62 protein-coding genes (2 of these 62 only partly in view) are annotated in these 53385 nt (G+C 69.9%); 31 read left to right on the forward strand and 31 right to left on the reverse strand.

The window, feature by feature from the left end; translation table 11 throughout:
* The 6 genes from ACFSC0_RS18645 to ACFSC0_RS18670 form a co-directional block, all read left to right on the forward strand.
* Window positions 1-1772: the 3' portion of a tetratricopeptide repeat protein gene (locus tag ACFSC0_RS18645; protein ID WP_377281486.1), read on the forward strand. It extends 421 nt beyond the left edge of the window; only the last 1772 of its 2193 coding nucleotides appear in the window; the start codon falls outside the window, past its left edge; it ends in the stop codon at window positions 1770-1772.
* A gap of 182 nt (window positions 1773-1954) precedes the next feature.
* Entirely contained in the window at window positions 1955-3079 is a 1125-nt protein-coding gene (locus tag ACFSC0_RS18650; protein WP_377281487.1) for an alginate lyase family protein, read from the forward strand.
* 192 nt (window positions 3080-3271) lie between these two features.
* Complete coding sequence (locus tag ACFSC0_RS18655) at window positions 3272-3925, forward strand: hypothetical protein (RefSeq protein ID WP_377281488.1); 654 nt, start codon at window positions 3272-3274, stop codon at window positions 3923-3925.
* A 97-nt stretch (window positions 3926-4022) separates the two neighbouring features.
* Window positions 4023-4427, forward strand: coding sequence for a hypothetical protein (locus ACFSC0_RS18660; RefSeq protein ID WP_377355229.1), 405 nt, complete (start codon window positions 4023-4025; stop codon window positions 4425-4427).
* A gap of 20 nt (window positions 4428-4447) precedes the next feature.
* Window positions 4448-5179, forward strand: a complete 732-nt coding sequence (locus ACFSC0_RS18665; protein ID WP_377281490.1) for a C39 family peptidase — start codon at window positions 4448-4450, stop codon at window positions 5177-5179.
* An 8-nt stretch (window positions 5180-5187) separates the two neighbouring features.
* The gene (locus ACFSC0_RS18670; protein WP_377281491.1) at window positions 5188-6273 is read left to right on the forward strand and encodes a hypothetical protein; all 1086 of its coding nucleotides are present in this window, start codon (window positions 5188-5190) and stop codon (window positions 6271-6273) included.
* A 123-nt stretch (window positions 6274-6396) separates the two neighbouring features.
* Here the strand turns inward: ACFSC0_RS18670 and ACFSC0_RS18675 are convergent, their stop codons facing one another.
* Window positions 6397-7674: a transporter gene (locus tag ACFSC0_RS18675; protein WP_377281492.1), complete on the reverse strand. Its 1278-nt coding sequence runs from the start codon at window positions 7672-7674 to the stop codon at window positions 6397-6399.
* Window positions 7675-7806: 132 nt separating this feature from the next.
* Window positions 7807-8391 carry a sigma-70 family RNA polymerase sigma factor gene (locus ACFSC0_RS18680; protein WP_377281493.1) on the reverse strand — a complete coding sequence of 195 codons (585 nt, stop codon included), beginning with the start codon at window positions 8389-8391 and terminating at the stop codon, window positions 7807-7809.
* 364 nt (window positions 8392-8755) lie between these two features.
* On the opposite strand from ACFSC0_RS18680, the gene ACFSC0_RS18685 reads away from it, so the two are divergent.
* Window positions 8756-9097 carry a hypothetical protein gene (locus tag ACFSC0_RS18685; RefSeq protein ID WP_377281494.1) on the forward strand — a complete coding sequence of 114 codons (342 nt, stop codon included), beginning with the start codon at window positions 8756-8758 and terminating at the stop codon, window positions 9095-9097.
* 3 nt (window positions 9098-9100) lie between these two features.
* Here ACFSC0_RS18685 and ACFSC0_RS18690 read toward each other — a convergent pair whose 3' ends face one another.
* Window positions 9101-10909, reverse strand: a complete 1809-nt coding sequence (locus ACFSC0_RS18690) for an ATP-binding protein (RefSeq protein WP_377281495.1) — start codon at window positions 10907-10909, stop codon at window positions 9101-9103.
* Between the two features lie 215 nt (window positions 10910-11124).
* Between ACFSC0_RS18690 and ACFSC0_RS18695 the strand changes: the two genes are divergently transcribed.
* From ACFSC0_RS18695 to ACFSC0_RS18705, 3 genes are read left to right on the forward strand one after another with little or no spacing between them, the layout of a single operon-like run.
* The gene (locus ACFSC0_RS18695) at window positions 11125-11556 is read left to right on the forward strand and encodes a hypothetical protein (RefSeq protein WP_377281496.1); all 432 of its coding nucleotides are present in this window, start codon (window positions 11125-11127) and stop codon (window positions 11554-11556) included.
* A gap of 42 nt (window positions 11557-11598) precedes the next feature.
* Entirely contained in the window at window positions 11599-12156 is a 558-nt protein-coding gene (locus ACFSC0_RS18700) for a DUF6644 family protein (RefSeq protein ID WP_377281497.1), read from the forward strand.
* 3 nt (window positions 12157-12159) lie between these two features.
* Complete coding sequence (locus ACFSC0_RS18705) at window positions 12160-12627, forward strand: DUF6644 family protein (protein ID WP_377281498.1); 468 nt, start codon at window positions 12160-12162, stop codon at window positions 12625-12627.
* A 106-nt stretch (window positions 12628-12733) separates the two neighbouring features.
* On the opposite strand, the gene ACFSC0_RS18710 is transcribed toward ACFSC0_RS18705, so the two are convergent.
* On the reverse strand, window positions 12734-13189 hold the full coding sequence (locus ACFSC0_RS18710) for a DUF6152 family protein (protein WP_377281499.1): 456 nt from the start codon (window positions 13187-13189) through the stop codon (window positions 12734-12736).
* Between the two features lie 87 nt (window positions 13190-13276).
* Window positions 13277-14143, reverse strand: coding sequence for a hypothetical protein (locus ACFSC0_RS18715; RefSeq protein ID WP_377281500.1), 867 nt, complete (start codon window positions 14141-14143; stop codon window positions 13277-13279).
* A 183-nt stretch (window positions 14144-14326) separates the two neighbouring features.
* On the opposite strand from ACFSC0_RS18715, the gene ACFSC0_RS18720 reads away from it, so the two are divergent.
* Entirely contained in the window at window positions 14327-14524 is a 198-nt protein-coding gene (locus ACFSC0_RS18720) for a hypothetical protein (protein WP_377281501.1), read from the forward strand.
* Here ACFSC0_RS18720 and ACFSC0_RS18725 read toward each other — a convergent pair.
* From ACFSC0_RS18725 to ACFSC0_RS18735, 3 genes are all read right to left on the reverse strand, one after another.
* A complete protein-coding gene (locus ACFSC0_RS18725) occupies window positions 14521-15432 on the reverse strand; it encodes a diacylglycerol/lipid kinase family protein (protein ID WP_377281502.1) in 912 nt (303 codons plus the stop codon). The two genes, ACFSC0_RS18720 and ACFSC0_RS18725, sit on opposite strands and share 4 nt — an antisense overlap.
* 64 nt (window positions 15433-15496) lie before the next feature.
* Window positions 15497-16066, reverse strand: coding sequence for a UDP-4-amino-4,6-dideoxy-N-acetyl-beta-L-altrosamine N-acetyltransferase (gene pseH / locus ACFSC0_RS18730; protein WP_377281503.1), 570 nt, complete (start codon window positions 16064-16066; stop codon window positions 15497-15499).
* Window positions 16063-16752, reverse strand: a complete 690-nt coding sequence (locus tag ACFSC0_RS18735) for a cytidylyltransferase domain-containing protein (RefSeq protein ID WP_377281504.1) — start codon at window positions 16750-16752, stop codon at window positions 16063-16065. The genes pseH and ACFSC0_RS18735 overlap by 4 nt, the downstream gene beginning before the upstream one ends.
* A 159-nt stretch (window positions 16753-16911) precedes the next feature.
* On the opposite strand from ACFSC0_RS18735, the gene ACFSC0_RS18740 reads away from it, so the two are divergent.
* Genes ACFSC0_RS18740 through ACFSC0_RS18755 form a run of 4 tightly spaced genes read left to right on the forward strand, consistent with a single transcriptional unit; the run spans window position 16912 to window position 21021 of the window.
* A complete protein-coding gene (locus tag ACFSC0_RS18740; protein ID WP_377281505.1) occupies window positions 16912-18246 on the forward strand; it encodes an acyl-CoA dehydrogenase family protein in 1335 nt (444 codons plus the stop codon).
* A gap of 36 nt (window positions 18247-18282) precedes the next feature.
* Window positions 18283-19227, forward strand: coding sequence for a nucleoside hydrolase (locus ACFSC0_RS18745; protein WP_377281506.1), 945 nt, complete (start codon window positions 18283-18285; stop codon window positions 19225-19227).
* Window positions 19224-20090: a ribokinase gene (locus ACFSC0_RS18750; RefSeq protein ID WP_377281507.1), complete on the forward strand. Its 867-nt coding sequence runs from the start codon at window positions 19224-19226 to the stop codon at window positions 20088-20090. Before ACFSC0_RS18745 ends, ACFSC0_RS18750 begins: the two co-directional genes overlap by 4 nt.
* 7 nt (window positions 20091-20097) lie before the next feature.
* Window positions 20098-21021 (forward strand): isopenicillin N synthase family dioxygenase, encoded by a 924-nt coding sequence (locus ACFSC0_RS18755; protein WP_377281508.1) that lies wholly within the window; start codon window positions 20098-20100, stop codon window positions 21019-21021.
* On the opposite strand, the gene ACFSC0_RS18760 is transcribed toward ACFSC0_RS18755, so the two are convergent.
* Genes ACFSC0_RS18760 through ACFSC0_RS18775 form a run of 4 tightly spaced genes read right to left on the reverse strand, consistent with a single transcriptional unit; the run spans window position 21018 to window position 23918 of the window.
* Window positions 21018-21614: a DUF4304 domain-containing protein gene (locus tag ACFSC0_RS18760; protein ID WP_377281509.1), complete on the reverse strand. Its 597-nt coding sequence runs from the start codon at window positions 21612-21614 to the stop codon at window positions 21018-21020. The genes ACFSC0_RS18755 and ACFSC0_RS18760 overlap by 4 nt on opposite strands.
* Window positions 21611-21799 (reverse strand): hypothetical protein, encoded by a 189-nt coding sequence (locus ACFSC0_RS18765; RefSeq protein ID WP_377281510.1) that lies wholly within the window; start codon window positions 21797-21799, stop codon window positions 21611-21613. Before ACFSC0_RS18765 ends, ACFSC0_RS18760 begins: the two co-directional genes overlap by 4 nt.
* Window positions 21800-21818: 19 nt before the next feature.
* A complete protein-coding gene (locus ACFSC0_RS18770; RefSeq protein WP_377281511.1) occupies window positions 21819-23003 on the reverse strand; it encodes an acyl-CoA dehydrogenase family protein in 1185 nt (394 codons plus the stop codon).
* Between the two features lie 3 nt (window positions 23004-23006).
* The gene (locus ACFSC0_RS18775) at window positions 23007-23918 is read right to left on the reverse strand and encodes an HpcH/HpaI aldolase/citrate lyase family protein (RefSeq protein ID WP_377281512.1); all 912 of its coding nucleotides are present in this window, start codon (window positions 23916-23918) and stop codon (window positions 23007-23009) included.
* A 163-nt stretch (window positions 23919-24081) separates the two neighbouring features.
* Here ACFSC0_RS18775 and ACFSC0_RS18780 point away from each other — a divergent pair, with 163 nt between their 5' ends.
* Both ACFSC0_RS18780 and ACFSC0_RS18785 read left to right on the forward strand, forming a co-directional pair.
* Window positions 24082-25221, forward strand: coding sequence for a zinc-binding dehydrogenase (locus ACFSC0_RS18780; protein WP_377281513.1), 1140 nt, complete (start codon window positions 24082-24084; stop codon window positions 25219-25221).
* Window positions 25222-25391: 170 nt separating this feature from the next.
* On the forward strand, window positions 25392-25907 hold the full coding sequence (locus ACFSC0_RS18785) for a DUF1993 domain-containing protein (RefSeq protein WP_377281514.1): 516 nt from the start codon (window positions 25392-25394) through the stop codon (window positions 25905-25907).
* A gap of 1 nt (window position 25908) precedes the next feature.
* On the opposite strand, the gene ACFSC0_RS18790 is transcribed toward ACFSC0_RS18785, so the two are convergent.
* The 3 genes from ACFSC0_RS18790 to ACFSC0_RS18800 all read right to left on the reverse strand — a co-directional run bounded on the left by ACFSC0_RS18790 (window position 25909) and on the right by ACFSC0_RS18800 (window position 27998).
* Window positions 25909-26151, reverse strand: a complete 243-nt coding sequence (locus ACFSC0_RS18790) for a hypothetical protein (protein WP_377281515.1) — start codon at window positions 26149-26151, stop codon at window positions 25909-25911.
* Between the two features lie 27 nt (window positions 26152-26178).
* On the reverse strand, window positions 26179-26337 hold the full coding sequence (locus tag ACFSC0_RS18795) for a hypothetical protein (RefSeq protein WP_377281516.1): 159 nt from the start codon (window positions 26335-26337) through the stop codon (window positions 26179-26181).
* A 98-nt stretch (window positions 26338-26435) separates the two neighbouring features.
* Complete coding sequence (locus ACFSC0_RS18800) at window positions 26436-27998, reverse strand: carboxylesterase/lipase family protein (RefSeq protein ID WP_377281517.1); 1563 nt, start codon at window positions 27996-27998, stop codon at window positions 26436-26438.
* Window positions 27999-28181: 183 nt separating this feature from the next.
* Between ACFSC0_RS18800 and ACFSC0_RS18805 the strand changes: the two genes are divergently transcribed.
* From ACFSC0_RS18805 to ACFSC0_RS18815, 3 genes are all read left to right on the forward strand, one after another.
* Window positions 28182-28379 carry a hypothetical protein gene (locus tag ACFSC0_RS18805; protein ID WP_377281518.1) on the forward strand — a complete coding sequence of 66 codons (198 nt, stop codon included), beginning with the start codon at window positions 28182-28184 and terminating at the stop codon, window positions 28377-28379.
* 85 nt (window positions 28380-28464) lie between these two features.
* Complete coding sequence (locus ACFSC0_RS18810) at window positions 28465-29259, forward strand: SIMPL domain-containing protein (protein ID WP_377281519.1); 795 nt, start codon at window positions 28465-28467, stop codon at window positions 29257-29259.
* 88 nt (window positions 29260-29347) lie between these two features.
* Entirely contained in the window at window positions 29348-30625 is a 1278-nt protein-coding gene (locus ACFSC0_RS18815) for a cytochrome P450 (protein WP_377281520.1), read from the forward strand.
* On the opposite strand, the gene ACFSC0_RS18820 is transcribed toward ACFSC0_RS18815, so the two are convergent.
* From ACFSC0_RS18820 to pobA, 10 genes are all read right to left on the reverse strand, one after another.
* On the reverse strand, window positions 30586-32241 hold the full coding sequence (locus tag ACFSC0_RS18820) for an ATP-binding protein (protein ID WP_377281521.1): 1656 nt from the start codon (window positions 32239-32241) through the stop codon (window positions 30586-30588). The genes ACFSC0_RS18815 and ACFSC0_RS18820 overlap by 40 nt on opposite strands.
* A 218-nt stretch (window positions 32242-32459) precedes the next feature.
* On the reverse strand, window positions 32460-33302 hold the full coding sequence (locus ACFSC0_RS18825; protein WP_377281522.1) for a class III extradiol dioxygenase subunit beta: 843 nt from the start codon (window positions 33300-33302) through the stop codon (window positions 32460-32462).
* Entirely contained in the window at window positions 33302-33688 is a 387-nt protein-coding gene (gene ligA, locus ACFSC0_RS18830) for a protocatechuate 4,5-dioxygenase subunit alpha (RefSeq protein ID WP_377281523.1), read from the reverse strand. Before ligA ends, ACFSC0_RS18825 begins: the two co-directional genes overlap by 1 nt.
* Window positions 33685-34590 carry an amidohydrolase family protein gene (locus ACFSC0_RS18835; protein ID WP_377281524.1) on the reverse strand — a complete coding sequence of 302 codons (906 nt, stop codon included), beginning with the start codon at window positions 34588-34590 and terminating at the stop codon, window positions 33685-33687. Before ACFSC0_RS18835 ends, ligA begins: the two co-directional genes overlap by 4 nt.
* Window positions 34587-35609, reverse strand: a complete 1023-nt coding sequence (locus ACFSC0_RS18840; protein ID WP_377281525.1) for an amidohydrolase family protein — start codon at window positions 35607-35609, stop codon at window positions 34587-34589. Before ACFSC0_RS18840 ends, ACFSC0_RS18835 begins: the two co-directional genes overlap by 4 nt.
* Entirely contained in the window at window positions 35606-36466 is an 861-nt protein-coding gene (locus tag ACFSC0_RS18845; RefSeq protein ID WP_377281526.1) for an NAD(P)-dependent oxidoreductase, read from the reverse strand. Before ACFSC0_RS18845 ends, ACFSC0_RS18840 begins: the two co-directional genes overlap by 4 nt.
* The gene (locus tag ACFSC0_RS18850) at window positions 36463-37599 is read right to left on the reverse strand and encodes a 4-oxalomesaconate tautomerase (protein WP_377281527.1); all 1137 of its coding nucleotides are present in this window, start codon (window positions 37597-37599) and stop codon (window positions 36463-36465) included. Before ACFSC0_RS18850 ends, ACFSC0_RS18845 begins: the two co-directional genes overlap by 4 nt.
* A 109-nt stretch (window positions 37600-37708) precedes the next feature.
* Window positions 37709-38395 carry a 4-carboxy-4-hydroxy-2-oxoadipate aldolase/oxaloacetate decarboxylase gene (locus ACFSC0_RS18855; RefSeq protein ID WP_377281528.1) on the reverse strand — a complete coding sequence of 229 codons (687 nt, stop codon included), beginning with the start codon at window positions 38393-38395 and terminating at the stop codon, window positions 37709-37711.
* 132 nt (window positions 38396-38527) lie between these two features.
* Window positions 38528-39469: a Gfo/Idh/MocA family oxidoreductase gene (locus tag ACFSC0_RS18860; RefSeq protein WP_377281529.1), complete on the reverse strand. Its 942-nt coding sequence runs from the start codon at window positions 39467-39469 to the stop codon at window positions 38528-38530.
* A 17-nt stretch (window positions 39470-39486) separates the two neighbouring features.
* The gene (gene pobA / locus ACFSC0_RS18865; RefSeq protein ID WP_377281777.1) at window positions 39487-40674 is read right to left on the reverse strand and encodes a 4-hydroxybenzoate 3-monooxygenase; all 1188 of its coding nucleotides are present in this window, start codon (window positions 40672-40674) and stop codon (window positions 39487-39489) included.
* Window positions 40675-40834: 160 nt separating this feature from the next.
* Between pobA and ACFSC0_RS18870 the strand changes: the two genes are divergently transcribed.
* From ACFSC0_RS18870 to ACFSC0_RS18880, 3 genes are all read left to right on the forward strand, one after another.
* The gene (locus ACFSC0_RS18870) at window positions 40835-41734 is read left to right on the forward strand and encodes a helix-turn-helix domain-containing protein (protein WP_377281530.1); all 900 of its coding nucleotides are present in this window, start codon (window positions 40835-40837) and stop codon (window positions 41732-41734) included.
* A 173-nt stretch (window positions 41735-41907) separates the two neighbouring features.
* Window positions 41908-42174 carry a hypothetical protein gene (locus ACFSC0_RS18875; protein WP_377281531.1) on the forward strand — a complete coding sequence of 89 codons (267 nt, stop codon included), beginning with the start codon at window positions 41908-41910 and terminating at the stop codon, window positions 42172-42174.
* 94 nt (window positions 42175-42268) lie between these two features.
* Complete coding sequence (locus ACFSC0_RS18880) at window positions 42269-42889, forward strand: DedA family protein (protein ID WP_377281532.1); 621 nt, start codon at window positions 42269-42271, stop codon at window positions 42887-42889.
* Between the two features lie 70 nt (window positions 42890-42959).
* Here ACFSC0_RS18880 and ACFSC0_RS18885 read toward each other — a convergent pair whose 3' ends face one another.
* Entirely contained in the window at window positions 42960-43247 is a 288-nt protein-coding gene (locus ACFSC0_RS18885; protein ID WP_377281533.1) for a hypothetical protein, read from the reverse strand.
* A gap of 89 nt (window positions 43248-43336) precedes the next feature.
* Entirely contained in the window at window positions 43337-44185 is an 849-nt protein-coding gene (locus ACFSC0_RS18890) for a universal stress protein (RefSeq protein ID WP_377281534.1), read from the reverse strand.
* A gap of 514 nt (window positions 44186-44699) precedes the next feature.
* Here ACFSC0_RS18890 and ACFSC0_RS18895 point away from each other — a divergent pair.
* The 6 genes from ACFSC0_RS18895 (at window position 44700) to ACFSC0_RS18920 (ending at window position 48752) form a co-directional block, all read left to right on the forward strand.
* On the forward strand, window positions 44700-45011 hold the full coding sequence (locus tag ACFSC0_RS18895; protein WP_377281535.1) for an RcnB family protein: 312 nt from the start codon (window positions 44700-44702) through the stop codon (window positions 45009-45011).
* A 419-nt stretch (window positions 45012-45430) separates the two neighbouring features.
* Window positions 45431-45856, forward strand: a complete 426-nt coding sequence (locus ACFSC0_RS18900) for a nuclear transport factor 2 family protein (RefSeq protein ID WP_377281536.1) — start codon at window positions 45431-45433, stop codon at window positions 45854-45856.
* Window positions 45857-46033: 177 nt separating this feature from the next.
* Window positions 46034-46438: a GlcG/HbpS family heme-binding protein gene (locus ACFSC0_RS18905; RefSeq protein WP_377281537.1), complete on the forward strand. Its 405-nt coding sequence runs from the start codon at window positions 46034-46036 to the stop codon at window positions 46436-46438.
* A 34-nt stretch (window positions 46439-46472) separates the two neighbouring features.
* Entirely contained in the window at window positions 46473-47279 is an 807-nt protein-coding gene (locus ACFSC0_RS18910; RefSeq protein WP_377281538.1) for an SDR family oxidoreductase, read from the forward strand.
* Between the two features lie 106 nt (window positions 47280-47385).
* Window positions 47386-47862, forward strand: a complete 477-nt coding sequence (locus ACFSC0_RS18915) for a DUF2721 domain-containing protein (protein ID WP_377281539.1) — start codon at window positions 47386-47388, stop codon at window positions 47860-47862.
* Complete coding sequence (locus ACFSC0_RS18920; protein WP_377355230.1) at window positions 47859-48752, forward strand: potassium channel family protein; 894 nt, start codon at window positions 47859-47861, stop codon at window positions 48750-48752. The genes ACFSC0_RS18915 and ACFSC0_RS18920 overlap by 4 nt, the downstream gene beginning before the upstream one ends.
* A gap of 4 nt (window positions 48753-48756) precedes the next feature.
* Here ACFSC0_RS18920 and ACFSC0_RS18925 read toward each other — a convergent pair whose 3' ends face one another.
* The 4 genes from ACFSC0_RS18925 to ACFSC0_RS18940 form a co-directional block, all read right to left on the reverse strand.
* Window positions 48757-49314 (reverse strand): winged helix-turn-helix domain-containing protein, encoded by a 558-nt coding sequence (locus tag ACFSC0_RS18925; protein ID WP_377281541.1) that lies wholly within the window; start codon window positions 49312-49314, stop codon window positions 48757-48759.
* Between the two features lie 85 nt (window positions 49315-49399).
* Complete coding sequence (locus ACFSC0_RS18930) at window positions 49400-50434, reverse strand: FecR family protein (RefSeq protein WP_377281542.1); 1035 nt, start codon at window positions 50432-50434, stop codon at window positions 49400-49402.
* Window positions 50434-50937 carry an RNA polymerase sigma factor gene (locus ACFSC0_RS18935; RefSeq protein WP_377281543.1) on the reverse strand — a complete coding sequence of 168 codons (504 nt, stop codon included), beginning with the start codon at window positions 50935-50937 and terminating at the stop codon, window positions 50434-50436. Before ACFSC0_RS18935 ends, ACFSC0_RS18930 begins: the two co-directional genes overlap by 1 nt.
* A gap of 529 nt (window positions 50938-51466) precedes the next feature.
* Entirely contained in the window at window positions 51467-52054 is a 588-nt protein-coding gene (locus ACFSC0_RS18940; protein ID WP_377281544.1) for an FMN-dependent NADH-azoreductase, read from the reverse strand.
* A 103-nt stretch (window positions 52055-52157) separates the two neighbouring features.
* On the opposite strand from ACFSC0_RS18940, the gene ACFSC0_RS18945 reads away from it, so the two are divergent.
* Together ACFSC0_RS18945 and ACFSC0_RS18950 are read left to right on the forward strand one after the other, a co-directional pair.
* Window positions 52158-53087: a LysR family transcriptional regulator gene (locus ACFSC0_RS18945; RefSeq protein WP_377281545.1), complete on the forward strand. Its 930-nt coding sequence runs from the start codon at window positions 52158-52160 to the stop codon at window positions 53085-53087.
* 182 nt (window positions 53088-53269) lie between these two features.
* Window positions 53270-53385 carry the beginning of a TonB-dependent receptor gene (locus ACFSC0_RS18950; protein ID WP_377281546.1) on the forward strand. It continues 2977 nt past the right edge of the window, so 116 of the gene's 3093 nt are visible here — the first part of the coding sequence; it begins with the start codon at window positions 53270-53272; its stop codon lies off the right edge, out of view.

Consider the following 53385-nt stretch of genomic DNA (forward strand, 5'->3'; position numbering starts at 1 on the left):
CGGACATCGCCTTCCAGGCGGGCGCGAATTCGGCCGAGGCCGAGTACGAGCGGGCCAACGCCCTGCTCGCGGCCGGGCAGCTGGACGCCGCCGAAAGCGCCTTCAACGCCCTGCTGAACCGCGGCTGCCCGCTGCGCGAAGGCTTCTACGACCGGGTGCGCCTGCGCCTGGCCAACGTGGCGCTGGAGCGCGGCGACTTCGCCGGCGCGCGCCGCATCGCCGACCAGGTGAACCCCAACGTCTCGCAGAACGTCGCCCAGAACCTGGCCCGGCTGCGCGAGCGCATCGAGCAGCGGGAGATCGACGCTCCGGTCGAGACGGCGCTGGAGGCCCTGCGCACGCGCCCGGAGAGCGACGCCGACGAGGCGGCCATGGCGGCCGACGCCCAGGCCAAGGTCGGCGAGCTGCGCCGCCTGGCGAGCGACAATCCGCGCATCAGCCCGGGCCTGCGTCAGCGGCTGCAGCTCGAGGAATCGCGCCAACTCGCCCGCGCGAACCAGTTCGCCGAAGCCCGGGCCGTGGCCGAACAGGTCCGCAGCGCGCCGGCCGACCCGGCGCTGGGCGAGCAGGCCACGGCCGCCCTCACCCGCATCCACGACCTGGAAGTCGCCTTCAACGCCCGGCGGATCCTGGCCGAGGGCGATGCGCTGAACGCGGCGGGCCGCTACCGCGCCGCCGACGCCAAGTTCAACGAGCTGGCCGCGGGCGCGGACTGGCCCGAGGAGTGGCGCCAGCGAGCCAAGCTGCGCCAGGCCGGCCTTGCGCGCCGGCTGCAGGACTATCGCCGTTCGGACGCCCTGATCGCCGAGGTCGAGCAGGCCCCGGCCAGTGACAGCTTGCGGGAATCGGCCGCCGGAGCGCGCGCCAGCTATGTGGAAGCCACGCCCCTGAACGACCTGCGCGGCGGCTTCACGATCGGCCTGCGGCACGACACCGACGCGGTCGCCGTGGCCAACGCCGCGCGCGACGAGGACGACGAAGGCGTCGCCTTCCCGGCCGGCGAGGAGTTCCCGGACGAGGCGCTCGTCTGGGGCGTCAACGGCGAGTACCGCCGCAAGCTCAACGACAAGTACGACTACTTCATGGTCAGCGGCGGGATCAGCGGCGTCGAGCAGTTCGACCTCGACGACATCGACCGCGTGAACCTGACCGTGCGGGCCGGGCCGATCTTCCGGCTGCCCGAGCAGGCGGCGGACGTCGGGTTCGGGCTCTACTACTACCGCCACTGGCGCGGCGGCGAAGAGCTGCACGACAACCTCGGCCTCTGGGCACAGTACCGCCGCGCGTTCGAAGGCTTCAACGTGCGGGTCGCCGGCCTGGCCGCCAAGCGGGACGACGAACGCGACGTCTACGACGCCTGGCGCTACAGCTTCGACCTGAACCTGACGTCCAACCGGGACGATGGGTACGGCCCCTTCGCCAACCTCGAGTACGACTGGCGCGGCGCGAAGGACCCGTCCCGCGAGTCCTGGGCGGCGGGCGTCAGCGGCGGCTACCGCGCCGGCCTGGGGATGCTGGGCGATCGCCCGGTCTCGGGCGACATCTCGGCCGGCTACACGCGCGTCGAGTACCAGGGCTCGCGGGTCCTGGCGCCCGGCGTGATCGGCGCCCGGGAGGACGACCGGCTGCGGTTCGGCGTCGGCGCCGACGTGCTGCTGGACGAAAACACGGTGGTCCGCGTCGGCCTGGAGCAGCTGAACAACGAATCCAACCTGCCCTCGCAGGACCGGGAGAACACCTCCATCGGGATTTCGCTGCGGCGCACCTACTGAGCGCGCTCGCAGTGGACGTCGGCCTTACGGTTGTAACGGGCCGGAGTCCTTGATTTAGGGCCCTTCTCGGCCGATCAGGCTTAACCTGGCCGGGAAGAGCTCGAACCGCGCACCGTTTTGCGGCGCCGAACGTTTAGGGGTGGGGGACGCATCGGGGTCCCGCATGCTTGAAGGAGTTTGGCATGGCCGACTGGGCGCAGCTTTCCAGGCGCACACTGATTATCGCCGGCGCGAGTTCGTGGCTCGTCCCCAGCATCGGCGCCTGCGCCTCGGCCGGCGCGGACCTTCGGCCGCCCTTCCAGACCCTGCCGCCCGAGAAGCTGGTGAAGCTGGATCGCGACGTGGAGACCCCGGAGCCGGTGATCAGGCTGTCCGGGGATTCCCGCTACGTCCGCGAGGACCCGGCCCGGGCCGACGTCGACCCTGACGCCGCCGAGGCGTACGAGCGGGCCGTGGCCCCGTTGCGCACTTTCGAGCGGGAGGTGGTGCGGCACGCCAACCGCTATGTCCGCTCCAAGGGCGAAACGCCGGCCCATGCGGGCCGCGCCGGCGGCATGCTGTGGCGCTGGGCCAAGGCCGACGCCCTCGACGAGATGAAGTCCGACACCGCCCACTTCAACCGCTCCGCTTCGGTGGCGGCGCTGTCGCTCGCCTGGATGCAGGTGCGCGAGGCGATCGATCCCGAGGACGAGGGCCGCCGCGAGATCGAGAAGTGGTTCGACCGCCGCGGCGACGAGGTGCGCGACTACTACGACGAGAAGGACCCCGACCAGCGCTCGACCCGCAACAACCACCGCTATTGGGCGGGACTGGCCGCCGCCGGGGCCGGCGTGGCGGCCGGCTCCTCGCGGCTGCTGGAATGGGGCCTGGAGAGCGGAGAAGTCGGCCTGCGCCAGGTGGACCGCGACGGCGCCCTGCCCCTGGAGCTCAGCCGCGGCAAGCGCGCGCTCTACTATCACGCCTACGCGCTGGGGCCGCTGATGATGCTGGCCGAGATCGGCGCGCGGAACGGCCGCTCGCTGTACGACTTCCAGGGCGGCGCCCTGCACCGGCTCGTCCGCTTCACGCTGCGCGGGATCGAGGAGCCCGAACGGGTCGCGGCCAAGGCCGGCGCGCCGCAGGAGCCGCTGGGCCGCGACGGCGGCCCCTTCGACGCCGGCGACGTGGCGTGGCTGGAGATCTACGACGCGCGCTACCGCGACCGGAATCCGTGGGCCCGGCGCATGGCCGAGTTGCGCCCCCTGACCTACACCCGCCTGGGCGGCGATATGACGCTGCTGTTCTCAGGGCAAAACGCCCGCGCCTGAGCGCTCAGCGCCCAGTTTGGGTCGTTCGCCGAACGGCGTTAACCAAGAATCGCGGTCGGATCAAACGCATACGGGTCAAGACAGTTTCGTGTTCACGTTTTTGTGAACCGAACTTATGGCCAAGCCCGAGGTTTTGGCGCCCGGAGGACGGGCCTCCACTGAACTTCACCAAACCCTCGGGAGGGTGTTCTTATGAAGAAGTATCTCATCGCCGCTTCGGCGATCGCTATGGGTGTCGCCATGTCTTCGGCGGCTCTGGCCGACGACACCACCGCCAACGGCGCTGGCAACGACAACGCCCTGAGCCTGCTGTCGAACAACGACATCAACTCGAACAACACCGACGACAACTCGAGCGACATTCAGGACAACACCCTGAACCTGCTGTCGGGCAACTCTTCGGATGACGACCTGAACGGCTCGTTCAACGAAGACAACGACATCGTCGCGGTCGGCAACGGCAACGAAGACAATGACAACGTGGCCGTCGGCTCGTTCAACGGCAACGGCGACACCTCGAACGACAACGACGTGTCGAACGACAACGACACCTACACCACGGTGGAAGTCGACGTCGAAGTCGATATCGACGCTTCGACCACCTACGAAGACTCCGTCGTGTCTTCGCAAACGCTGAACGCTTCGGTGACCGGCGCCACGTTCGAAGACGCCGGCCTGCAACTGGTCGACGACCAAGGCGACCTGAACACCGGCAACATCCGTCAAGAGAACGATGCCTTCCGTGGCTTCACGGGCATCGCCACCATCGCGATGGACACCTCGATCGGTTCCGTCAACCAAGCGGCCACCAACGTGACCGCCGGTTCGGAAATCAGCTTCGACTAAGTAGCGTTTGCCAGGCCGGCGTGGGCGCACGCCGGCCTGGCCCCTTTCTCTCCTTAAGAATTCAAGTTTGGGGGGCGGTCCAGGCCGCGTCACTGTGATGATCCGCTTCAAGCTTTCTTGCACGCTGTCGGCCATCGCGCTTCTCGCCTTCGCGAGCGCCCCCGCGGCGGCTTCCGCCGACGATGCCATCGGCGACCTCCTGGCCGGCGCGGACACCGCCGCCGCCGAAGAGATCGCCGGGCTCGAGACGGTCGGGACCGCAGACCTGGCCGACATCAGCGGCGGCGACGTCCATGTGGAGGACAGCATCATGTCCACCCAGGAGCTGACCGCCGTGAACAGCGACAACAGCATCGTGGGCGATGTGCACGCCGGCGACGTCAACCTCTCCGGAGATGCGCTGCGCGGGTTCAACGGCGTGGGCAACTTCGTGGTCAACACGGGCGCCCAGTCCAACCTGCAGGGCAGCATCACGATCAACATCCTGAGCGTGGCTCCCTAAGCCGGAAGGATGTGGACGCGATGCGCAGCAAGGTTCTTCTTAGCGCCGCGGCGCTGATCGCGCTCGCGACCGCGGGCCTCTCCGCGGCCCCGGCCTCGGCCCAGGTGGCCCTGGTGGAAGGCGGCGACAGCTACTTCGTCTCCGTCCGCTCGATCCGCGAAATCCCGTTCCGGACGGTGGTCCGCCAGCAGTACGACTACAGCTGCGGCTCGGCCGCGCTGGCCACCCTGCTGGCCCACCACTACGGCAAGAGCGTCGGCGAGGCGGAGATCTTCCGCGCCATGTACGCCGCCGGCGACCAGGCGAAGATCCGCAAGATCGGCTTCTCGCTGCTCGACATGAAGAACTACCTGGAAGGCCAGGGCTACAAGGCCGACGGGTACAAGATCAGCCTGGCCCAGCTGGAGAAGTCCCGCGCCCCGGCGATCACCGTCATCCAGATCGGCACCTACAAGCACTTCGTGGTCATCAAGGGCGTGCGCGACGGCAACGTGCTGGTCGGCGACCCGGCCCTGGGCCTGAAGATCTACACGACCGAAGAGTTCGGGAAGATGTGGAACGGGATCGCCTTCATGATCCGCGGCGTGCCGGCCCAGCAGGTGGCCTACAACCGCGAGGACGAATGGCGTCCGTGGTCGACGGCGCCGCTCGACGAGCGCCTCGGCGACAAGTCCCTGGCCTCCTTCGACCGCCAGCTGCGTCCTCTCTACCAGATCGCGCCCGTGGCCGATCTGCAAGGCTACCTGGAGTGAGGGTTCCCATGCGCCGCGCGATGCTCACTGGCATGCTGATGGCCGCCACGGCCCTCGCGACCCAGCCGGCGCTGGCGCAGGAGGCCATCGGCCCCGGCGAAGACTCGCCGTTCGGCGGCGACGTCTATCCGATGAACACCACCGAGCTCGAGGCCGAGCGCGGCGGGCTGATGACGCCCTTCGGCGAGATCAACTTCGGCGCCGTGCTGCGCACCATCATCGATGGCAAGGTCGCCCTCGAGACCCAGCTCGTCTGGACCCCCACCGGGCCCGTGCAGTCGGTCATCTCGAACGTCTCGAACGTGGTCCAGAACGTCCAGTCGGGCCTGAACATCACGCCCGACGCCGGCGCGACCAACGGGGCCCTGCAGGGGACCGGCACGCCGCCGCTGAAGGACATGCCGGGCATGGACCTGACGCAGCAGAACCTCAACACCGGCCTGAACCAGGCGGTTGACAAGACCGGCGACGTCACCCCGACCGGCGGCGACGCCCTGTCCCTGGCCGGCCAGTTCGTGCCGCCGAGCAATCCGACGATCGACAGCCTGATCGACGCGGCGCAGGGCCTGACCGGCGGCGACCTGCCCAAGCCTCCGGCCCCGCCGAACCCGCCGGCCGGCGGCGGCGGAAGCGCGTTGACGGGTGCGACCGACCTTGCGGGGGGCGTCCTCGACATCGACGCCACCGGCACGCCGGGCGAGATCGTCAAGCAGGTGACCCAGACCACCCCGCCGACCACCGACGATCCGATCGGCGACCTCGTCGTCGCCTCGACCACCAACGGCCAGACGCCGCAGCAGGTGATCCAGGCGGCCGCGGCGCTGGGCATCGACCTGAGCGCCATCAACGGCGGCAACGCAATGGTGCTGGCTGGCGAGGACGGCGGCGGCACGGCGATCCTGCACAACATTAGCGAGACGGGCCTGAGCAACATCCTGCTCAACACCGCCAACAACCAGGACATCCGCATCGAGACGGACATCACCCTGGTCATGCCGGGCCTGGAGGCGTTCCAGCAGGACATCCTGTCCCAGAACCTCCAGCTCGACCTGTTCGACGCCATCGGCAACGCCCTGACGAACGCCCTGCCCTGATCCGACGAGCCCCTGGCCCAGATACGAAAAAAACGCCCGCCTCCACCGAGGCGGGCGTTCCTGTTTTCGGACCGATGAGCCGCGACGAAATCCCTGCGGATCTCCTGCGGCTTAGCCGGCGATCTAGAAGCGGTACGGCACCCGGATCACCCAGCGCATGTCCGGCGCGTCCTTGGTGACCCCGAACTCGAAGTTGTTGCTGAGCGTGACCCGCGGCGTCAGCCGGAAGGACCAACCCATCAGCATCGAACCGACATGGATCTCGTTGGAGCGGGCGTCGATGCCGCTCGGCTCGCCGTCCTGCGGCTCGATCGGGCCGATGTGGGTGACGCTCGGGAAGATGTAGCTGTGGCTGTAGCCGAAGGAGACCGAGAACCGCGGGTTCAGCGACATGCCGTAGCCGAGGTTGACGCCGATGGCGTCGCCCGGGTCGACTTCGCCCACCCGGGCGCCGCCGATGATTTTGTTCACGTCTTCGGGCTTGTTGTAGATGTAGGTCAGGCCGCCGAAGATGACGCCGGGATCGGTCGGGTAGAGCATCGTCACCCCGCCCTCGACGCCCCAGAAGCCCGAGCCGGTCGCCAGCTCCAGCGCCACGCCGGCCTCGTTGTAGCGCAGGTCGAAGGGCCCTTCGCCGGTCGGCGCCTTCACCCGGCCGTTGGCCACGAAGATCGGCCGGCCGCGCTCGCCGCTGGTCAGCTGGTAGCGGGCGCCCAGCTCCAGGTCGCCCCAGCCCTCGCCGTTCAGGCGGCGGACGCGGCTCAGGGTGTCGTTGCGCTGCTGGACGGTGGTGATCACGTCCTCACGCCAGACCCAACCGCCGCGAGCCTCGATCTCGAGCCGGTTGGTGACCCCGTAGCGGACGCCCAGGTTGTGCACGATCGTGTCGCGATCCGCCTCGGTGGCCTCGATCAGGCCGAGGTTGATGCCGGGCACGATCTCGATGCCGCGGAACACCAGGCGGTTGGCGCTCGAGCGGACGTATTCGATCGACGGGTCGACCACGAACCGGCCGCGCGGCGTGAGGACGCCCGCGCGCTCCGGCAGCGCGGCGACGTCCTCTTCCTTGATCTGGGGGGCCGGCGGCGCCTCGCCCACGGGGCCGGTCGGCAGCGGGGCGTCGGCCGACGACTGCTGGGCCACCTGGAACTGGCCGTCGGGATTGGCGGGCGCCTGCGTCTGGCCTGCGCGGACCTGGTCGAGCTCGCCCAGGAGGATGTCCCGCGCCTGCTGCAGGCCCTGCAGGGCGATGCGCTGCTCCGAGAGCAGCCGCTCGTTCTCGGCCAGGCGCCGCTCCTGCTCAGCCAGCCGCTCTTCGATGCTGCGGAGCCGCTCGGCGGTTTCCGGATCGATCTCAGCCTGCGCTGCGCTCGAGAAACAGACCGCCGCGATCGCGATCACGCTCGCGCCCGCGAGCCGCGCCGCGCGTCCGCGGCCCCAAGACACTACCGTCGACATATGCTTCCCCCGCTGCAGGACGCCCCCTGCCCGGCTCTCTCGCGGGAAACTTAGCCGTAATTCGTGTCGCGGTCGTTAAGCGTAGACAACGCGAGGTAGCGAAATTCGGTCCGGTGTGACTTGCGGGCCAACATCGTGGTCCACCAGCTTGGCCAGCCGCTCGCGCGCCCGGTTCACCCGGCTCTTCAGCGTACCGACGGCGCAGCCGCAGACCTCGGCCGCCTCCTCGTAGGACAGGCCCGAGGCCACCACCAGCAGCAGCGCTTCCTTGGCGTCCGGCGTCAGCCGGTCCATCGCGCTGAGCAGTTCGCCGTACTGCAACCGCCACTCCTGCTCGGGGCTGCAGGCCATCCGCGCGGCCAACTTGCCCTCGACGTCCTGCACCGTGTTCCGGCGCTTGGCGATCGAGGTGTAGAAGGTGTTGCGGACGATCTTGAACATCCAGGCCTTGAGGTTGGTGCCCATTTCGAAGCCGTTCCTCGAGCGCCACGCGCGCATCAGCGCGTCCTGCACGAGGTCATCGGCGTCCGAGCTGCACCCGGTCAGGCTCATCGCATACCCCCGAAGAGGCGGAATAAGCGCTATCACTTGATCCTTGAAGGGATCCGACATCTGCCCACCATCCCTGGCGGCGCTGGCACCGTTGCCCCGCGACGCCATCCTGACTCCACGGCCCCCGAAGGCGCGTGGACCTAGGTCGCTCCCATCCCCTGGACGGCAGAGGAGGCAGCCCGAGCGACCGCTGTTAGTTGATAAACCGTTAACACGACAGTTTCAACAAATGACGGGCGCCGGCCGCACTTTTCTACTCGGAGGTGAAAAACGCAGAATCTTTTCCCGCCCGTACAACGTCCTAACTCGCCATCATGTCGCCATGTTCCCGCCACTTACCCGCCTCACGGCAAGGTGAGCGCCCCGGGAAAAATGGCGAAGCGAGACCCGCCTGACGCGGCCGAAGCCGGAGGCGGGGACCCGGGCCTCGCCTGCGGCGTTTGGCAAGGAGCCAACATCCGTCAGGAGCCGCATGACCATGCCCCTTCGCCGCCTCGCCGCCTGGATCGCCCCCCTCTCCGCCGCGGGCCTGCTCGCCGCTTGCGGGGACGGCGCGGCGCCGCCGGACTCCGCTGAGGGCGCCGCCGGCGTCGTGCAGTCGGGGAACGCCGCCGCCTCGCAGGATCCGGCCGCCACCGGGTCGCTGAGCGGCGGGCCCAGCGGCCAGACCCCGGCCTACGGACAAGCCGGCGGCGCGCCCTCGGTCGTCACGGAGTCGGGCGACGGCGCCGGGGCGTCGGTCAGCTCGGGCAACTCGCCCACCGGCGGCGAGGGCCGCGGGGGGGACGCCGACCAGCAGACGGTTCCGAAGTAGCGGTCAGCCGGCGGCGGCGGCGAGGCCATCCGCTTCCGGCGGCTCGATGGCGGTCTGCAGGGCCTGGAACAGCCTCGCCGCATCGATCGGCTTGGCGATGTGCCCGTCCATTCCGGCGGCGAGGTACTCGCTCACCTGGTGGCTCATGGCGTTGGCGGTGAGCGCCAGGATCGGCGTGCGCCGCCGCCCGGTGGCCGCCTCGCGCTCGCGGATCCGGCGCGCCGCGGTCGGCCCGTCCATCAGCGGCATCTGGATGTCCATGAGGATGGCGTCCCAGTCGCCCCGCTCCCACGCCTCCACCGCCGCCTGGCCGTCCTCGACCACCACCGGCTCGACGCCGATCTGGTGCAGCAGGGTCTTGAGGACCAGCTGGTTGACGCTGTTGTCCTCGGCGGCCAGCACCCGAAGCGAGAGCGCGGACTCGGCCGGCGCCGCGCCGGGGGCCGTGTCGGGGGCGGGCAGCGGCGAGCGCTGGCGCTCCTCGCCGACACGCGGCAGGGGCAGGCTGACGATGAACCGGCTGCCCCGACCGACCTCGCTGTCCACGGTGATCGCGCCGCCCATCAGCTGAGCCAGCTGCTGGCAGATCGCCAGGCCGAGGCCGGTGCCGCCGAACCGCCGCGTCGTGGAGGCGTCCACCTGGGCGAACTTGTCGAACAGTCTCGAGAGCGCTTCGGGAGGGATGCCGACGCCGGTATCGGCGACGATCAGCTCCAGCGCCCCTTCCCTCCTCGTCGCGGTGACGCGGATCTCGCCCCGCTCGGTGAACTTCAGGGCGTTGGAAATGAGGTTGTAGAGGATCTGCCGCAGCCGGGTGGGGTCGCCCAGATAGACGCCCCGGGCCCGCTCAACGTCGAGGCAGAACGACAGGCCCTTCTTGTTCGCCAGGGCCGTGAAGGCCGAATGGGCGCCGCGGGCGACTTCGCCGAGGTCGAACTCGATCTCCTCGATCTCCAGCTTGCCGGCCTCGATCTTCGACAGGTCGAGGATGTCGTTGAGCACGGCGAGCAGCGCCTCGCCGGACTGGTGGATGACGGTGAGCCGGTCGCGCTGCAGGTCCGACAGCTCGTCGGCGGCCATCGCCTGGGCCATGCCCAGCACCCCGTTCAGCGGCGTGCGGATCTCGTGGCTCATGATCGCCAGGAAGGTGCTCTTGGCGGCGTTGGCCGCCTCCGCCGCGAGTTCGCCCTCGATCGCCCGGGCGCGCGCCTGCCGCAACGCGGTGCGCGAGCTGTCCAGCATGCGGCGCGACAGATGGAAGAAATTCACGGTCGCGACGAGCACGGCCAGCAGGATGACCAGCGCCTTCCCGCTCGTGTCGAAGCCCGCCGTCGCAAGGCCGATCGCAGCTGCGGCCAGCGCATGGGGCAGGACGAGCCACCGGAACGCCCGTTTGTCGGCGTAGTAGTGCAGCAGCACGTAGGCGGCGCCGATGAACAGCGAAGCGACCGCGTAGAGCTTCGCCAGGTCGTCGCCCCGGGTCCACAGGATGTAGGCCATCCCCGCCGGGAAGGCGCCGCTCACCACATTGACCCCGAGTTGCAGGTCGGTCAGCAGCGCGGCCCGCGCGGGGCGCTTCTCGCGCTGGATGAGCCGCATCATCCAGATCGCCGCGAATGTCGGGATCCACACGGCGACGAAGTAGGCGACGGCCCAGAGCGGACCGACCACGAACGCGGTGACCGCAGCGGTCGCCAGGTTGTTGAAGACTCGCGGCAACAGGTTGCGGGCGGAGGCCGCGAACAGCCGCGTCGGGCTGTCGTCCGCCTTGCCAGCCTCCGTCGGCGCCCCCTTTTCGGCGGTTTGCGCCATGTAATCCCCCCAAGTTCGCGGGGAGCATGGCTTACGCGGGTTAACGTTCGCGAAAAATTGTCGCGCTCGGCAGAGTTCGTTTCGCCCGGCGCACAATGCGTCCGGGCGAACACGTTCTGAAATCACACAGCCGGTCCGGCGCTCTATGGCGGAGTTTCGCCGAAGTTCGTAATTCGAGTATGGTGCGGCGGGGATTCTGCGGGAGGGGAAGGTCAATGCGGAGCGCGGTTGCGCTTGTGGCGCTCGCGGTGCTGGCCGGCTGCTCCAAGCCGCCGCCGTACAAGCTCGATATGCCGATGAAGGAGATCATGGGCCACGTGGTCGACCCGGCCGCCGACATGATCTGGACCGCCTCAGGCTATGAGATCACCGAGGCCGGCGAGCGCGAGCTGTTCCCGACCACCGAAGAGGGCTGGCTGGCCGTCGAGAACGGGGCGACGATCGTCGCCGAGAGCGCCAACCTGCTGATGCTGCCTGGGCGCGCCGTCGACGACGGCGAATGGATGCAGCTGGCGGCCCGAATGGCCGACGAGGCCATGGTCGCCAAGGCCGCCGCCGTGGCCAAGGACAAGGACAAGCTCTTCGCCGCCGGCGGCGCGCTCTACCAGAGCTGCGTCGCCTGCCACGACAAGTACATTCCGAAGTAGGGGCGAGCCGCCAGCTCGCCGCCGATGGGGGGACCGATCCGAATGTCGCTTCATGAGTTCGTGGTCTGGCTCGACCAGACCCCGTGGAGCAATGCGCTCCACGAGTCGCTCTACATGTACGCCATCATCGAGACGAGCCACGTCGTCGGCATCATGCTGTTCGTCGGCACCATCGCGATGGTCGACCTGCGGGTGCTGGGCGTCTCGTTCCGCGAAATGGCCGTCTCGCAGATGCTGGCGCGCATCCTGCCTTGGACGGTGGCCGGCTTCGTCTTCATGATCGCGACGGGGCTGCTGCTGTTCTTCGCGATCCCGGACCGGACGTTCCACAGCGTCTGGTTCCGCATCAAGGTGATCCTGCTGATCGTGGGGGCGATCAACATCTGGATCTTCCACAAGCGGGTCCAGCGCGACATCCACAAGTGGGACACGGGCGTGACCCCGCCGCTGAATGCGCGGGTGGTCGCAGCGCTCTCGCTGACGGTCTGGTTCAGCATCATCGTGATGGGCCGGTTCATCGCCTACAACTGGTACGACTGCGACCGGCCGCAATCGGACTTCGTGAAGGCCTTCGCCGGCTGCACCGCGGAGACCTTCTGAGCCATGGACCTCTATCCCCTGTTCGAACAGTTGGAAGCGACCGCCGTCGGCACGGCGATCCGCGAGTCCCTGTGGCTGTTTCCCGTCGTCGAGGCGGTCCACCTGCTCGCCCTGGCGCTTCTCGGCGGGGCGATCTTCGTGCTGGACCTCAGCATTCTGGGCGTCGGCCTGCGCGCGCCGTCGGTGGCGGTGATCGAGAAGAACACGCGGCCGTGGCTCTACCTGGCGCTGGCCGTGCTGATCGCCACCGGCGTCGCCCTGGGGTTGTCCGAGGCCCTGAAGCTGCTGGACCGCAGCGCCTTCTGGCTGAAGATGAGCGCCCTGCTCGCGGCCCTGGTCTTCACCTTCGCCATCAAGATCCCGGTGCTGCAACGCCGGCCGGACGCCGCCGTGCTGAAGCTCTTCGCCGTGGTCTCTATCGGACTGTGGCTGACCGTGGCGATCGCCGGACGCTGGATCGGCTTCTCGTAGGGCCGGGAATCCGGAGCCCGGATACGAAAAAAGCCCTCCCCGCGGATCGCGGGGAGGGCTTCTTGTTTCAGAGCGGCGACGGCGCGCGGGCCGCGCCGGGGCCGGATCAGCGCGGCCGTTCGGTCGGGTCCGAGCCGTCGCGCGGCGCGCCCGTGCCGGATGAGCCCATGAACACCTTGCGCCCGTCGGGGAAGGTCACGTCCCGGCCGTTGGCCTTGCAGGCCGGCTGGCAGTAGCGGTCCTTGGACTGGTAGCCGCGCACGACGATCTCCGTCCCCGGCTTCAGCGTGTTCCGGGTCAGCCCCTGGCGCAGCAGGGTGTTCGGCGTGCCGCCCTCGACCATCCAGTTGGTGGTCTTTCCGTCCTTGCCGACGACGGCCATGTGCACCCAGGCGTGGGGATTGACCCACTCGACCTTTGTCACCTTGCCCTGCAGCCGGACCGGCGCATTGGCGTCGAACTCCGCCGCGAAGGCGTGGTGGGCGTAGGCCTGCTGGGCGAGCGCGCCGGCGCCCAGCAAGGCGGCTCCGGCGAGCGCGGTCAGAACGCGGCGATCGATCATCTCACTTCTCCTTGAGCCGCCGCCTTCCCCGGCGCAGCGGCGGATGTCGTCACGTGAATACAGTATGGCCTCGAAATCGGCCGCGCGTCAGGGCAGCGGCTCCTTGCGCAGGTGGCCGTACATCAGCTCCTCGACGAACTCGACGCACTTGAACTGCTGCAGGCGCGCGTCCTCGCCGACCCGTCGATAGAGATTCATGCTCATCTTCCAGGGACGGGTGAAGGTCTCCGGATCCTCGATGGTGGCCTCGTAGCGCATGACGTTCGGTCCGGTCGGCGTGTAGCGCTCGGTCACCGTCATCGTCGCGGAGTGGTGGTTGCCGGCCCGGTCGAACCAGGTCGAGTCCAGCTGTCCGGTGACGGTGACGACCAGGGTGTCGCCTTCCCACTTGCCCACCGACTGGCCCATCCAGGAGTCCACCGGCGGCGGGCCCGGGTCCTGGAACAGGATGTTGCGCACCGCGCCTGCGTACTCGTAGGCGAACAGCATCGATTTGTCGGAATGGAAGATCTGGAACGGCAGGTGCATGTAGTTGGCGCGCGGGACGCCCGGCAGGTAGCACTTGATCTCCGGGTCCCGCTCCAGCCATTTCTCGCGGTTCTCGTTCCGCTTGGCGAGGGCTTCGGGCTTGTAGGGGATGACGCCCCCCTCCACGACGCCCAGGCCCGCCGGCACGGCGCCGACCGCGCCCAGCGCCAGCACCTCCTTCGCCGGCACCGGGCCGAACGGGCCGGGCCGGAACGCCAGCGCCGCGCGCGCGGCGTGGGGCTCGATGTCGTAGTTGGCGTGGTTCATCACCTGCCAGACGCCGTTCAGGTCCGGCTTTCCGCCGGGGCCGCGCGGCGCCTTGTAGGGGGCCTCCGCGCCGCGGCGCGCGCCCTGCGCCGCCGCCTCGGACACGGCCGAGCCGCCCACCAGTCCCGCAAGGGCCAGCGCCAGAACTATCGCCTTCATTTCCCCTCCCCTCGTGCTCGCCGGGCCTCCCGTCATACCGGACCTTCGAGCCGTTTCCGCTAAGCTAGTGCAGCCCATGGCGGAGCGCCACTGCGGACTTGTTGCGTGGGTGAAACCTGGGCGGGTGACCTCCAGCCGGGTTCGCGCGTTTCAATAGGGGTGATGGCTGCGAGGGCGGATGCGATGGCGGACTACGCGCTCTACGTGTTCGGAGCGGACGGGGCGTTCGAGGGGTTGGTGGAGCTCGACTGCGTGTCGGACGGCGAGGCGACGCAGATCGCCTTCGGCGCCGAGAGCCCCTTCGGCCACGAACTGTGGCGCGGCGACAGCTTCCTGGGCTGGTTCGGCGCCGGCGCGCGCAGCCTGAGCGAGGAGGACTAGGCGGCCTCGTCCGCAGGCCGCAGCGCGTGAAAGGCCTCGGGCGCCAGCTCGATGCGGACGTGTCGGTCCAGTTCGAACGTCTCGCCGTCGAGCAGCGCGGGGATCGGCTGATCCGATTCGATGTCGGCGGTTCGCAGCTTGGCGCGCTCGACGGTCGGATCGGCGCGCCAGTCGCGGAAGGTCGCGTTCCAGGCCAGGCGCAGCGCATCGCCCGGCCCCTCGACCTTGAACGCCGCGGCCTCCAGCACATCCTCGTCGTCGGACAATTGCCGGGACGTCAGGGGGCAGAGCACCACCACGCTCTCGGCCACGTCCGCCCGGTTGCCGAACCGGTAGCGCAGATCCGTCGAGAGCGCCTGACGCAGCGCCGCCACGCCCTTCTCGACCGCGCCGGCCAGATCGTGCTCGCGCATCGCCTCGCGCGCCTCGGCCATGCGCGACGGCCCGCCCAGGATGGCGGCGATGAAGAAGCGGCGCCCGTTGGCGTCCGCGCCGTGGACGGGCTGCACCTGCGGCTCGGCCAGGGTCGCCTTCAGCGCCTCGCGCCAGTTGCGGTCGCCGTACAGCGCCTTGGGCAGCATGTTCATGGTCCCGCCCGGCAGCGGCGCCAGCAACGGCCCCGAGGCGCCGCAGGCCTCGGCCGCCGCGCGGATCGTGCCGTCGCCGCCCAGGACGATCAGCAGGTCGAGGTCGTGCGCCTTGGCGTCGGCGACCGCCTGGTCGACTTCCGCGCCCGCGCCGCACCAAAGCCGGACGGGGGAGAGCCCTTCGGATCGCAGGATCGCTTCGACATCCTCCTCGGCCTGCACGTCGCAGCTGCCGCTCGAGGTGTTGAGCAGGGCCCCGATACGCAGGCCGCGAAGCTCGACCCGGTCGCCCCCGATCCGCCTCAACGCGCTGACTGCCATCCACCGCCTCCTGCCGGTGAAGGCTCAAATCTCGGCGCGAGAGTTCGTTCCAGCGAGCCGGGGTTCAGCCCTCGACATCGTAGCCGCGTGCGGCCAGGCGCTCGCGGCAGGCCTGCCGCGCACCGGCCCAACCGTCCACGTGCAGGACCATCCGGACCACGTCTCCGGAAAAGCCCGCCTTCTCCACGTGGCCGCGCAGCACTTCCGCCTCCCTGAACCCCAGGGCGCCCAGGTAGCCGACGGAGGCGACGTTCTCGACCAGCGCCTCGGCCCAGACCCGCATCAGGCCCAGTTCCCCGAACGCGAAGTCGAGCACCTGCACGCCGGCCCAGCTGGCCAGCCCCCCGCCCCTCGCCGGCTCGTCGGCCAGGTAGTAGGCGAACCCCGCCTGGCGGCACTCCAGCTCGATGTCATAGAGGTTGATCAGGCCGACCGGCCGTTCGCCGGCCTGGATGATCCAGTAACGCCGCCCCGGGTCGGCCATGGCCGAGGCGAACCAGCGGGCGTGCTCTTCGGGCCCGATCGGATGGTCGGAGTACATCCAGCGGGCGACGTTCGGCTGGTTGCGCCACGCGCGCAGCCGGTCCCGGTCTGAGAGCTCGACGTCCCGCAGTCGCGGATGGCGCGCCGTCATGAGGCCTCTCCCCCGGTAAGCTGCAGCACATCCTGGCTCGTGAAGTCCGGCTTCACCGGATAGAGGCGCTGATAGATGTCCGAGACGAAGGCGTAGTCCTGCGGCGTGTCGACCGTCCACCACAGGTCGGCCTGCGAGGGCGAGCGCTCGACCGACGCGATCCTGAAGCGCTCCGGCCGGCGATAGAGGAAGGGCGTGACATGCTCGCGCTCGTACGGGTCGACGGCTTCGGCCGCCGCCGCCAGCAGGGCCTCGGTCCTCGCCACCTCAACATCGAGCCCCTTGGGGAAGGTCCGCACCGGCAGGACGTTGCTGGTGTAGTCGGCGCCGCTCTCCATGTGGGTGAGCACGACCTCGTCGATGACGCGGGGGTCGGCGAGCGGGCAGTCGGCGGTCAGCCGCACCACCGCCTCGGCCGGCCCGAAGGCGCCGATCGCCCCGGCGAAGCGGCCGAGCACATCGTCCAGCGGGCCCCGGAAGACCTCCAGGCCGAGCCCCTCGCAGTAGGCGGCGAGCGGGTCGTCCTCCGGCCCGACGCTGGTGGCGACCACCAGGCGGTCCAGCCGCCGCGCACGGCGCAGCCGCTCGACCTGGCGGCCGATCATCGGCTCGCCCGCCAGAGGGCGCAGCACCTTGCCCGGCAGGCGGGTGGAGCTCATGCGCGCTTGCAGAATGGTCAGGATCATCGCCGCACCGAGACTGCCGGCGCCCCGCTTTCGCTGTCCTTAACGCGCTCCGCCGCGCGGTTGCACCCGCCGAACAAGGGGCGGATACTGCTCGGGTCGACGCAAAACATACCACACATTCGAACAGGGGCCGCGCCAGACGGCCCAGGGAGGACGACCATGGCGTGGGACTTCGAGACCGACCCCGAGTTCCAGAAGAAGCTCGACTGGATCGAGGATTTCATGCGCGAGGAGGTCGAGCCGCTCTCCGAGCTGGGCCGCGCCATCATGGGCCAGCACGGCCGCGAGATGTTCATCAAGCCGCTGCAGGAGAAGGTGAAGGAACAGGGCCTTTGGGCCTGCCACCTCGGGCCCGAGCTCGGCGGCCAGGGCTATGGCCAGCTGAAGCTCGCCCTCATGAACGAGAAGCTCGGCCGAAATCGCCTCGCCCCCTCCATCTTCGGCTGCCAGGCGCCCGACACCGGCAACGCCGAGATCATCGCCCACTACGGCACCGAGGAGCAGAAGGAGAAGTGGCTGAAGCCCCTCCTCAACGGCGACATCCGCTCGGCCTTCTCGATGAGCGAGCCCACGGGCGGCTCCGATCCGCTCACCTTCAAGACCCGCGCGGTGCTCGAGGGCGACGAATGGGTGATCAACGGCGAGAAGTGGTTCACCTCCGGCGCCTACGGCTCGACGATCCTGATCGTCTACGCGGTCACCGATCCTGACGCGCCCGATCCCTACAAGCGCACCTCCATCTTCATCGTGCCGACCAACACGCCCGGGGTGGAGATCGTCCGTGGCGTGCACACCGGCTCGGGCCAGGCCGAGGGTCCCGGCGGCCACGGCTACATGCGCTACACCAATGTCCGGGTCCCCTACTCCGCCCTGCTGGGCGAGCGGGGCGGCGCCTTCGTGATCGCCCAGACCCGCCTGGGCGGCGGGCGCGTGCACCACGCCATGCGCACCGTCGGCGCCTGCCAGCGGGCGCTCGATCTGATGTGCAAACGGGCGGTCTCCCGCACCACCCGCGACGGCAAGCTGGCCGATCTGCAGATGGTGCAGGCCGACATCGCCGACAGCTGGATCCAGCTGGAGATGTTCCGGCTGCTGGTGCTGCGGACCGCCTGGCTGATCGACAAGCACAAGGACTACAACCTGGTCCGCAAGGACATCGCCGCCATCAAGGTCGCGATGCCCAAGGTCTACCACGACATCGCCACCAAGGCCGCGCACCTGCACGGGGCGCTGGGCGTCTCCAACGAGATGCCGTTCATGGGGATGGTGACCTCGGCCATGGTCATGGGCATCGCCGATGGGCCGACCGAGGTGCACAAGGTCACGGTCGCCAAGCAGGTGCTGAAGGACTACCGGCCCAACAACGACCTCTTCCCCAGCTACCACATCCCGCGCCTGCGCGAGGAAGCCCGCGAGCGGTTCAAGGACAAGCTCGACGAGCTGAAGAGCGCCTACCAGACCCGCGGCGGCGAACGCGCGCCCGAGACGGCCTAGGCTTGTCCGCGCCACGGGATGGGCCATGCTCCTCCCGTGGCGCGAATCCCCCTGATCCTCGACTGCGACGCGGGCGTCGACGACGGCGTCGCCCTCTTGATGGCCTTCGCCGCGCGCGAGGAGATCGAGCTCCTCGCCGTCACTACCGTCGGCGGCAACGTCGGCCTCGCGCTCACCAGCCGCAACGCCCGCCTCGTCCGCCAGCTCGCCGCGCGAGAGGACGTGCCCGTCTACGCCGGCCGCGACCAGGCCATCCTTGCGCCCGGGGTCACAGGCGCCCGTGACTTCCACGGCGAAACGGGCCTCGGGCGCCTCGAGGTCTTCGAGCCTGCCGCGCCGCTCGCCGACGGCCACGCCGCCAACGCCATCGTCAAGATGGTGATGGCCCGCCCCGAGAAGACCGTCACCGTCGCGGTCATCGGACCGATGACCAACCTCGCCCTAGCCATGTTGCTCGAGCCGCGCCTCGCGGGCCGCCTGAAGCAGGTCGTGGCCATGGGCGGCGCCCGCCGCGAGGGCGGCAACATCACCGCCTCGGCCGAATTCAACATCTGGGCCGACCCGCACGCCGCCCAGGTCGTCGTCGCCTCTGGCTGTCCGCTGGTGCTGATGGGGCTCGACGCCACCTTCCAGGTCCGCACGACCGCCGAGCGGCTCCAAGCCATCCGCGCCATCGGCACGCCCAAGGCGCTGGCCGCGGCGGAGCTTCTGGGCTTCACCCGTGGCGTCTACGAGCGCCTGACCGGCGATGGGGACTCCCCGCTGCACGATCCCACGACCATCGCCTGGCTGCTGCGGCCGGACCTGTTCGAAACCCGCTTCTGCCGCCTCGAGATCGAGACTAGGTCCGAGCTCACCCGCGGCCACACCGCCGTCGAATTCCGCCTCGGCGACGGCCCCGCCCCGCACGTGCAGTGGACGACCCGTGTGGACGCCGACGGCTTCCACGCCCTGCTGCGCGAACTGCTCGCCCGGCCATGAGCGGCCCTCCGATCACCGTCGTCGGCTCGATCAACCTCGACTTCGTGGCCCAGGCGCCAAAGCTGCCCGCCCCCGGCGAGACCGTCACCGGCGCCCGCCTCGCCCGCCACCCCGGCGGCAAGGGCGCGAATCAGGCGCTGGCCGCCCGCCGGCTCGGCGCTCAGGTCGCCCTGGTCGGCCGCGTGGGCGCGGACGCCATGGCCGACGAGGCCCTCGCCCTGCTCCGGGCTGACGGCGTCGACCTCTCCGACTGCGCCGCCGATCCCCATGCGCCGACCGGCGTCGCCCTGATCGCCGTCTCTCCCGACGGGGAGAACCAGATCGTCGTCGCCTCCGGCGCCAACGCCGCCTTCACGCCGGACCGGCTGCCAGGCCGCCTCGACGGCGCACTGATCTGCCAGCTGGAACTGCCGATAGAGACGGTCGCCGCCGCGGTTGAGAGGGCGGAGGGCTTCGTCTGCCTGAACCTTGCGCCGGCCGCCCCCGTGCCGGAGGCCCTGCTCCGCCGCGCCGAGCTCATCGTCGTCAACGAGACCGAGGCCGCCGCCTGCGGCGAACGTCTGGCGCACGCCGGCGGCCTGGTGGCGGTCACCTACGGCCGCCGAGGCGCGGAGCTGAGGAAGGCCGGAGACAGGATCGCCGAGGCGCGCCCGCCGCAGGTCGAAGCCGTCGACTCCACCGGCGCCGGCGACGCCTTCGTCGCCGCCCTCACCCTCGCCCTGCTGGAAGGCCGCGAGCCGGAGGCCGCGCTCGCCTTCGCCTGCGCCGCCGGGGCGCTGGCCGCGACCCGACGCGGCGCCCAGCCGTCCCTCCCCCGCCGCGACCAGGTGGAGGCTTGCCTGGCCGCCCGCCCCGCGCCTTGATCGGCCCATGTCCGACCGCGTCCCCGAGCTGAATCTGCGCGACTACCTGGCAGGTCCGCCCGCCGCCCGGCAGGCCTTCTCCGAAGGCCTGTTCGCCGGGCTGCAGGACTTCGGCTTCGTCGTGCTGAAGGACCACACGGTCTCGCCCGACCTCCTCGACCGCGCCTACCGCATGGCCGAGGCCCTGTTCGCCCGTCCCGAGGCCGAGAAGCTGCGCTACGCCCAGGGCCTGCGCGGCTACACCCCCTTCGGGGTCGAACACGCCAAGGACAGCCGTCACCCGGACCTGAAGGAATTCTGGCAGATCGGCCACGAGCCCACGCCCGACGCCGAAGAACCCTTCCCGCCCAACGTCTGGCCCGAGGAGCCCGCCGGCTTCAAGCCGACCTTCCAGGCCCTGTTCCAGGCGCTCGACGAGACCGGCCGCACCGCCCTCGACGCCCTGACCCCAGGGCTCGGCCTGCCGCAGGGCTGGTTCGAGGACAAGGTCCGCCACGGCACGTCCATCCTGCGCGTGCTGCACTACCCGCCGGTCGCCCCAGAGACCGAGCCCGGCGCCGTTCGCTCGGCCGCCCACGAGGACATCAACTTCCTGACGATCATGGTCCCGGCCCGCGGCGCGGGCCTGGAGATCCTCCGCCGCGACGGCCGCTGGCTGCCCATCGAGACCGACATCGGCGGCCTGATCGTCAATTCCGGCGACATGCTGGCCCGCCTGACCAACGAGGTGATCCCCTCGACCACCCACCGCGTTGTCAACCCGTCCGGCCCGAACGTCTCCCGCTACTCGATGCCCTTCTTCCTGCACCCGGCCTCGTCCGTGCGGCTCGACTGCCTGCCCTCCTGCGAGGGCGCCGGCGCGAAGTTCTCCCCGATCACCGCCGGCGAGTTCCTGCACGAGAGGCTGAAGGAGATCGGGCTGGCGTCCTAGGAGCCCGGCAGCGAGATCGGCGCGTCACATCCGAGCCACGCGCGCACCTTGGCTACCTTTTCGACGCTACTCTGGTTCGCCGTCCGAGGCACAGGTTTCCGGACGACCCGACAGGCCTCCTCCGCTTCTCCCATCCGATGGAGTGTAAGCGCGAGGCCGACCAGGGTTGGCCAATGATACCCGCTGGTCGTCAACGCCACGCTCCGGAAGAACCACTGCTCAGCTTGCTCCTCCAGAGTACGGACCTTGTCGAACCAGGGAACACCTACTCTCAACACCAACTCCGCGAGTTCCGCTGGACCATCGGGATCATCAGTTTTCCACCAGCGATCGGCGCCACCAATAAGATCACTGATGCGAGTGCCCCCTTGCGGTATCACGGCGTGTTCGGAGCCGGCGATCTCGCGATAGAGCTTCTCTGTCTCGAGGTCTTTCACGAACAAGTTCACGTTGACGCCGCCTAGCCAGCTCGACTGACGGTTCACGCATTCCCAGATGTCACCCCTTACGCGAATCCAATCGTCACGATTGCGCTCGAAACCGAGTGGTCGAAGCACCTTGTCTAACGCCTTGGCATACGAAATCCGGCTCACATGAAGTCCTTGGGATTGTAGTAGATGACGCGCGTCCGGTTGCCGGTAGTTTCGGTGTATCTTTTCGCCGCCTTCGCGCCGGCGCTGGACCAGTTGTCGCCGACCCGAGCATATTTTAGCCGCTCCGGGAAATAGAGCGGCGTCACTCTTGCGACGTGCGGGGCCGCCATCCGCGCCCCGAGCATGCCCGCCCCCGCTAAACCCCTAGTTCGACCCGCGGATCGACGGCTTGCCCAGCAGCTGGTCGGCGATGATCCGCTGCTGGATCTCGCTGGTCCCTTCGAAGATCTTGGTCAGCCGCGCATCGCGCCAGTAGCGCTCGGCCGCGTGCAGCGTCGTGTAGCCGGCCCCGCCGAAGATCTGCAGCGCCTCCGATGTCACCCGCTCGGCCATCTCCGAGGCGAACAGCTTTACCATCGAGGTCTCGACCCGCACCGGCTGGCCGGCGTCGATCTGCTGGCAGCAGTGGTGCATCAGCTGCCGCGCCGCCTCGATCTCGGTCGCCATGCTGGCGATCTTGAAGCGGATGGCCTGGAAATCGCTGATCGGCTGGCCGAACTGCACCCGCTCCCTGGCGTAGGCCATCGCGTCCTCCAGCGCCCCGCGCGCCAGGCCGATCGACCGCGCCGCCGTGTGCGCCCGGGCGAGCTCCAGCGCGAACGCCGCCCCTTCCCCCGCCTTCATCTCATCGGCGAGCGATCCGCCGGGCGCCCGGACCGGCGCGCGCGTCCCCTCGAACCTCAGCTCCCAGGTGCGCCATCCGAAGTAGCCGATCTTCGGGATCGGCGCGCCCGTGCAGCCCTGCGGAAGCTCGCCCCTCGGCTTCTCCACGGAGATGTTGATGGTTCGCCCTTTCGGGCCGGCCTCTGGATCGTCGATCCGGCACAGCACGCTGATGTAGTCCGCCCCGTCGGCGAAGGTGCACCAGTACTTGTTGCCGGTGATCACCCACTCATCACCCTCGCGCCGCGCCCGGCAGGCGACCCCCGAGAGGTCCGATCCGACGCCCGGCTCTGAGAGCGCGACGGCGCCCAGGTACTGGCCCTTGGCCATCAGCTCGATCTTGCGCCGACGTTCCTCGCCCGTCCCAGGCACGGAGGTGTAGAAACTGTTGCCCCGCGCGATGATGCTGGCGACGCTCATCCACGCCCGGGACAGCTCCTCGGCCACCAGGCAGTACTCGAACGCGCCGAGCCCCAAACCGCCGAGTTCCTCCGGGATGAGGATCCCGAAGAACCCAAGCTCGCCCATCTTGTCGATCAGCTCGCGCGGGATGTCGCCCTTCTCCGGGTCCAACCGGTTGGCCACCGGCAGCACCTCGTTCATCGCGAACTCGCGGGCCACGTCCCGCATCATCCGCCGCTCGGGCGTCAGATAGCCGGCGGCCACGGCCTACATCCCGATCAGGTCGGCGCGGCGCACCGTGTTCTCGATGATCCGGATGGACGCGGCGTCGACCATCGTCCCCTCGACGTTCACCGACCCGACGCCCTGAACCAGAGCCTCCTCGTAGGCCGCCTTCAGCTTGCGCGCCCGGGCGACCTCCTCCGCCGTCGGCGAGAAGATCTCCAGCGCCGGGCCGATCTGCGCCGGGTGGATCGCCCACTTGCCGGCCATTCCCAGCATCACCGCCTTTTCGGCCTCGGCCCGGTAACCCGCCTCGTCGCGGAAGTTCGCATAGGGCCCGTCCACCGGGTCCAGGCCAGCCGCCCTCGCCGCCATCGCCACCCGGAACCGAGGGTAGTGGAAGACGTCGCCCGGGTAGCCCTCACCGCTGCCGATCTCGCGCAGCTTCATCTGCTGGCTGGCCGAATAGTCGCCCATGCCGAAGATCAGGCACTCCAGCCGCGGGCTCGCCGCCGCGATCTCCTCCACCCGCTGCAGCCCCTGGGCCTCCTCGATCAGCACCTCGATGCCGATCCGGCCCGGCTCCAGCCCGAGCCTCGCCTCCAGCTGGCTCAGCAGCAGGTCCAGGAAACGCACGTCGCCGGCGCTGTTGGCCTTGGTCAGCATCAGGGTGTCCAGATGCCGCCCAGCGCCCTCCACCACCTCGATCACGTCCCCGTGGCACCACGGGGTCGTGACGTCGTTGATCCGCACGCAGCGGGTCTTGCGCCCCCAGTCCAGCCCCTTCAGCGCCTCGACGATGGTCTTGCGCGCGCCCTCCTTGGCCGAAGGCGCCACCGCATCCTCCAGGTCGAGGAACACGTGGTCGGCCTCGGACGCCGCCGCCTTGGCGATCATCTTCTCCGAGACGCCCGGCACGGAGAGCTGCGAGCGGCGCAGCCGCATGGGGCGGGCCATGGATCCTCCTTCACCGGCGGGGGCGGGGCGAAGTCTCGCCCGTCAGGTCTTCCGAGTGCTAACCGGGCCGGCGCGCACGAGCAATGGCGGCGCTGGCTGTTGCTACCGGCCGCCGGACGCGCTTCTGTGCGCGCCAACTTAACGCTGATAACGGGAGATGCCGGTGGCCATCGAGAATTCAGGCAAGGGTCTGCAGCTGCATTCGCTGATCAAGTCGAGCGGAGAGCTGGAACTGTCGCTGGTCGAGGTGGACGTCCCCGAGCCCGGTCCGGACGAGGTGGTGATCCGGGTCGAGGCCTCGCCCATCAATCCCTCCGACCTCGGCCTGCTGCTCGGCCCGGCGGACCTGGGCGCCGCCCGGGCGGGCGGCACGAAGGACCGCCCCGTCGTGACGGCCCCGGTGCCCGAGCGGTTCATGCGCGCCGTCGCCGCCCGCCTCGACCAGTCGATGCCGGTCGGCAACGAGGGCGCCGGCGTGGTCATCAAGGCGGGCTCCGACGCCCAGCACCTGATGGGCAAGACCGTCGCCGCCCTCGGCGGGTCGATGTACGCCCAGTACCGCCTGGCCAAGGTCGCCGAGTGCCTGGTGCTGCCGGAGGGGACGACCCCGGCCGAAGGCGCCTCGGCCTTCGTCAACCCGCTCACCGCGCTCGCCATGGTGGAGACCATGCGGATGGAGGGCCACAAGGCGCTGGTCCACACCGCCGCCGCCTCCAACCTCGGCCAGATGCTCAACAAGATCTGCCTGAACGAGGGCGTGGACCTCGTGAACATCGTCCGCCGGCCCGAGCAGGCCGAGCTGCTGCGGGGCCTCGGCGCGAAATACATCGTCGACCAGAGCTCCCCGACCTTCATGAGCGACCTCGTCGAGGCGGTCGCCGAGACCGGCGCCACCCTCGCCTTCGACGCGATCGGCGGCGGCCGGCTGGCGGGCCAGATCCTCACGGCCATGGAGCAGGCAGCCAACCGCAACGCCTCCAGCTACAGCCGCTACGGCTCCAACACCTACAAGCAGGTCTACATCTACGGCGGCCTCGACACCGGCCCGACCGAGCTCAACCGCGCCTTCGGCTTCGCCTGGGGCGTCGGCGGCTTCCTGCTCACGCCGTTCCTGGGGAAGATCGGGCCGCAGCGGGCGCAGGAGCTTCGCCAGAAGGTCGCCGACGAGATCAAGACCACCTTCGCCAGCCACTACACGGCCGAGATCTCGCTCGCGGAGGCGCTGAACCTCGACACCATCGCCGCCTACAACAAGAAGACGACCGGCGAAAAATACCTGATCAACCCGAACAAGGGTCTCTGACCCTGGACCCGGTCCCGATTGGCTCGAGCCAATCGGGAACAACAGGGTCGTCGCTTGCAATTGAGAGCCCTTCTTGTCCACTCACGACCAGGGTCGTGAGTGGGAAGGGCTCTGGCGGCGGGGACAGGGCGGCCCTATCTGGCGGACAACCTCTGCCATAGGAGAGCGCCTTGTCCCTGTCCCTCTACGACGCTTCGATCCCCGGCTACGTGCGTATGCTGCGCAACCTCTCGGCGATCTTCGCCAAGGCCGAGGCGCACGCCGCCGCCAACGGCGTCGACCTTCAGACCTATGTCGATGCGCGCCTGGCGCCCGACATGGCCTCGCTCGTGGGTCAGGTCCAGCTCGCCAGCGATGCGGCCAAGGGCGCCGCCGCCCGCCTCGCCGGCATCACTTCGCCGAGCATGCCCGACGTGGAGACCACCTGGGCCGAGCTGAAGGCGCGGCTCGAGAAGACCATCGCCTTCCTCGAGACCATCAAGCGCGAACAGGTCGACGGCGACGAGGACCGCACCGTCGAGCTTCCCCTCCCCGGCCGCACCCTGACCTTCACCGCCCGCGACTTCCTCTTCCAGTTCTCGCTGCCGAACTTCCACTTCCACATCGTCACTGCGTACGCCCTGCTGCGCGCACAGGGCGTGCCGCTCGGCAAGGTCGACTACCTGGCCGGCGGACAGTCGTTCTGAGCTAGCGCGCGAGCGCGTTGGGATCGAACTGGAGCGCGCCCAGCCGGTCCCGGTTCTCGCACTCGGCCACGCCATTGAGGATCTGGTCGGCGGTAAGCGAGGTCCCGTCCTGGCTCATGAACGCCCGCGCCACACTCGAACATCCCGGCCGGTCGGCGACCAAGTTCAGCTTGGGCGCGGTCCCGACGGCGCTGCAGCCGGCCAGCAGGGCGCCCGCCGACGCCAAGGCGATCAGCTTGATCATTCTTCAAAGCTCCTGAGCGATTGAGGTTCAGCTCGCCGGCGAGATGCCGGCGAGCGCCGCCTTCACACCTTCGTAGATCTCGGGCGAGGCCGTCTGGAGGGCGTAGAGGCCCAGGCCCAGGATCCACGGCCATTTTCCGGTGACCCACCGGCACAGCGCATCGACCTCAGGGAGATGCTCGCCCACGCCGCCGCCAGCCTTACCCTGCTTGAGGGCGAGGCGGCCGCATCCGAAGCCGTCTACCGCCTCGCCGACGCCATGGTCGGCTGCTCGGGCGCGGCCGACTAGACGGGCATGGCCTCGAACAGCCGCCGCACGTCGGCGTCCGGATCGTTCACCACCTTGGACTCGACGTCGAAGACCATCGTCGTCCGCGTCTGCGGGGTGTAGGCCGCCCAGCCCGGGTCTCCCGTCCGCGCGAACCGGACCCAGGCGCTGCTCACCGCGTCGGCCACCTTCTGCGCGTCGGGCCCGGTCCCCACCATTGAGGCCGACTTGGCCACGTTGTCGAAGACCATGGCGTGTTCCACCGAGTGCGGCGACTTCCACTTGCCCCCGTCCACCGGGCTCTCCCAGGCGAACAGGTACATGTAGGCCGGCGCCCCGCCCTGGGCGGTCTTGCGCTCGGCCTGCACGTAGGCCCGCCGCCGGAACCGGTACTCCGTGGTCGCGGTGAAGTAGACGTCGCTGGGCCTGGCCTGCGGGTCGACCCGCCGCAGCTCGGCGATGACCTGGGCCGCGTCCAGCCCGCGCAGCTCCGGCGCGAGCCGGGCCGGCAGCGCCTCCCAGGTCAGGCTGAACAGGCTCTCGTCCCGCCCGCCCACCAGGCTCGTCGTCTCGTCCTTGGTCGTGCCCACCAGCAGCGGCACGCCCTTCGAGATCTCCGGCGCGTCCGGATGGAACGGATGACGCGGCAGCGCCCGGCCGTCCACCACCGGCCGGAACTCGGCCCCCGCCTTGGGCAGCGCCTCGCTGATCGCCCGCATCGGCAGCGCCCGCAGCTTGCCCACGTCCGCCGCGGACAGCCCCAGCGCCGCCAGCACCTTCTTCGTGCTCTCCTCGGCCTGCGCCGGCTCCAGCACCTTGATCCCCGAGCCGCTCTGCACGATCGCCTTGTGGAACAGGCCCGCCGCCGCCGGCATGGCCATCAGCGCCGAGACCTTCCCGCCCCCGCCCGACTGGCCGAAGATGGTGACGTTCCCCGGATCGCCGCCGAACTCGGCGATGTTGTCCCGCACCCAGGTCAGCGCCTGCACCATGTCCAGGCTGCCGACATTGCCGCTGTCGGCCAGTTCGGCCCCGCCCAGCCCGGCCAGGTACAGATAGCCGAACGCGTTCAGCCGGTGGTTCACCGTCACCACCACCACATCGCCGCGCCGCGCCAGGCGCGTGCCGTCCGCGTAGTGGCTGGAGGCGCTGCCGCTGGTGAATCCGCCGCCATGGAACCAGACCATCACCGGCCGGCCCTTCCCGTCCTTCAGCCCCGGCGTGTAGACGTTGAGGAACAGGCAGTCCTCGCTCTCCGCCCGCGGGTTCGCCCATGAGGCGTAGACGCTCGGCCGATCCGCCCCCAGCTGCGGCGACTGGTTGCCGAAGTCCGCCGCCTCGACGACCCCGCTCCACGGCTCCGGCGGCCGCGGCGGGAGGAACTGCCGCCCCTCGGTGCTCGCCCCGTAGCGCACGCCCTTGAACGCGTGGATTCCTTCCACCGTCCGTCCGCGCACCTGCCCGGCCCGGGTCCGCGCCACCGGCCCCGCATCTTGCGCCAGCGCCGGCCCGGCCAGCGCCGCCGCGGCGCCGGCCCCGATCAGCAGCTCCCGGCGTCCCACGCCCGGTCCCTGAGCCATTGCACCCTCCCTGTTGGTTGTTTTGCAAACAGTGCACCGGCGAGCGCCCGCCGCTCAAGGGCGCTGCACGAGGCGCATCCCTCGGGACTCACAGATTTCTTTTCCGATCGTCCCCCACGGCTGCAACCCGCGCCGAACCAGAGAAGTTGACGCCCAAAGCTCGAGAGGACGCGAACCCGCATCATGCCTGCCCCGCATACCGAGACAGCGCTCCAGCATATTCGCCGCATCGTGACGATCGCCGCCCAGCCGGGCGCGCCGATCACCCGTCAGGAGGCGTTCGAGCAGATCATCGAGGAGCTGGAGCTCGCCGGCTTCTGCCCCGAGCTCGGCGACGGCCTTCCTGCGGAACCTCCGGCCCAGACGCGGCGCGCGAACTAGCGCCCCATCGATCCCGCAGTCCGCTCGCACGCAACCTTCGCCGTGCGCGCCGCGTTTCGCGCCCGGACCTGAGGGAGCGCTGCGCATGAAGTTGCCGATCGCCGTTTTCGCCCTCTTCTTCGCCGCCGCCACCGCCGTGACGGCGCAGCCCGCGCCGGCGCCGACGCTGACCATCACGCCGGGCGAGACCCTGCTCAACGTCACCGCCGAGGGCCGCAGCCGCCGCCAGCCCGATCTGGCCATCTTCTCGGCCGGCGTCGTCACCCAGGCCAAGACCGCCGGCGAGGCCCTCACCGCCAACGCCCAGCGGATGGACGCGGTCATCGCCGCGCTGAAGCGCGCCGGCATCGCCGAGCGGGACATCCAGACCTCCACCCTGACGCTGCAGCCGCAATACACCCAGCCGCGCCCGCCGGAGCCCTATCCCCGGCGCGATCCCGCCGGCGCCGTCATCGAACCGGCCGAGCCCCAGGCTCCGCGGATCATCGGTTACGAGGCCCGCAACAGCGTCCAGGTCCGCGTACGCCGCCTCGGCGAGATGGGCCGGGTCATCGACACCCTGGTCTCCGCCGGCGCCAACCAAGTGGACGGCCCCTCCTTCACCGTGGAGGAGCCCGAGCCCGCCCTCGACGAGGCCCGCGTCGCCGCCATGCAGCGGGCCCGGGAGCGGGCCGAGCTCTATGCGAAAGCCGCCGGCCTGCGCGTCGGCCGCATCATCTCCATCAGCGAACAGGGCGGCTACTTCCCCGTCGCCGAGCAGATCGTCGTCACCGGCTACCGCGGCGGCCCCGCCGCGCCCCCGCCGCCGCCCTCGCCGGTCCAGCCGGGCGAGGTCGCCCTCGGCGTCAACCTGACGGTGCAGTTCGCCCTGGTGCGCTGACGCCGTTTGGCCGAGGGGACTTCCCCTCGCCAGAAATGCGCGCAATGCTCCGGTGAACGGCGTTCACAAGCCGTACGGAGGATGCGCGATGGACGACGGCGCCCTGGATCTGCAACGCGCGGCCCGGGAGGCCGCCTATTCCATGCCCCTGGAGGAGATCAATCCGGCCGACCCGGAGATCTTCCGCACCGACACCCTGTGGCCCTACTTCGAACGGCTTCGAAAGGAGGCGCCCGTCCACTGGGCGGTGTCCGAGGAGAAGCAGGTGGGCGGCTACTGGTCGATCACCAGGTTCAACGACATCATGGCCGTGGACAGCGACCACGCCACCTTCTCCTCCGAACCGACCATCGTGCTGCCGGACCCGGAGGAGGACTTCACCCTGCCGATGTTCATCGCGATGGACCCGCCCAAGCACGACGTCCAGCGCAAGACCGTCAGCCCCATCGTCGCCCCACACCACCTCGCCTACCTAGAGAACATCATCCGCGAGCGGGCCGGGGTGATCCTCGACGACCTGCCGATCGGCGAGGAATTCGACTGGGTCGACAAGGTCTCCATCGAGCTCACCACCATGACGCTCGCCACCCTGTTCGACTTCCCCTGGGAGGATCGGCGAAAGCTCACCCGCTGGTCGGACGTGGCCACCGCCGGGCCGGAAAGCGGCCTGTTCGATTCCACCGATCCGGAGCAGGCCGAGCAGCAGCGGCGCATGGAGCTGTTCGAATGCGTCGACTACTTCACCCGCCTCTGGGAGGAACGGGTCAAGGCCGAGCCGAAGCCGGACCTCATCTCCATGCTCGCCCACGGCGAGGCGACCCGGAACATGGACCGGATGGAGTACCTCGGGAACCTGATCCTGCTGATCGTCGGCGGCAACGACACCACCCGGAACACCATCTCCGGCTCGATCCTGGCGCTCAGCCAGAACCCGGACCAGGAGAAGCTGCTGCGGGAGAACCCGGGCCTCATCCCCTCGATGGTCTCCGAGACCATCCGCTGGCAGACCCCGCTCGCCTACATGCGCCGCACCGCCACCCGCGATGTCGAAATGCACGGCAAGACCATCCGCGCCGGCGACAAGGTCGCCATGTGGTACGTCTCCGGCAACCGTGACGAGGAGGTGATCGAGCGGCCGAACGACTACTGGATCGATCGCCCGCGGCCCCGCCACCACATGTCCTTCGGCTTCGGCATCCACCGGTGCGTCGGCAACCGTCTGGCCGAGCTGCAGCTGAAGATCATCTGGGAGGAGATCCTCAAGCGCTTCCCGAAGATCGAGGTCACGGGCCCGCCGCGGCGGGTCTACTCCTCGTTCGTGAAGGGCTACGAGCGGCTGCCGGTGGTCATCCCCGCGCGCAACTGATCCGCCTCCTCCGGCGCCGCCAGGCGCCGGGCCAGGCAGGCCAGCAGCTCCTCGGCCCGGATCGGCTTGCCCAGGTGGTCGTCCGCCCCGGCCAGCTCGGTCCGCCGCCGCTGCACCTCGTCCACGTCGGCGCTCAGCACCACGATGGGCGTGCGCCCCCCGCCCTGCTCGGCCTCGCGGCGGCGGATCGCCTGGATCGCCTCCAGCCCGTCCATCCGCGGCATGTGCAGGTCCATCAGGATCAGGTCGTAGGCCTGCCGCTCGGCGGCCTCCACGGCCTGCCGCCCGTCCTCCACCCAGTCGAGTTCCAGGTCGAGCGCCCCGAGCATCAGCTGCACGACCTTGCGGTTGGTGGCGTTGTCCTCGGCCAGCAGCACCCGCCGCGGTCGCTCCCAGTCCATCTCGGCCGGGGCCGCGGGCGCCTCCGGCTCCGCCTGGACCCGGCGCTCGGCCAGCGGCAGCTCGACCTCCAGCCTGAACTCCGAGCCCCGCCCAGGGGCGCTCTGCGCCGTCAGCGTCCCGCCCATCATCGCCGTCAGCTGTCGGCAGATGGTCAGCCCCAGGCCGGTGCCGCCGTAGCTGCGGGTCGTCGAGGCGTCCGCCTGCTCGAACGGGCGGAACAGCCGCTCCGCCTCCTCCGGCGAGAACCCGATCCCGGTGTCGCGCACCGTGAACGCCAGCGCCGCCGCCGAGCCTCTCACGTCTCCGTCCACCCGCAGGGTGACGACGCCCCGCTCGGTGAACTTCACCGCATTGCTCAGCAGGTTGTTGAGGATCTGCCCCAGCCGGGCACGGTCGCCCACCAGCGCGACGTCCAGCGCCCCGTCGATCTCCACCATCAACTTCAGGCCCTTGGCCTCGGCCGACGGGGTGAACAGCGCCGCCGAGCGCGCCGTCAGCTCGGCCAGCTCGAAGGGCTCGCTGGCCAGCGTCACCTTGGCCGCGTCCAGCCGGCTGAACTCCAGGATGTCGCTCAGCAGGTGGTTCAGCGTCCGCGCCGAGTCGAGGATGGTGCCGACCAGCTCCCGCTGCTCGCCGCTGAGCTCCGTCCGCGACAACACGTCGGCGATCCCGATCACCCCGTTCAGCGGCGTGCGGATCTCGTGGCTCATGGTCGCCAGGAACCGGCTCTTGGCTTGGTCGGACTCCGCCACCCGCTGCAGCGCCGCCTCCAGGTCCTGGGCCCTGCGTTTCATCTCGGTGATGTCGACGCGCACGCCCACCACCCAGTCGTCGGGCGTGCGGTGCTCCTCGATCAGGATCCAGCGGCCGTCGGCCAGCTGCTGCTCGTGCCGGCCCGCCGGCGCGTTGAGCAGGCCCAGCCGCTCGGCGAGCCAGGCCTCCTCCCGGCCGGCGGCCCCGGGATAGGCGCCGCGCGCGATGCCGACCCGCAGCGTGTCCTCGAACCTGCGCCCCGGCGCGAACAGGTCGGCGGAGTGGTGGTAGATCTCCGCATATCGCCGGTTCCAGAGGACGTACCGCCGCTCCTCGTCCAGGATCACGATCCCGTCCGGCAGCACGTCGATGGCCCGGCGCAGGCGCCGCTCCGCCAACGTCTCCGCCGCGCCGCCGGCCTCCGTACGGGAGCGCCGTTGCTCCGCGTCCAGATCGCTCATCGCTGCTCCCCTTCGCGTTCGAAGGGGACTGGAGCCGCCAACTGTTGCCCAGGCGTTAACGGGCGAGATGAACGCCTCGTTGAAATCAAGAAAACCTAAGCTAATCAGCAGGCGGTCAAAAGCTTAGTCGTAGGGCGCCTAAAATATATACAGCCAAGACGCCACGCCGCGGCGACCCTATACTTAACCCTGACCGCCGGGCTGAAAATGTCCCGACGTCAGCCGGCGTTCTCGAGGATCAGGTGCCCGACGGCCGTGTTCGACGCCGGCACGTGGTAGAACCGGTGCACTTCGCGCACCTGCTCGTCCAGCGCGCCGCGCATGATCAGCCACATGACCAGCTCGATCCCTTCGGACCCCGCTTCCCGCACATAGTCGAGGTGCGGGACCTTCGACTGGGCGACCGGATCGCCGACCAGCCGGTCCAGGAAGTCCCGGTCGAACGCGCTGTTGATCAGCCCGGCCCTCGGCCCCTGCAGCTGGTGGCTCATCCCGCCGGTGCCGAACACCACCACCTTCAGGTCCTCCGGGAAGGCCTCCACCGCCCGCCGGATCGCCTGGCCCAGCCTGTAGCAGCGGTTGCCCGTCGGCGGCGGGTACTGGACCACGTTGACCGCCAGCGGGATCACCCGGCACGGCCATTCCGCCGGCTGGCCGAACATCAGCGACAGCGGCACCGTCAGCCCGTGGTCGACGTCCATCTTGTTGACGATGGTCATGTCGAACTCGTCCAGGATCAGCCGCTCGGCCATGTGCCAGGCCAGCTCCGGATGGCCCTTCACCGGCGGCACCGGCCGCGGCCCCCAGCCTTCGTCGGCCGGCTGGAACTCCTCCGCGCAGCCGATCGCGAAGGTCGGGATCAGCTCCAGCGAAAAGGCCGAGGCGTGGTCATTGTAGACCAGGATGATGACGTCCGGCTTGTGCTCGGCGATCCAGCGCTTGGACGCCTCGTAGCCGGCGAACACCGGCCGCCAGTAGGGCTCGTCCGCCCGGCCGTTGTCGAGCGCCGCCCCGATGGCCGGCACGTGGCTGGTCGCCACCCCCGCGGTGATCCTGGCCATCAGCGCTTCTCCGACTTCGAGCGGTTGCCCTCCACGGACCGGCCCCCGGACAGCATCATCTGGGCGTACTCCTCCTGGGAGACCCCGCTCATCTTCGCGGCGATCTGCTGGAACGACAGCCCGTCGGTCGCCGCGATCTTCGAGGTGAAGTAGATGTTCCCGCCCAGCGCGATCATCCGGTTCCAGTCCCGGTCCAGCACCGCCTGTTTCTGTTCCTCGCTCATCGGCCAGCGGTCGAGATAGGCGCGCTCGTCGGCTTTGAACGCCTCCCGGTTCTCCGCCTTCATCAGCGACATGCAGAACTGGTTGAGGTGAAACCCCTTGCGGGACTGCTCGGCGTCGAACAGCACCGTCCCGGGGATGTCGTGATAGGGCTTGTCGGTCATCGCCCCTCCTCCGGCCAGTAGAGCCGCATCGGGTTGTCCACCAGCAGCTTCCGCTGCTGCTCCGGCGTCACCGCCACTTTCGGGATGAAATCCACCAGCTGCCCCTCGTCGGGCGTGTGGGTGCGCATGTTGGGATGCGGCCAGTCGGTGCCCCACAGCACCCGGTCCGGAAACGCCTCCACGACCCTGCGCCCGAACGGGATGACGTCGGAGTAGTGCGGCGGCCCCTCCAGCGACAGCCGCTCCGGGCAGGTCACCTTGCACCAGATGTCGTCGCGCGCGGCCATGAAGGCGATGAACCGGTCGAACAGGGCCGAGTCCGCCCCTTGGGCCACGTCCGGTGTTCCCATGTGGTCCACCACCAGCGGCGCCGGCAGGGCGTGGAAGAAGTCCGCCAGCTCCTCCAGCTCCGCCGCCTCGAAATAGATGACGATGTGCCAGCCGAGCGGGGCGATCTTGGCGGCGATCTCCTTCAGCTCGTCGTGCGGCAGCCGGTCCACCAGCCGCTTGACGAAGTTGAACCGCACGCCCCGCACCCCGCCCTCGTGCAGGCGCGCAAGCTCGGCCTCGCTGACGTCCCGCGTCACCGTCGCCACGCCCCGCGCTCGCCCGTCCGAGTGAGCGATAGCGTCCAGCAGCGCCCGGTTGTCCGCCCCGTGGCAGGTCGCCTGGACGATGACGTTGCGCGAGAACCCCAGGAAGTCCCGCAGGCGGAACAGGTCCTCCTTCGAGCCGTCGCACGGCGTGTACTTGCGGCCCGGCGCATACGGGAACACGTCGCCCGGCCCGAACACGTGGCAGTGGGCGTCCACCGCCCCCGGCGGCGGGGTGAAGGCGGGCTTCGTCGGCCGCGGGTGCCAGACCCGCCAGCCGAAATCCATGACGAAGGCGGGCGCACTCATCGCCCCTGCTCCTTCAGGATCGCGTCCAGCCGCGGGTAGACCCGCCGCGCGTTCAGCTCGAACACCTTGCGCTTGTCCGCCTCGGGGATGTCCAGCGCATCGATGTAGCGCTTGGTGTCGTCGAAGTAGTTGCCCGTCTCCGGGTCGATCCCCCGCACGGCCCCCACCATCTCCGAGCCGAACAGGATGTTGTCCACGTCGATCACCCGGAACAGCAGGTCGATCCCCGGCTGGTGGTAGACGCAGGTGTCGAAGAAGACGTTCTTCATCACGTGCTCGCCGAGCGGCGGCCGCTTCAGCATGTCCGCCAACCCCCGGTACCGCCCCCAGTGGTAGGGCACGGCCCCGCCCCCGTGCGGGATGATGAACCTGAGGGTCGGGAAGTCCTTGAACAGGTCGCCTTGCAGGAACTGCATGAAGGCCGTGGTGTCGGCGTTGATGTAGTGGGCGCCGGTGGCGTGGAAGTTGGCGTTGCAGGATCCGGAGACGTGGATCATCGCCGGCACGTCCAGCTCCACCATCTTCTCGAAGAACGGATACCAGGCCCGGTCGGTCAGCGGGGGACTCGTCCAGTGCCCGCCCGAGGGGTCCGGGTTGAGGTTGCAGCCCACGAAGCCGAGCTCGCTCACGCACCGCTCCAGCTCGGCGATGGAGTTCTCTATCGAGACGCCCGGCGACTGCGGCAGCTGGCAGACGCCCACAAAGCTCTCGGGGAACAGGTCCACCACCCGTTTGATCAGGTCGTTGCACCGCCGGGTCCAGGCCTGGCTCACCCGCTCGTCGCCCACGTGGTGGGCCATGGTCGAGGCCCGGGGCGAGAAGATGGTCATGTCCCCGCCGCGCTCGCGGATCAGCCGCAACTGGTTCTTCTCGATGGTCTCGGCGATCTCGTCGTCGGAGATCGCCGGGTAGGCCGGATCTACGTCCCCGCCGCTCTCGAAGGCCTTGATCTGCAGGTCGCGCCAGGCGTCGTGCGCGGCCGGCGCGGTGGTGTAGTGGCCGTGGCAGTCGATGATCATCGGGCGGACGCCTCCAGCGCCTTCAACAGCTGCAAAACCTCGTCACGGGCCGGCCCGCCGGTGGCGTCCTGCCGCTCGGCGATCGCGCGGCTCAGCGTCGGCGCACATCCCGCCTCCGCCACCGTCTGCGCCGCCTCGCGCATCTCCTCGGCCCGCCGCGCTCCATGCTCGGCCGAGCGCGAGATCATGTACCGGGCCGTCCCGGGCCAATCGGGCAGCGGCAGCAGGTCGGACAGCGAGTCCAGCACCTCGTCCTCGACGCCGTAGCGCTGCGCCGCCAGCATGGACTCGGTCAGCAGCGCCTCGATCCCCTTGATCATCACGCTGCGGCACAGCTTGGTCGCCGCCGCTTTGCCGATTTCCGGCGAATAGGCCCTGGCCCCCGCAAACCCCAGCGGCGCCGCGACCCTCAGGAAGGCGTGGATGTGCGCCCCGCCCAGCAGCATGGGCGAGGCGATCCGCTTCGGCGCAAACGGGCTCATCACCGCCGCCTCCACGTACCGGCCGCCCGCCTGCTCGATGAGGTCCGCCGAGGCCCGCTTGCGCCCCGGCGAGCAGGAATTGAGGTCCAGGAAGAAGGCGTCCGCCTCGACCCCCTCCGCCGCGGCCTTCGCCGCCTCCACGTCCTGCTCGGCGGTGACCGCGCTGATCACCAGCTCGGCGTCCTTCACCGCCGCGACCGCGCCGTCCGCCCGCTCCACCGCGTGGTCCGCCAGCGCCCGGCTCGGCCGGCTGTCCGCCTCGGCGAACGCGACGTCCCAGGCCGAGATCCGCTTCACGCCCGCCTGGGCCAGGTCCTGCGCCAGGATCTGGCCCACCTCGCCGAAGCCGATCAGCGCGACCTTGGCCAGGCTCATCGCCCGCCCCAGACGCTGGCCGGCACATAGACCTCGCCGCGCATCAGCCGCCGCGCGGTCCTGAGCAGCGCCGAGCGCCGCACGCGCACCGCCCCGGCCACGATCTCCACGTCCATCGCCACGGTGAAGAAGCCGGTCGGGTGCTCGATATCCAGTTCCTTGGAGCCGGCGGGATCGGCGATCCCCGCCACCTCCGCCGCCACCGAGCCCGGAGTCACGCAGGCCGTGGCCACGCTCACCGCCCCGAACACCCCGATCGCCTCGTGCACCCGGTGCGGGATGAAGTTGCGGGTCGCCACCGCCCCGCCGTGCTGGGCCGGCGCGACCAGGCACATCTTCGGCACCGTCTTCTTGGCCACGTCGCCCAGGTTCATCATCGGCCCGACCTTCAGCCGGATCGCCTCGACCTTGGCCTTCAGCGCCGCGTCCGCCTCCAGCGCCTCAGGGCTCTCGTAGCCGCTCTTGCCGAAGTCGGCGGCCCGCATCACCACAACCGGCATGCCGTTGTCGATGCAGGTGACCTCCACCCCCTCGACCACGTCCCGGGCGTTGCCGGTCGGCAGCAGCGCCCCGCAGCTCGAGCCCGCCACGTCCAGGAAGTCGATGGGCACCGGCGCCGCCGTTCCCGGCACGCCGTCGATCCGCGCCTCCCCGTCGTAGCGAACCCTCCCGCCCGGCGTCTGGATGCTCGCCACCGCCAGGCTGGCGGTGTTGAGCATGTTGATCCGCACCTCGGTGGTCCCGTCCCTGGCCGGAACCATCCCCTCCTCGATGGCGAAGTGGCCCACCCCCGCCAGCAGGTTGCCGCAGTTCTGGCCGGCGTCGATCCGCGCCTCGTCCACCACCGCCTGCAGGAACAGGTAGTCCACGTCGGCGTCCGGATGGGTCGGCGGCCCCACCACCGCGATCTTGCTGGTCAGCGGGTGCGCCCCGCCCATCCCGTCGATCTGCCGCGGATCCGGCGAGCCCATCGCCGCCAACAGCACCGCGTCCCGCACCGCCTCGTCGGCCGGCAGGTCATCCCGGCGGAAATAGAGCCCTTTGGAGGTTCCGCCGCGCATCACCGTGCAGGGGATGGCCGTCTGGGTCATCGTGAGCGCCCCCTCCGTCTCGTCGCCTTCGCGCCGATCCACCTCCCCCGCCCTCTGCGGGCCGGGGGAGGAGCTGGTGCGTTCATCTCCTCCCCCGAAGGGAACACTTCGGGGGAGGGGGACCGCGAAGCGGTGGAGGGGGCGCAGCGGGTCACGGCGCTTCGTCCACGTAACGAAGGCCCTTCTCGGCCAGCTTCTCGCGCATCTGGTAGATGTCGAGCCCCAGCTCGCCGGCCGCCAGCCTCGCCCGCTTGTCCACCTCCGCCGCCTCGCGCTGCCGCGCCTTCTCCGCCACCGCGGCCGCCTCCTCGCGCCTCACGACGCAGACGCCGTCGTCGTCGGCCACGATCACGTCGCCCGCTCGCACCATCTGCCCCGCGCACAGCAGCGGCAGGTTCACGTTGCCGACCGTCTCCTTGACCGTCCCCTGCGCGAACACCGCCTTCGACCAGACGGGAAAGCCCATCTCGGTCAGCACCGCGATGTCCCGCACGCCCGCGTCGATGACGAGCCCGCGCACGCCCCGCGCCTTCAGCGAGGTCGCCAGCAGGTCCCCGAAATAGCCGTCCTCGCAGGGGCTGGTGGGCGCGGCCACCAGGATGTCCCCCGGCCGGCACTGCTCCACCGCCACGTGGATCATCCAGTTGTCGCCCGGCGCCATCTCGCAGGTGACGGCAGAGCCCGCGATGGCTGCCGGCCGGTAGATCGGCCGCATGTACGACGCGAGCAGCCCCTTGCGCCCCTGCGCCTCGTGCACCGTGGCGACGCCATACCCCGCCAGGGCCTCCACAACGCCCGCTTCGGCGCGCTCGATATTCCGGACGACTAGGCCACCCATCTCAGTCTCTCCTCCCCGTCATCCCGGCCGCAGCGAAGCGGAGAGCCGGGACCCAGAATCCCCGCGCCGTGGGTCCCGGATCGGCCTTCCAGGCCGTTCGGGATGACGGAGCGAGGCGGTCCACGGACATCCTCACAGCAGGCTCTTCTCGATGCGATCCAGCGTCTCGTACGCCGGCAGCACCTGCGCCACCGAGGCGTTCGGTTCGCGACCTTCGGCGATGGCGGCGAAGAACTCCCGGTCCTGCAGCTCGATCCCGTTCATCGAGACGTCCACCTTGGAGACGTCGATGGGGGTCTCCTTGCCGTCCACCAGGTCGTCGTAGCGGGCGATGTAGGTGCCGTTGTCGCAGATGTAGCGGAAGAAGGTCCCCAGCGGCCCGTCGTTGTTGAAGGACAGGCTGAGCGTGCAGACCGCCCCCGACGGGACCTTCATCTGGATCGACATGTCCATGGCGATGCCCAGCTCCGGGTGCATCGGCCCCTGCACCCCGCGCGCCACCGAGCACGTCTCCCCGGTCTGGTACTGGAAGAGGTCCACCGTGTGCGCCGCATGGTGCCAGAGCAGGTGGTCGGTCCAGCTGCGCGGCTGACCGAGCGCATTCAGGTTCTTCCGCCGGAAGAAGTAGGTCTGCACGTCCATCTGCTGGATCTTCAGCTCGCCGGCCGCGATCCGCTTGCGGATCCACTGGTGCGAGGGATTGAACCGCCGCGTGTGGCCGCACATGGCGACAAGGCCCGTGCGCTTCGCCGTCTCCACCACCGCCTGGGCGTCGGCGAGGTTGTCGGCCAGCGGTATCTCCACCTGCACATGCTTGCCGGCCTCCAGGCACTGGATCGCCTGCCGCGCGTGCATCTGGGTGGGCGTCGCCAGGATCGCGGCCTCGACGCCGGGCTGGGCCAGCGCCTCGGCCAGGTCCGTCGTCCAGTGCGGAACGCCGAACTTCTCGGCGACCTGCTTCGTGGTCTCCGGGCTGCCGCCGGCGAGGCTCACCACCTCGACGCCGTCGATGTTCTGGATCGCCTCCAGGTGCTTGACCCCGAAGGCGCCCTGCCCGGCCATCACGATCTTCATGCCGCTCACCTCTCCCCTCAACCCGCCGACCAGTCGATCGGCAGGCCCACATAGTTCTCGGCCAGCACCGTCTGCGCCGCCCGCGAATGCTTGATGTAGTCCAGCTCGGCCACCTGCAGCCGCCGCTCCAGCGGCCCCGTCTCCGGGAACCGGTGCGTCAGACCCGTGAACCACCAGGAGAACCGCTGCGCCTTCCAGACCCTGGCCAGCGCCCGGGCCGAATAGCTGTCGATCCCCGCGTCCGAGCCCTCGTGGAAATGTTCCTTCAGCGCCTGCGCAAGGATCAGCACGTCCGAGGCCGCCAGGTTCAGCCCCTTGGCCCCGGTCGGCGGCACGATGTGCGCCGCGTCGCCTGCCAGGAACAGCCGCCCCCAGCGCATCGGCTCGGCCACGAAGCTGCGGAGCGGCGCGATGCTCTTCTCGAACGAGGGCCCGCGGGTCACCCCCGCCGCCGCGCGCTCGCCCATCCGCAGGCACAGCTCGTCCCAGAACCGCTCGTCGCTCCAGTCCTCGACCCGCTCCTCCAGCCGGCACTGCAGGTAGTAGCGGCTCCTCGTCGGCGACCGCATCGAGGCCAGCGCAAAGCCCCGCTCGTGATTGCAGTAGATCAGCTCGTGGGCGGCCGGCGGCACGTCCGCCAGGATGCCCAGCCAGCCGAACGGATAGACCCGCTCGTAGGTCTTCAGCACGTCCTTAGGGATGCAGCTGCGGCTCACCCCGTGAGAGCCGTCGCACCCCACGACGAAATCGCAGTCCAGCCGCTGGCCCACCCCGTCCTTGGTCCAGGTCACCGACGGCCGCTCGCCGTCCAGCCCCTCCGGCTGCACGTCCTGCGCCTCGAACACGATCTGCAGCTGGCGCGCCTCGGCCGCATCGAAGAGGTCCTTCATCACCTCCTGCTGGCCGTAGACCATGACGGTCGACCCGCCCGTCAGCTCGGCCATGTCGACCCGGAAGATCTCCCCTTCGTGGGCGATGTTGGTCCCGGCGTGCACCAGGCCCTCGCGCCGCATCCGCTCGCCAAGGCCCAGCCGGTCCATCAGGTCGACGGTCACCTGCTCCAGCACGCCCGCGCGGACCCGGCCCTCGACGTACTCGCGGTCGCGCCGCTCCAGCACGACCGCCGCGATCCCCGCCTGCGCCAGGAGGTGGCCGAGCAGCAGCCCGGCCGGCCCCGCGCCGATGATGGCGACCTGGGTGCGAATGCGCGCCTCCATCCCTCGCCGTCTGACCCTCCGGGGTCGCGGCTTGGCCGCAAACATCCGCCCGCCACGGGCCGCTGACGAGGGATGAAGGCGACGAAAACTTGCACTTTTCGGCCCTTGAGCCTTGCAGAACGACGCTCCGCCGGACACGCTCATTCGTATGCAGGGCCAACAAATCCCCAGCTTCTTCCTCTACGGCGAGCCGCCCCGCGCCGTCGGCGAGCGCTTCCTCCACCTGGAGTCCCTCGACGACCGCACCCGCCCCAGCAACTGGAACATCCGCGCCCACTCGCACGCCAACCTCAGCCACCTGTTCTACATCGCCGCCGGCGGCGGCAGGATGCGCGCCGAGGACGAGGTGATCCCCTTCACGTCGCCATGCGTCCTGCTGGTCCCCGCCCGCCTGGTCCATGCGTTCGACTTCGAGGTCGACACCTCGGGCAGCGTGCTGACCATCTCCGACGCCTACCTGGCCGAGATCGTCCGCCGCGACGCCGACCTGTCCGCCCTGTTCGCCGCCCCCGCCCAGGTCTCCCTCGACCAGCCGCAGGCCCTGCAGGACCAGCTCAAGAGCCTCGCCCGCGAGCTCGCCTGGCAGGCGCCCGGCCACACCGCGGCGGTGGAGAGCCTGCTGACTGGCGTCTTCGTCCAGGTCCTGCGCCGCCACCGCGCCAGCCAGGCCGGCCCGCCGGCGCCCCACGGCTCGCACGCCGGCCTCGTCGCCCGGTTCCGCAGCCTGGTCGAGGACCACTACCGCTCCGAGATGGGGATTTCCGACTACGCCTGGCTGCTCGCCGTCACGCCCAAGCGCCTGCGCAGCGCCTGTCTGCGCATCACCGGCGAGCCGCCCTTGCGCATCCTGCACGAGCGCCGCCTCCTCGAGGCCAAGCGGCTGATGCTCTACTCCAACATGACCCTCGCCGAGATCGCCTACTATCTGGGCTTCAGCGACCCGGCCTACTTCTCCCGCTTCTTCCGCCAGGCCGCCGGCGCCTCGCCGCGCGCCTTCCGCCGCCGCCACGACGGGGCCGCCCCCGACGCCCAGCGCCGCGCCGCGTGAGCATGGCGCCGCGCCGGCGCACTGCGATCCGCCCAACGGACAGGCGCCGCCGCGCCAGGTCTGCCCAACCGACAGGCATTCGGCGCCGAGCCTGTGAAAATCAGCCGGGGCGGTGCGTCGATCGCCCGCTATCGCGGTTGTGCCGATGGCGATCCGATCACGCGAGTACGAGTGTGGGTGAACAAGATCACAGGCGCGCGCTCATCCTCGCCGGCCGGCTGGACGTCGTCGCCGAGCTCGAGCCGATCCTCTCGCAGTTCCTCGCCGAGGTTCGCGACGCCGCCGACGTCGCCGAGCTGTTCCGCCTGCAGCACGAGGCGCTGCTGCAGGTGTTCCGCCTGACCGCGACGGCCTTGGACGAAGCCGACACCGAGCTCGCTCTGCTTTACGCGCCTCCGCCGCCCGGCCGCACCCACGGGCTGAGCCCGCTGCCGCACTAGCGCCCGATCGACAGCGCTTCCCTGGGCGAATCCCGGCAAGGGTTGCGCCGGCGCGCCTGCGCCCTCAGCTAACGGGCGCACCCTGGGGAGATCTATGGTCGACTGGCTGATCTACATCGTCACCGTCGGCGGCCTTTTCGCCGTCGCGGCGCTGATGTTCGCCGAGAACCTGTTCCCGCCGATCCCGTCCGAGCTGATCATGCCGCTGGCCGGCTTCCTCGCCTCGCAGGGCCACATGGACTTCTTCGGCGTGGTCCTGGCCGGCACGGCGGGCGCGGTGGTCGGAGCGACCCTCTGGTACGAGATCGGCCGGGCGTTCGGCGAGAAGCGCCTCAAGCGCTGGGCTGGCGTTCATGGCCGCTGGCTCACCATCACCCCGCGCGACGTCGACAAGGCGATGACCTTCTTCCGCCGCCACGGCCGCGCGGCGATGTTCTTCGGCCGGCTGGCGCCGGCCGTGCGGACGCTGATCTCGGTCCCGGCGGGCCTGGCGGCCATGCCGATCCCCGTCTTCCTGGTCTTCACCACCGCAGGCGCAGGGCTGTGGACCCTGCTGCTCGCCTGGGCGGGCTATCAGCTCGGCGAGCACTACGATCAGGTGGGCCACTGGATCGATCCGGTGGGCAACGCCATCCTGCTGATCGCCGTGCTGATCTACCTCTTCCGCTTGGTCACCTTCCGCCCGCAGCGCCAGGGCGCCGAACAGGCCGACTGACGCCCGCTCACCTTTGTCTGCGGGTGAGGCCGGGGCGCACCCCCGCCGACGCCTCGTCGTTCCTGGCCCCTCAACCGGTTCCCTGCCTCTCGAAGAGCACGACCTCCTCCGACGAGGGCGCCCGGCGGGTGACCACCACCCGGATGCAGGCGCTCGCGTCATAGGCGACGCCCGGCTCGTGGTACCGGCTCGCCACATCCCACAAGGTCCCGGGCTCGGCGAATTCGCGTCCCGGCACGATGGTGTCCCCCACCTCCGGGAGTTGGCCGCCAAAGTCCGGCAGATTGTACTCCGCCGCCGGCGCGCTCCGGCCTTCGGCGAGGTCATGAGCCAGGTGGATTCTGATGCAGGTCGCCATGGTCACCCCGTCTGTTGCACCTGACCTAACAGCTGCGCCGCGTTCCGGTTCGATTGACCGGCCAACGCGCGCCCGCGGCCTTCACCGCGTCACGCGCCGCGCCGATGCGCCTGGCTCTGGGCCGCCACCAGCAGGTCGGTGAGCAGCTCGCTCAGCAGCTGTTCGGCCGTGCCGCCGAGCAGCTTCTCGAACGGCCCCGTCTGACCGTGGGCGCCGACCACCACCAGGTCCGCACGCCCCTCGCGGGCCCGCGCCGCAAGCACCTCCAGGGGCGTGCCGTAGGCCATCTCCGGCTCCACCCGCTCGCCCAGGCCGGGCGGCCAGCCGCCTTCCGCCAGGAAGCGGGCGCAATCGGCCTCCGCCGAGGCCCGGACCTCGTCCGCATTGGCCTCGCGGGACAGGAAGCCCTCGTAGGGCACGCGGTAGGCGTGAAGCAGTGCGATCTCCGCGCCGTCCACCCAGGGTGCGGCCGCCACCAGCGCCTGCCGCGAGCCTTCCGAGAAGTCGATCGCCGCCACCACGTGCCGGTAGGGCGCCTCGGCCGGCCGGCGCACCGTGAGCACCGGCTGCCGCGCGCGATGGATCACATGCTCGCCGGTGGTCCCCATCAGGCGCGCGCCCATGCCGCCCCGCTCGCGCGGGCCCATGACGATCAACCCGCATCCGGACGCCTCCGCCGCCTGCAGAATCGCTCGCCACGGCTCGCCGCGCCCCACCGAGACGTCCCAGCCGACCCCGGCCGGCGCACGTTGCGACACCGCCTCCGCCAGGCTGTCCGGAGCGGCCCCGGCGCCCTGGCCGGGTTCATCGACGACATACAGCAGGCGCACCCGTCCACCGGACCGGGCGGCCATCTGGAAGGCTCGGCTCTCAGCGTGCGGCGAGGTCTTGCCAGGCTTGGCCGCGAGCAGGACGTCCGGCGCGCCGGGCTGACTCATCGATCCTCTCCCGTCCTCAATCAGAGACTGGGCGTCACAACGGTCGCCGGTCGGCTAAGGTTCTGGCGCATTGCCGCCGCCGCTCAGTGCGGCTTCGAGTGGCGCACCGCCGCCGGGGCGAAGTAGGCGTCGACGCCGACGCTGACCGAGCGGACCTGCTCGATGAGCTCGCCGCGGAAACCGGCCCTCACGGTCACTGGCACGCCGCTGCTCAGAACCGGGCGCCCGGAACGCAAAAGGACCGGGAAATCCCGGTCCTTTCAGCGCCTTGCGATGGTACCGCCTCCCCGGATCGAACGGGGGACCTCCAGAGCCACAATCTGGACAGCTCTGAATAGACTCAGAGCGTTGTGAGCGCCAAAGTGCAAAATATTTGCACCTGAAACAGCGCGTAAACTCGTGCGTCGAACCGCGGCGTCAGTCGGGAGCCACATCATCCGCTGGAACGTTTTGAATCGGCGCGGACCTCTGCCTGGGAGACTACACGATGAGAACGCCACTCTTGTGGGGCGCCATGGCCGCCCTCATGATTGCTGCCGCGCCGGCCGTGGCCGATCCAGGAAACGGTAAAGGCCATGGTAAAGCCCATGGCGCGAAGTCCCACCCCCACGGCATGCCTCCTGGCCAGGCGAAGAAGATTTGGGAACGCGGCCAGCGCCTCCCGGCGCACTACATCTCGGCGCCTTATTACGTGAACGACTACAGCCGTTACGATCTTCCCCCACCGCCCCCGCAGTATCGATATGTGTATGTGGAGGAGCGGGTCTATTTGGTGGATCCCAAGACCCAGTTGATACGCGACGTGCTGAACGTCCTCATCCGCTGAGGTGATTTGTCTCTGCCGGCCTGTTGCTGGCGGCTTCGCCGCTCACAGCCCAAACTGCGGATGCCCGCCCGGGCCCAACGTCAGCACTGCGCCAGTAGTGGACGTTGAGGAGGCAGCGATTAGCGGACATCCCTCGTGGCAGGATCCTGATCGTTTCGCCCCGAGCGCATTGCGCCCCGGCCCATGGCTAGAAGACTAATCTGCTCAGGGTCGGCCGTGGCCGCCTCACGAGCAATTGCGGCGCCTCACGTCCCTACACTCCCCGAACGGCCATGATCGCGCGACCGTGCCGAGCGCCAGCCACGAGGATTGCCCGGATGAGGACCAACAACATCACGAGATGTGTCGCACCACTGATGTTCGCGGCGGCGCTCTCTGGCATCCCCGGATCGGGAGCCTTCGCTTTGGGAAAAGACAAGATGACCGCCGTAGACGCCACACTGGTCGAAGTTCGCAACCGCAAGCTCGTCGAAGAGGCGTTCGCGAGGTGGGGGGCCGGAACCGGGGGGCCCTACGACCTGCTGGCCGACGATGTGACCTGGACGATCGTGGGCAGATCCGACGCGTCCAAAGTCTACTCCGGCCGGGAAGCCTTCATGACCGAGGTGATACAGCCCTTCAACGCACGCATGAGCCAGGGCCTGCGGCCCACCATTCGTCAGCTCACCACCGACGGCGACAGGGTGATCATCTTCTTCGACGCCAGCGGCGTGGCCAAGGACGGCGTCCCTTACGCCAACACCTACGCCTGGTTCTGGGAGATGCGGGACGGACGCGTCGCCCGGGCCTACGCCTTCTACGACAGCCTCGCGTTCAACGAACTCTGGCGACGCGTTACGCCCTGACCTCGCACCGACATCGAACTTCGCCCGGGGGCGCGCGCAAGCGCGCCCCCTTTTTGCTGTCTCCGGCCAGTCCGCGGGGGCTCACGACGCCTCACGCAGCCTGTCATCGGCTTACGCGCCCGATCCGGCGTCAGAGGCGATGATCTCGTCAGCCACACCCCAGGAGAGATTTGCCACATGGCGCTTACCTCACAGGTCGCACAGGCCATCATCGAGGCGGCGGACGCAAAGGCGCGGGAGCTGCGCCAGCCCGTCATTGTGGCTGTGCTCGACGCCGGCGGCCACCTGAAGGCCTTCCGCCGGATGGACGGGGCCGTGCTGGGGTCGATCGACGTGGCCACGCGGAAGGCGCGTACAGCGGTCCTGTTCGCCTGCAACAGCGAGGACGTCTGGGAATACTGCAAACCCGGCGCGCCCGCGCACGCGCTCGAACTCACCAACGGCGGCCTCGCCCCGTTCGGCGGCGGCGTCGCCCTCAAATCCGCCGATGGCGGGCTCGTAGGCGCGGTCGGCGTCTCAGGCGGCGCAGTCGACCAGGATGTCGCCGTCGCTCAGGCCGGCGCTGCGGCCTTCGCCTCCTGATCCTTTCTCCCAACCGCTCACCAAAGGAACCCTGATGAGCAAAACGATACTGATCACCGGCGCGGGCTCCGGCTTCGGCAAGGGCGCGGCCCTCGGGATGGCGAAGAACGGGCACCGCGTCATCGCCACGGTGCAGGTCTCCTCCCAAGTGACGCCGCTGCGCAACGAGGTGGCGAGCCTTGGCCTGCAGGATCGGGTGCGCGTGGAGCGCCTGGACTTGACCGATCCTTTCGACATCGGCCAGGCGCAGTCCTGGGACTTCGACATCCTGTGGAACAACGCCGGAATGGGCGAGGCCGGGCCGGTCTGGGAAATTCCTGTCGAGCTCGTCCGCAAGAACTTCGAGGTGAACGTGTTCTTGCCGCTGGTGCTGACCCAGGGCGTCGTGCGCAAGTGGGTCGACCGGGGGGTGAAGGGGAAGGTTGTCTTCACCTCGTCCATGGGCGGCCTCTTCACCCCGGCCAACTGGGGCACCTACGTCTCCACCAAGCACGCGCTGGAGTCGATCGCCGAGGCGCTGCAGCAGGAGCTGGCCGCCTATGGGATCAAGGTTCAGACCATCAATCCGGGCGCCTACTACACGGGCTACAACGAGACCATGGCGGACAACCCTTTCCGCTGGCTGGACGATGCGAAGCACGTCACCAGGCGGGCCGACCTGCGGAAGGGCTTCGACGACTTCTTCGCCACGCCCGAAGGCCGCATGGACCCCCAGGAGATGATCGAGCGGATGGTCGACATCGTCCCGGCCGACACCGGCAAGTTCCGCAACGTGGTGCCCAAGAAGATCGAGGACATGCTGAAGGAACACCAGCTGGCCGCCTGGGAGAACCAGATCTGAGGCCGTTCGGCGGTCCCTCTCCCGGACCGCCCCACTGCGCCTGGGCGGAGCCCAATCCTCCCCCGACCGGCCCCGCCCAGGCGCCCCCTTTCGTCAGGCCGACACCGTGACCGACAACCCGTTCCTGCCCCTCACATTCATCGCCGGGCCGGCGATCATGACCAACGCCTGCGCCATTCTGCAAAACAGCGCGACCATGCGATACGGCCTGGCGGTTCCGCAGTGGCGGGAGTTCCGCGCCTCGCTCGCCGAGGGGAGCGCCCTGCTGGCGGACCTCTACGCCCAGCCCGAGCGCGCGATGGTCCTCGCGGAGCGGCGGCTGCGCCTCCTGCTGCGCGCGCTCGACCTCCTCTATGCCGCCGTCGGGCTGTTCGGCGCCACGAGCCTCCTTGGCCTGGCAGGCGCCGTGCTGGCCTCGCAGGCCCAGCCGCTGGTGCCGGTCTGGCTCGTCGTCGCCACGGGCGGGCTAGGCCTGTCGCTGTTGCTGGCGGCGATGGGCCTGTTCACCGAGGAGAGCCGCTGCGTTCGGGCGCTCCTGAGGCTGCAGATCCATCATCCCCGGTGGTCGGCCGCCCCCTCGTGAACAAGGCGGCTCGCCAGGCCGAAGGGCACGAGGATTCGATGGGCGCTTCAGGCGAGCCGGCCGTTCAGCGGCCCGCATGGCGACGACGGCTCTACTCGCACCTGGAGACAGGCGCCGGGCCCGGGCGGCTGTCCCCGCTGAACCTGGCGCTGTGCCTCGCCATCGCCGCCTCGACGGCGGTGGCGGTGGCCGAGACCGAGCCCCTGATCGCGGCCCGGTTCGCGAGGAGCCTGCGGGCCAGCGAGATCGCCTTCGCCCTGCTGTTCGCCGCAGAGTATCTTGCGCGCCTGTGGGCCGCCCCCGAGGGCGAGCCCGACAGCCCCGCGTGGAAGGCGAGGCTGCGCTGGATCCTCTCTCCGCCCGCTCTCGCGGACCTCCTGGCCGTCCTGCCGGTCCTTCTCACCCTCGCCGGCGCGCCAACCCTCGTCCTGCGGCTGATCCGGGTGCTTCGGATCCTGCGCCTCGCAAGCCTCGGGCCGACGTCCAACCCCTTCGACCTGGTCCTGCACACGGTGTGGTCGAAGCGGCGCGAGCTCGGCGCCGCCTACGCGCTCGGCGGGGTCGCGTTATTGCTGGCCTCCAGCCTCCTCTATGCGATCGAAGGGGCGGTCCAGCCCGAGGCGTTCGGGAGCATCCCGCGCGCCCTGTGGTGGGGCGTCACCACCCTCACCACAATCGGCTATGGCGACGTGCACCCGATTACGCCGTTCGGCAAGATCGCGGCCGGGCTGACTGCGGTTACGGGCGTCGGCCTGATCGCCGCGCCGGCCGGCATCCTCGCCGCGGCGTTCACCGACGCCCTGGGCTCAGACAAGCCGCCCGCTGATCCGGCGCACGAGAGCGGTCTAGCGGCTCCACGCGCTGGACGCGACGCGCGCAAGATCGCGTAAGCGGCTAAACCCCCGGCGAGGCGCCGCCCGTGAGGCGGCGGAGCTCCTCCAGCACCTGCCGGAGCAGCGTGCGCAACTCCTCGCCGCATAGCTCATCGCCTCGCGCGTCATAGCTCTGGGCGCGGGCCGAGCCGCTCGGCCCGGGAGGTGCCGCCTCGGCCCCGGGCTCGGCCGCCAGGAGATAGCCGCGCCCGGGGACGGTCTTCAGGAGGTCGCGGTCCGGCCCCAGCGCCTTGCGCAGGCAGGCGACCTGGAAGCGGACGTTGCTCTCCTCCACGACGGTGGTCGGCCAGACGTGGCGGATGATGTCCGCCCGCTCGACGAGCGCCCCGCGCGAGCGCAGCAGGATGTGAAGCAGGTCGAACGCCCGGCTGCCGATCTCCACGGGCTCGCCGTCGCGAAGGAGGACCCTCGCTCCCGGCAAGAGCGTGAAGGTCCGGAAGTGCAGCGCTCCGTCCGGCAGGGCCGCGACGCTGGCGGCGGAGGGCTCCGGCGGGTTGGGCCCACCCGCATTCAGGATCGCGATTGGGCGTCGGTCATCTTCAGCGAACGCGGCGTCCATGTTGAGCCTCCCTCGAGCCTAAGGACAAGGTCGCAGGACGGCGCAAAATCCTCATCTCGCCCGAGAGCAAATCTACGCTGGCCGCTCAGCCGGCCGGGACAACCTCCCATTCCCGGGCGCCGCGGGGCGCCAGCCGCACGGGGTGGACCACGGCGAGAGACCGCCCGAACCGCTCCAGGTCGTCGGCCCGGAAACGGCCGCTGATCCGCAGCCCGGCCACCGCGGGGTCACGCACGATCAGCTGGTCCGGTCCAAGGCGGTTGAGCTGCGCCGCCGCCTCGGCCAGCGTGACGTTGTCGAACACGACATAGCGGGCGTGCCATTCCAGGGCCTGGCCCACGTCGGCGGGCGTCACCTGCGGCTGCTCCCCCTCTCGCGCGACCAGCTGCCGTCCAGCGCCGAGCCGGATCGGCGGACCGCCCCCCGCGGGGCCGACCGACACCTCCCCTTCCACGACGGAGACCCGCAACTCGGTGGGCTGCAGCCGAACGTCGAACCGCGTGCCAAGGACCACGATGGACCGCCCCCCGGCTTCGACCGCGAACGGCCGCGCCGGATCTGGCATGACGTCGAAGAAGGCCCGGCCACGCACCAGCGTGACTTCCCGCCGCGAGCCCGCCAGCGCGATACTCGCGGCGCTTCCCGCATCCAGCACCATCCATGTGCCGTCGGCGAGCCGGAATCCCTCCGGCTCCACCTCGCGGTTCTCGTAGACCTCCGCCCCCCCTGCGGGCGCGGGCGTCTGCGCCACGTGGGGGCTCTTGCTCCCCTCCGAGCGGTGCAGGCCGAGCCCGAGCGCGCCCGCGATCACCAGGACAACCGCCGCTGCCGCCGCGGCCACCGCGGCGGGCGACCGCCACCGGGGGCGCTCTGGACCCGCGCGGCGGGCCTCGGCCCGCAATGCCGCCAGGACGTCCTCGTCCGCAGCGCCGTCGAAGTCGGACCACGCTGCCTGGGCGTGCTCCCAGGCCGCGGCGTTGGCCGGATGGATCCGCAGCCACGCCGACAGCACCTCGGCGTCGAGTTCGCCCGCGCCGTCGGCCCTGCGATAGACGAGGAGCGCCGCGGCCTCGTCCGGGTCCATCGCCTTCAGTCGGTCGAGGCTCAGCACGTCGTGCATCAGACCCGCCCTTTCCGGATGACGCTCAAGTGCTGCATCGCTCGGATCATGTGCTTCTCCACCGCACTGACCGATATGCCCAGCTGCGTGGCGATCTCCCGAGTCTTCCGCCCTTCGAGCCGGTGCAGCACGAAGATGGTGCGCGTGCGCGGAGGCAGCTCCAGGAGCGCCTCGACAGCTAGGCGCAGATCCTCCTTGCCCGCCAGCAGCCGATAGGGGTCGAAGTCCTCATCCCCATGGCGGTCCGGCTCGAAGGGGACGTGCGCATCGGCCTTGCGGGAGAAGCGGCGGCGCCCTCTGTCGGCCAGGACATTCGCGGCGACCTGGAAGACGAAGCCGCCCAGGTGTCCGATCGGCTCGGCGCTGTCCCTGGCGGCGATCCGCGCAAAGACGTCCTGCACGAGGTCGTCCACCTCGGCGGGGTCCGGGACCCGACGACGGAAGTAGCGGGCCAGACCCTCGCGCAGCGGTCCGGCTTGTTCCGCCAGGGGCTTGGCGGTCATGCGGGAAATCGCCGCGAGGCCGGCGGCGGCCGCCTCGCCGCCGTGAATCCGGTTCCGAGGTCTTCCGCCGTCCGGAGCCGCGGCGCAGCCGCAAGCCGCCGTCCGGCCACTCTCCCGCAAAGACCAAGCGTTCGGCGCTGCATGCCTGACTGGGACGGGCGAGGCCGGGCCCCCGCCCGGCCGGTACATCGCCGCCGGTCGAGAGATAGACGCAGAATCGGGGCTCGTGGAACCTCGATCCGGCGGCGGCGCCGGTGCGGCGGCAGCCCGCCTGGAAAACGCTCCGAAAGAACTCATCCTGCCCGGTTCACAGACGTCTTTGTCTGCTCCTGGAGCGGGCTTGAACGCCGCACCGGCCGGCGCCCTACAGCGCCGGATTGCGGGCCGTTCCACCGGGGGCCGTGGAACGGCCCGCCCGAAGGGCTGAAGGCGCCGGCGGCGCAGCCAGCCCCCGCTGCGGGTGCGCCACCGCGGAAGGCGCGGCGCACCGCAAGCGGTGACAAAGACGGGTTGGACGCGTGCTCTGAGTTCAGGCGGCGACGCGGCGTGGGAAGTCCCGCGCCACGGCGCGCGCGTTGAGCAGCGCCTCGGCGATCGCCTGGCTGCGGGCTTCGGGACTGAGCGCCACCCCCTCCGCGCGGATCACCGTGATGTCCTCCACGCCCATGTGCCGCAGCATCGCCCTCAGATGGGGCTCCTGGAAGTCCAGGGCCGATCCCGGCGTGCCGGGCGCGTAGAGGCCTCCCCGGGAGGAGGCGAGGATCGCGCGCTTGCCAGCGGCCAGTCCTTCCGGCCCCGCCGGGCCATACTTGAACGTGCGTCCTGCCACCAGGACGTGGTCGAACCAGGCCTTTAGCTGGCTGGCGATCCCGAAGTTGTACATGGGGGCGCCGATCACCAGCACGTCCGCCTCCAGGAACTCGCGCAGGATCGCGTTGTCCGGCAAGCTTGCGAGCCCGCGGCCGTCCAGGTGCGGCGCCGGATCCGCTTCGAGGTCGCGGCGGACCACCTCCAGGGTGGGCTCCGCCCGCAAATAGGCGTCAACAACGGCCGCGGAAATCTGGCGGCTGACGGACTCGGGACCGGTGATACCGGCGTCGACGTGGAGAAGCTTCATGATCGCGTGTCCTTCCTCTGCGGTGGCACGCGACCTACTTGCTTATGGAACGCCCGAGACAGTAGGCGGGGTATTCGAGACACTTCGTTCCACTGGCAGAACAATGCCCGATCTCAACGACCTGAGCTTCTTCGTATCTGTCGTGTCGAACGGCGGCTTCTCGGCGGCCGCGCGGGCGCTCGGGGTTCCGAAGTCGCGGATCAGCCGGCGCATCGCCGCGCTGGAGGCGCAGCTCGGCGTCCGCCTGGTGGAGCGCTCCACACGCCGCTTCAAGGTCACCGAGGTCGGCCACGATGTCTTCCGCCACGCCCGCGCCGCGATAGCTGAAGCGGAGGCGATCGACGAGGTGGTCTCGCGCCTGAGAGTCGAGCCCCAGGGGCTGGTGAGGATCAGCTGCCCCGTCGGGACCGACCGGCTGCTCGCCAGCTGCCTGCCCCACTTTCTCGCCGAGCACCCCAAGCTGCGGCTGCAGTTCCTGGTCACCAACCGGCGCGTAGACCTCATTGAGGAGGGCGTCGACATCGCCATCCGGGTCCGGCAGCAGTTGGACACCGACGCCGAACTGCAGGTGAAGATCATCGGCCGAACCGGGTCGGTGCTGGTGGCCAGCCCCGCCCTGCTCGCCGCCCACGGAACGCCAGGCGGACCCGAGGACCTTGCGGCCTACCCGACGCTGGGGTTTTCCGATCGCCAAGGGCCCGACCGCTGGCTCCTCACGAGCCAGACGGGACAGTCGACGGAAGTGGCGCACGAGCCGCGCCTGACCGCCAGCGCATTTCCCATGCTGCGCCAGGCGGCGATCGACGGGCTCGGCGTCGCCCTTTTGCCCGAGTACGCCTGCCGCGAGCTCGTAGAGGACCAGCGGCTGGTGCGCGTGTTGCCGCAGTGGGCGGCGCCCGAGGGCATCCTGCACCTCGTCTTCACCTCGCGCCGCGGCCTGCTGCCCAGCGTCAGGGCTACGCTGGACTTCATCGCCCTCGCCCTACGCTCAGACTCGCCAGCCTGGCGCACCGACGGAGCGGCCCTTCTCTAGCGGCAGCTGCGCCCCGCCCAAACCTGAGGCGCCGTCCCGGCGCCCTTGCCCCGTAGCCAGACTTGTCTCGCCAACGAGCTGCGATGGCGGGTGCAAGCTCGACCATACACTCGTTCCATAGTAGGCGCAGCCATGACCGGCCCGGCAGGGCCGACAGGATCCCATGCCCTGGGGAGGGCGGCATGCATCCGCTGAAGCGCTTCGGATTCAGCGCCGGACTCGCCGGCGCCCTGGCGGCCGCGTCGGCCAGCGCCGCGTCCGACCGCGCTGCACGTGTCGACATCCAGCAGGGCGCGCT

It is taken from the genome of Phenylobacterium terrae (assembly GCF_042681205.1).
Taxonomy (GTDB): Bacteria; Pseudomonadota; Alphaproteobacteria; order Caulobacterales; family Caulobacteraceae; genus Phenylobacterium; species Phenylobacterium terrae.

What these genes read in the sequence shown, in the direction of transcription:
- ACFSC0_RS18650 (WP_377281487.1), top strand. Translation starts at nt 1,955, where the DNA reads ATGGCCGACTGGGCGCAGCTTTCCAGGCGCACACTGATTATCGCCGGC.
- ACFSC0_RS18655 (WP_377281488.1), top strand. Translation starts at nt 3,272, where the DNA reads ATGAAGAAGTATCTCATCGCCGCTTCGGCGATCGCTATGGGTGTCGCC.
- ACFSC0_RS18660 (WP_377355229.1), top strand. Translation starts at nt 4,023, where the DNA reads ATGATCCGCTTCAAGCTTTCTTGCACGCTGTCGGCCATCGCGCTTCTC.
- ACFSC0_RS18665 (WP_377281490.1), top strand. Translation starts at nt 4,448, where the DNA reads ATGCGCAGCAAGGTTCTTCTTAGCGCCGCGGCGCTGATCGCGCTCGCG.
- ACFSC0_RS18670 (WP_377281491.1), top strand. Translation starts at nt 5,188, where the DNA reads ATGCGCCGCGCGATGCTCACTGGCATGCTGATGGCCGCCACGGCCCTC.
- ACFSC0_RS18680 (WP_377281493.1), bottom strand. Translation starts at nt 8,391, where the DNA reads ATGGCGTCGCGGGGCAACGGTGCCAGCGCCGCCAGGGATGGTGGGCAG.
- ACFSC0_RS18685 (WP_377281494.1), top strand. Translation starts at nt 8,756, where the DNA reads ATGACCATGCCCCTTCGCCGCCTCGCCGCCTGGATCGCCCCCCTCTCC.
- ACFSC0_RS18690 (WP_377281495.1), bottom strand. Translation starts at nt 10,909, where the DNA reads ATGGCGCAAACCGCCGAAAAGGGGGCGCCGACGGAGGCTGGCAAGGCG.
- ACFSC0_RS18695 (WP_377281496.1), top strand. Translation starts at nt 11,125, where the DNA reads ATGCGGAGCGCGGTTGCGCTTGTGGCGCTCGCGGTGCTGGCCGGCTGC.
- ACFSC0_RS18700 (WP_377281497.1), top strand. Translation starts at nt 11,599, where the DNA reads ATGTCGCTTCATGAGTTCGTGGTCTGGCTCGACCAGACCCCGTGGAGC.
- ACFSC0_RS18705 (WP_377281498.1), top strand. Translation starts at nt 12,160, where the DNA reads ATGGACCTCTATCCCCTGTTCGAACAGTTGGAAGCGACCGCCGTCGGC.
- ACFSC0_RS18710 (WP_377281499.1), bottom strand. Translation starts at nt 13,189, where the DNA reads ATGATCGATCGCCGCGTTCTGACCGCGCTCGCCGGAGCCGCCTTGCTG.
- ACFSC0_RS18715 (WP_377281500.1), bottom strand. Translation starts at nt 14,143, where the DNA reads ATGAAGGCGATAGTTCTGGCGCTGGCCCTTGCGGGACTGGTGGGCGGC.
- ACFSC0_RS18720 (WP_377281501.1), top strand. Translation starts at nt 14,327, where the DNA reads ATGGCGGACTACGCGCTCTACGTGTTCGGAGCGGACGGGGCGTTCGAG.
- ACFSC0_RS18725 (WP_377281502.1), bottom strand. Translation starts at nt 15,432, where the DNA reads ATGGCAGTCAGCGCGTTGAGGCGGATCGGGGGCGACCGGGTCGAGCTT.
- pseH (WP_377281503.1), bottom strand. Translation starts at nt 16,066, where the DNA reads ATGACGGCGCGCCATCCGCGACTGCGGGACGTCGAGCTCTCAGACCGG.
- ACFSC0_RS18735 (WP_377281504.1), bottom strand. Translation starts at nt 16,752, where the DNA reads ATGATCCTGACCATTCTGCAAGCGCGCATGAGCTCCACCCGCCTGCCG.
- ACFSC0_RS18740 (WP_377281505.1), top strand. Translation starts at nt 16,912, where the DNA reads ATGGCGTGGGACTTCGAGACCGACCCCGAGTTCCAGAAGAAGCTCGAC.
- ACFSC0_RS18750 (WP_377281507.1), top strand. Translation starts at nt 19,224, where the DNA reads ATGAGCGGCCCTCCGATCACCGTCGTCGGCTCGATCAACCTCGACTTC.
- ACFSC0_RS18755 (WP_377281508.1), top strand. Translation starts at nt 20,098, where the DNA reads ATGTCCGACCGCGTCCCCGAGCTGAATCTGCGCGACTACCTGGCAGGT.
- ACFSC0_RS18765 (WP_377281510.1), bottom strand. Translation starts at nt 21,799, where the DNA reads ATGCTCGGGGCGCGGATGGCGGCCCCGCACGTCGCAAGAGTGACGCCG.
- ACFSC0_RS18775 (WP_377281512.1), bottom strand. Translation starts at nt 23,918, where the DNA reads ATGGCCCGCCCCATGCGGCTGCGCCGCTCGCAGCTCTCCGTGCCGGGC.
- ACFSC0_RS18790 (WP_377281515.1), bottom strand. Translation starts at nt 26,151, where the DNA reads ATGATCAAGCTGATCGCCTTGGCGTCGGCGGGCGCCCTGCTGGCCGGC.
- ACFSC0_RS18800 (WP_377281517.1), bottom strand. Translation starts at nt 27,998, where the DNA reads ATGGCTCAGGGACCGGGCGTGGGACGCCGGGAGCTGCTGATCGGGGCC.
- ACFSC0_RS18805 (WP_377281518.1), top strand. Translation starts at nt 28,182, where the DNA reads ATGCCTGCCCCGCATACCGAGACAGCGCTCCAGCATATTCGCCGCATC.
- ACFSC0_RS18810 (WP_377281519.1), top strand. Translation starts at nt 28,465, where the DNA reads ATGAAGTTGCCGATCGCCGTTTTCGCCCTCTTCTTCGCCGCCGCCACC.
- ACFSC0_RS18815 (WP_377281520.1), top strand. Translation starts at nt 29,348, where the DNA reads ATGGACGACGGCGCCCTGGATCTGCAACGCGCGGCCCGGGAGGCCGCC.
- ACFSC0_RS18820 (WP_377281521.1), bottom strand. Translation starts at nt 32,241, where the DNA reads ATGAGCGATCTGGACGCGGAGCAACGGCGCTCCCGTACGGAGGCCGGC.
- ACFSC0_RS18825 (WP_377281522.1), bottom strand. Translation starts at nt 33,302, where the DNA reads ATGGCCAGGATCACCGCGGGGGTGGCGACCAGCCACGTGCCGGCCATC.
- ligA (WP_377281523.1), bottom strand. Translation starts at nt 33,688, where the DNA reads ATGACCGACAAGCCCTATCACGACATCCCCGGGACGGTGCTGTTCGAC.
- ACFSC0_RS18835 (WP_377281524.1), bottom strand. Translation starts at nt 34,590, where the DNA reads ATGAGTGCGCCCGCCTTCGTCATGGATTTCGGCTGGCGGGTCTGGCAC.
- ACFSC0_RS18840 (WP_377281525.1), bottom strand. Translation starts at nt 35,609, where the DNA reads ATGATCATCGACTGCCACGGCCACTACACCACCGCGCCGGCCGCGCAC.
- ACFSC0_RS18845 (WP_377281526.1), bottom strand. Translation starts at nt 36,466, where the DNA reads ATGAGCCTGGCCAAGGTCGCGCTGATCGGCTTCGGCGAGGTGGGCCAG.
- ACFSC0_RS18855 (WP_377281528.1), bottom strand. Translation starts at nt 38,395, where the DNA reads ATGGGTGGCCTAGTCGTCCGGAATATCGAGCGCGCCGAAGCGGGCGTT.
- ACFSC0_RS18860 (WP_377281529.1), bottom strand. Translation starts at nt 39,469, where the DNA reads ATGAAGATCGTGATGGCCGGGCAGGGCGCCTTCGGGGTCAAGCACCTG.
- ACFSC0_RS18870 (WP_377281530.1), top strand. Translation starts at nt 40,835, where the DNA reads ATGCAGGGCCAACAAATCCCCAGCTTCTTCCTCTACGGCGAGCCGCCC.
- ACFSC0_RS18880 (WP_377281532.1), top strand. Translation starts at nt 42,269, where the DNA reads ATGGTCGACTGGCTGATCTACATCGTCACCGTCGGCGGCCTTTTCGCC.
- ACFSC0_RS18885 (WP_377281533.1), bottom strand. Translation starts at nt 43,247, where the DNA reads ATGGCGACCTGCATCAGAATCCACCTGGCTCATGACCTCGCCGAAGGC.
- ACFSC0_RS18890 (WP_377281534.1), bottom strand. Translation starts at nt 44,185, where the DNA reads ATGAGTCAGCCCGGCGCGCCGGACGTCCTGCTCGCGGCCAAGCCTGGC.
- ACFSC0_RS18895 (WP_377281535.1), top strand. Translation starts at nt 44,700, where the DNA reads ATGGCCGCCCTCATGATTGCTGCCGCGCCGGCCGTGGCCGATCCAGGA.
- ACFSC0_RS18900 (WP_377281536.1), top strand. Translation starts at nt 45,431, where the DNA reads ATGACCGCCGTAGACGCCACACTGGTCGAAGTTCGCAACCGCAAGCTC.
- ACFSC0_RS18905 (WP_377281537.1), top strand. Translation starts at nt 46,034, where the DNA reads ATGGCGCTTACCTCACAGGTCGCACAGGCCATCATCGAGGCGGCGGAC.
- ACFSC0_RS18910 (WP_377281538.1), top strand. Translation starts at nt 46,473, where the DNA reads ATGAGCAAAACGATACTGATCACCGGCGCGGGCTCCGGCTTCGGCAAG.
- ACFSC0_RS18925 (WP_377281541.1), bottom strand. Translation starts at nt 49,314, where the DNA reads ATGGACGCCGCGTTCGCTGAAGATGACCGACGCCCAATCGCGATCCTG.
- ACFSC0_RS18930 (WP_377281542.1), bottom strand. Translation starts at nt 50,434, where the DNA reads ATGCACGACGTGCTGAGCCTCGACCGACTGAAGGCGATGGACCCGGAC.
- ACFSC0_RS18935 (WP_377281543.1), bottom strand. Translation starts at nt 50,937, where the DNA reads ATGACCGCCAAGCCCCTGGCGGAACAAGCCGGACCGCTGCGCGAGGGT.
- ACFSC0_RS18940 (WP_377281544.1), bottom strand. Translation starts at nt 52,054, where the DNA reads ATGAAGCTTCTCCACGTCGACGCCGGTATCACCGGTCCCGAGTCCGTC.
- ACFSC0_RS18945 (WP_377281545.1), top strand. Translation starts at nt 52,158, where the DNA reads ATGCCCGATCTCAACGACCTGAGCTTCTTCGTATCTGTCGTGTCGAAC.